The sequence below is a fragment of the Kitasatospora sp. NPDC101183 genome, assembly GCF_044767945.1.
In the GTDB taxonomy this organism is placed as follows: domain Bacteria; phylum Actinomycetota; class Actinomycetes; order Streptomycetales; family Streptomycetaceae; genus Kitasatospora.
On record NZ_JBIWOW010000003.1, the window covers coordinates 341,893 to 396,281 of the forward strand.

57 protein-coding genes, 1 pseudogene and 2 riboswitches (2 of these 60 only partly in view) are annotated in these 54,389 nt (G+C 72.2%); of the genes and pseudogenes, 27 read left to right on the top strand and 31 right to left on the bottom strand.

The window, feature by feature from the left end:
* Together tgmA and ACIRRS_RS05360 are read right to left on the bottom strand one after the other, a co-directional pair.
* Positions 1-245: the 5' portion of a putative ATP-grasp-modified RiPP gene (gene tgmA / locus ACIRRS_RS05355; RefSeq protein WP_402965321.1), read on the bottom strand. The gene continues 16 nt to the left of window position 1, outside the view; only the first 245 of its 261 coding nucleotides appear in the window; it begins with the start codon at positions 243-245; the stop codon falls past the left edge of the window.
* 42 nt (positions 246-287) lie between these two features.
* Entirely contained in the window at positions 288-710 is a 423-nt protein-coding gene (locus tag ACIRRS_RS05360; protein WP_402965323.1) for an ATP-binding protein, read from the bottom strand.
* 516 nt (positions 711-1,226) lie between these two features.
* On the opposite strand from ACIRRS_RS05360, the gene ACIRRS_RS05365 reads away from it, so the two are divergent.
* The 6 genes from ACIRRS_RS05365 to ACIRRS_RS05390 all read left to right on the top strand — a co-directional run bounded on the left by ACIRRS_RS05365 (position 1,227) and on the right by ACIRRS_RS05390 (position 5,244).
* On the top strand, positions 1,227-2,060 hold the full coding sequence (locus ACIRRS_RS05365) for a Scr1 family TA system antitoxin-like transcriptional regulator (protein WP_402965325.1): 834 nt from the start codon (positions 1,227-1,229) through the stop codon (positions 2,058-2,060).
* Positions 2,053-2,256, top strand: coding sequence for a DUF397 domain-containing protein (locus ACIRRS_RS05370; protein ID WP_402965327.1), 204 nt, complete (start codon positions 2,053-2,055; stop codon positions 2,254-2,256). The genes ACIRRS_RS05365 and ACIRRS_RS05370 overlap by 8 nt, the downstream gene beginning before the upstream one ends.
* Before the next feature lie 181 nt (positions 2,257-2,437).
* Complete coding sequence (locus ACIRRS_RS05375) at positions 2,438-3,166, top strand: GntR family transcriptional regulator (protein WP_402965329.1); 729 nt, start codon at positions 2,438-2,440, stop codon at positions 3,164-3,166.
* Between the two features lie 43 nt (positions 3,167-3,209).
* Positions 3,210-3,413: a DUF397 domain-containing protein gene (locus ACIRRS_RS05380; protein ID WP_402965331.1), complete on the top strand. Its 204-nt coding sequence runs from the start codon at positions 3,210-3,212 to the stop codon at positions 3,411-3,413.
* Between the two features lie 573 nt (positions 3,414-3,986).
* Entirely contained in the window at positions 3,987-4,622 is a 636-nt protein-coding gene (locus tag ACIRRS_RS05385) for a DUF6215 domain-containing protein (RefSeq protein ID WP_402965333.1), read from the top strand.
* A gap of 55 nt (positions 4,623-4,677) precedes the next feature.
* Complete coding sequence (locus ACIRRS_RS05390; RefSeq protein ID WP_402965335.1) at positions 4,678-5,244, top strand: exonuclease domain-containing protein; 567 nt, start codon at positions 4,678-4,680, stop codon at positions 5,242-5,244.
* Between the two features lie 82 nt (positions 5,245-5,326).
* Here ACIRRS_RS05390 and ACIRRS_RS05395 read toward each other — a convergent pair whose 3' ends face one another.
* Complete coding sequence (locus ACIRRS_RS05395; protein WP_402965337.1) at positions 5,327-5,713, bottom strand: barstar family protein; 387 nt, start codon at positions 5,711-5,713, stop codon at positions 5,327-5,329.
* A gap of 113 nt (positions 5,714-5,826) precedes the next feature.
* Between ACIRRS_RS05395 and ACIRRS_RS05400 the strand changes: the two genes are divergently transcribed.
* Positions 5,827-6,354: a GNAT family N-acetyltransferase gene (locus tag ACIRRS_RS05400; protein ID WP_402965339.1), complete on the top strand. Its 528-nt coding sequence runs from the start codon at positions 5,827-5,829 to the stop codon at positions 6,352-6,354.
* Positions 6,355-6,442: 88 nt separating this feature from the next.
* Here ACIRRS_RS05400 and ACIRRS_RS05405 read toward each other — a convergent pair whose 3' ends face one another.
* Both ACIRRS_RS05405 and ACIRRS_RS05410 read right to left on the bottom strand, forming a co-directional pair.
* Complete coding sequence (locus tag ACIRRS_RS05405) at positions 6,443-7,183, bottom strand: hypothetical protein (RefSeq protein WP_402965342.1); 741 nt, start codon at positions 7,181-7,183, stop codon at positions 6,443-6,445.
* Between the two features lie 179 nt (positions 7,184-7,362).
* On the bottom strand, positions 7,363-8,301 hold the full coding sequence (locus tag ACIRRS_RS05410) for a SecDF P1 head subdomain-containing protein (protein WP_402965345.1): 939 nt from the start codon (positions 8,299-8,301) through the stop codon (positions 7,363-7,365).
* Positions 8,302-8,397: 96 nt separating this feature from the next.
* Here ACIRRS_RS05410 and ACIRRS_RS05415 point away from each other — a divergent pair, with 96 nt between their 5' ends.
* The 3 genes from ACIRRS_RS05415 (at position 8,398) to ACIRRS_RS05425 (ending at position 10,694) form a co-directional block, all read left to right on the top strand.
* A complete protein-coding gene (locus ACIRRS_RS05415; protein ID WP_402965347.1) occupies positions 8,398-8,700 on the top strand; it encodes a hypothetical protein in 303 nt (100 codons plus the stop codon).
* Between the two features lie 186 nt (positions 8,701-8,886).
* On the top strand, positions 8,887-9,825 hold the full coding sequence (locus ACIRRS_RS05420) for a hypothetical protein (protein WP_402965350.1): 939 nt from the start codon (positions 8,887-8,889) through the stop codon (positions 9,823-9,825).
* Positions 9,822-10,694, top strand: a complete 873-nt coding sequence (locus ACIRRS_RS05425; RefSeq protein WP_402965353.1) for a hypothetical protein — start codon at positions 9,822-9,824, stop codon at positions 10,692-10,694. The genes ACIRRS_RS05420 and ACIRRS_RS05425 overlap by 4 nt, the downstream gene beginning before the upstream one ends.
* Before the next feature lie 65 nt (positions 10,695-10,759).
* On the opposite strand, the gene ACIRRS_RS05430 is transcribed toward ACIRRS_RS05425, so the two are convergent.
* Together ACIRRS_RS05430 and ACIRRS_RS05435 are read right to left on the bottom strand one after the other, a co-directional pair.
* Positions 10,760-12,100, bottom strand: a complete 1,341-nt coding sequence (locus tag ACIRRS_RS05430; protein ID WP_402965355.1) for a hypothetical protein — start codon at positions 12,098-12,100, stop codon at positions 10,760-10,762.
* Positions 12,100-13,026, bottom strand: coding sequence for a hypothetical protein (locus ACIRRS_RS05435; protein WP_402965358.1), 927 nt, complete (start codon positions 13,024-13,026; stop codon positions 12,100-12,102). The genes ACIRRS_RS05430 and ACIRRS_RS05435 overlap by 1 nt, the downstream gene beginning before the upstream one ends.
* A 332-nt stretch (positions 13,027-13,358) precedes the next feature.
* On the opposite strand from ACIRRS_RS05435, the gene ACIRRS_RS05440 reads away from it, so the two are divergent.
* Positions 13,359-14,606 carry an RCC1 domain-containing protein gene (locus tag ACIRRS_RS05440; RefSeq protein ID WP_402965360.1) on the top strand — a complete coding sequence of 416 codons (1,248 nt, stop codon included), beginning with the start codon at positions 13,359-13,361 and terminating at the stop codon, positions 14,604-14,606.
* A 32-nt stretch (positions 14,607-14,638) separates the two neighbouring features.
* Positions 14,639-15,862, top strand: coding sequence for an RCC1 domain-containing protein (locus ACIRRS_RS05445; protein ID WP_402965362.1), 1,224 nt, complete (start codon positions 14,639-14,641; stop codon positions 15,860-15,862).
* A 73-nt stretch (positions 15,863-15,935) separates the two neighbouring features.
* Here ACIRRS_RS05445 and ACIRRS_RS05450 read toward each other — a convergent pair whose 3' ends face one another.
* Entirely contained in the window at positions 15,936-17,027 is a 1,092-nt protein-coding gene (locus tag ACIRRS_RS05450; RefSeq protein WP_402965365.1) for a branched-chain amino acid aminotransferase, read from the bottom strand.
* 183 nt (positions 17,028-17,210) lie between these two features.
* A riboswitch (cobalamin riboswitch) is annotated at positions 17,211-17,409 on the top strand.
* A 177-nt stretch (positions 17,410-17,586) separates the two neighbouring features.
* Here ACIRRS_RS05450 and metE point away from each other — a divergent pair.
* Both metE and thiI read left to right on the top strand, forming a co-directional pair.
* Positions 17,587-19,902: a 5-methyltetrahydropteroyltriglutamate--homocysteine S-methyltransferase gene (metE, locus tag ACIRRS_RS05455; RefSeq protein WP_402965367.1), complete on the top strand. Its 2,316-nt coding sequence runs from the start codon at positions 17,587-17,589 to the stop codon at positions 19,900-19,902.
* A gap of 216 nt (positions 19,903-20,118) precedes the next feature.
* The gene (gene thiI, locus ACIRRS_RS05460) at positions 20,119-21,363 is read left to right on the top strand and encodes a tRNA uracil 4-sulfurtransferase ThiI (protein WP_402965370.1); all 1,245 of its coding nucleotides are present in this window, start codon (positions 20,119-20,121) and stop codon (positions 21,361-21,363) included.
* Here thiI and ACIRRS_RS05465 read toward each other — a convergent pair.
* Together ACIRRS_RS05465 and ACIRRS_RS05470 are read right to left on the bottom strand one after the other, a co-directional pair.
* Positions 21,360-21,647 (bottom strand): annotated as a pseudogene (locus ACIRRS_RS05465) (citrate/2-methylcitrate synthase); the annotation flags it as partial. The gene thiI and the pseudogene ACIRRS_RS05465 sit on opposite strands and share 4 nt — an antisense overlap.
* Positions 21,648-21,909: 262 nt before the next feature.
* The gene (locus ACIRRS_RS05470) at positions 21,910-23,034 is read right to left on the bottom strand and encodes a HoxN/HupN/NixA family nickel/cobalt transporter (RefSeq protein WP_402965373.1); all 1,125 of its coding nucleotides are present in this window, start codon (positions 23,032-23,034) and stop codon (positions 21,910-21,912) included.
* Positions 23,035-23,426: 392 nt separating this feature from the next.
* Between ACIRRS_RS05470 and ACIRRS_RS05475 the strand changes: the two genes are divergently transcribed.
* The 5 genes from ACIRRS_RS05475 to ACIRRS_RS05495 all read left to right on the top strand — a co-directional run bounded on the left by ACIRRS_RS05475 (position 23,427) and on the right by ACIRRS_RS05495 (position 27,430).
* Positions 23,427-24,167 carry a DUF4232 domain-containing protein gene (locus tag ACIRRS_RS05475; protein ID WP_402965375.1) on the top strand — a complete coding sequence of 247 codons (741 nt, stop codon included), beginning with the start codon at positions 23,427-23,429 and terminating at the stop codon, positions 24,165-24,167.
* The gene (locus ACIRRS_RS05480; RefSeq protein WP_402965378.1) at positions 24,164-25,555 is read left to right on the top strand and encodes a helix-turn-helix domain-containing protein; all 1,392 of its coding nucleotides are present in this window, start codon (positions 24,164-24,166) and stop codon (positions 25,553-25,555) included. Before ACIRRS_RS05475 ends, ACIRRS_RS05480 begins: the two co-directional genes overlap by 4 nt.
* Before the next feature lie 406 nt (positions 25,556-25,961).
* The gene (locus tag ACIRRS_RS05485; protein ID WP_402965381.1) at positions 25,962-26,366 is read left to right on the top strand and encodes an ArsR/SmtB family transcription factor; all 405 of its coding nucleotides are present in this window, start codon (positions 25,962-25,964) and stop codon (positions 26,364-26,366) included.
* A 69-nt stretch (positions 26,367-26,435) separates the two neighbouring features.
* Positions 26,436-26,816, top strand: coding sequence for a PadR family transcriptional regulator (locus ACIRRS_RS05490; protein ID WP_402965383.1), 381 nt, complete (start codon positions 26,436-26,438; stop codon positions 26,814-26,816).
* Positions 26,813-27,430 carry an HAAS signaling domain-containing protein gene (locus tag ACIRRS_RS05495; protein WP_402965386.1) on the top strand — a complete coding sequence of 206 codons (618 nt, stop codon included), beginning with the start codon at positions 26,813-26,815 and terminating at the stop codon, positions 27,428-27,430. The genes ACIRRS_RS05490 and ACIRRS_RS05495 overlap by 4 nt, the downstream gene beginning before the upstream one ends.
* Here ACIRRS_RS05495 and ACIRRS_RS05500 read toward each other — a convergent pair.
* From ACIRRS_RS05500 to ACIRRS_RS05510, 3 genes are all read right to left on the bottom strand, one after another.
* Entirely contained in the window at positions 27,376-27,879 is a 504-nt protein-coding gene (locus ACIRRS_RS05500; RefSeq protein ID WP_402965389.1) for a DUF5959 family protein, read from the bottom strand. The genes ACIRRS_RS05495 and ACIRRS_RS05500 overlap by 55 nt on opposite strands.
* A gap of 154 nt (positions 27,880-28,033) precedes the next feature.
* Positions 28,034-28,498: a hypothetical protein gene (locus ACIRRS_RS05505; protein WP_402965391.1), complete on the bottom strand. Its 465-nt coding sequence runs from the start codon at positions 28,496-28,498 to the stop codon at positions 28,034-28,036.
* Entirely contained in the window at positions 28,495-28,935 is a 441-nt protein-coding gene (locus ACIRRS_RS05510) for a hypothetical protein (RefSeq protein WP_402965394.1), read from the bottom strand. The genes ACIRRS_RS05505 and ACIRRS_RS05510 overlap by 4 nt, the downstream gene beginning before the upstream one ends.
* A 67-nt stretch (positions 28,936-29,002) precedes the next feature.
* Between ACIRRS_RS05510 and ACIRRS_RS05515 the strand changes: the two genes are divergently transcribed.
* A complete protein-coding gene (locus ACIRRS_RS05515) occupies positions 29,003-29,563 on the top strand; it encodes a GNAT family N-acetyltransferase (protein ID WP_402965397.1) in 561 nt (186 codons plus the stop codon).
* Positions 29,564-29,669: 106 nt separating this feature from the next.
* Entirely contained in the window at positions 29,670-30,836 is a 1,167-nt protein-coding gene (locus tag ACIRRS_RS05520) for an alpha/beta hydrolase family protein (RefSeq protein WP_402965398.1), read from the top strand.
* A 197-nt stretch (positions 30,837-31,033) separates the two neighbouring features.
* Here ACIRRS_RS05520 and ACIRRS_RS05525 read toward each other — a convergent pair whose 3' ends face one another.
* The 3 genes from ACIRRS_RS05525 to ACIRRS_RS05535 form a co-directional block, all read right to left on the bottom strand.
* The gene (locus ACIRRS_RS05525) at positions 31,034-31,207 is read right to left on the bottom strand and encodes a hypothetical protein (RefSeq protein WP_402965401.1); all 174 of its coding nucleotides are present in this window, start codon (positions 31,205-31,207) and stop codon (positions 31,034-31,036) included.
* A gap of 170 nt (positions 31,208-31,377) precedes the next feature.
* The gene (locus ACIRRS_RS05530; protein WP_402965404.1) at positions 31,378-31,872 is read right to left on the bottom strand and encodes a GNAT family N-acetyltransferase; all 495 of its coding nucleotides are present in this window, start codon (positions 31,870-31,872) and stop codon (positions 31,378-31,380) included.
* Positions 31,873-32,121: 249 nt separating this feature from the next.
* The gene (locus tag ACIRRS_RS05535) at positions 32,122-32,664 is read right to left on the bottom strand and encodes a nucleoside deaminase (protein ID WP_402965406.1); all 543 of its coding nucleotides are present in this window, start codon (positions 32,662-32,664) and stop codon (positions 32,122-32,124) included.
* A gap of 68 nt (positions 32,665-32,732) precedes the next feature.
* On the opposite strand from ACIRRS_RS05535, the gene ACIRRS_RS05540 reads away from it, so the two are divergent.
* A complete protein-coding gene (locus tag ACIRRS_RS05540) occupies positions 32,733-33,626 on the top strand; it encodes an oxidoreductase (RefSeq protein WP_402965409.1) in 894 nt (297 codons plus the stop codon).
* A 52-nt stretch (positions 33,627-33,678) separates the two neighbouring features.
* Here the strand turns inward: ACIRRS_RS05540 and ACIRRS_RS05545 are convergent, their stop codons facing one another.
* Positions 33,679-35,280, bottom strand: a complete 1,602-nt coding sequence (locus ACIRRS_RS05545) for a DHA2 family efflux MFS transporter permease subunit (RefSeq protein WP_402965411.1) — start codon at positions 35,278-35,280, stop codon at positions 33,679-33,681.
* A 114-nt stretch (positions 35,281-35,394) separates the two neighbouring features.
* On the opposite strand from ACIRRS_RS05545, the gene ACIRRS_RS05550 reads away from it, so the two are divergent.
* Positions 35,395-36,414, top strand: coding sequence for a helix-turn-helix transcriptional regulator (locus ACIRRS_RS05550; protein WP_402965414.1), 1,020 nt, complete (start codon positions 35,395-35,397; stop codon positions 36,412-36,414).
* Here the strand turns inward: ACIRRS_RS05550 and ACIRRS_RS05555 are convergent.
* Positions 36,411-36,992: a TetR family transcriptional regulator gene (locus tag ACIRRS_RS05555; protein ID WP_402965417.1), complete on the bottom strand. Its 582-nt coding sequence runs from the start codon at positions 36,990-36,992 to the stop codon at positions 36,411-36,413. The genes ACIRRS_RS05550 and ACIRRS_RS05555 overlap by 4 nt on opposite strands.
* Positions 36,993-37,056: 64 nt before the next feature.
* Here ACIRRS_RS05555 and ACIRRS_RS05560 point away from each other — a divergent pair, with 64 nt between their 5' ends.
* The 3 genes from ACIRRS_RS05560 (at position 37,057) to ACIRRS_RS05570 (ending at position 39,467) form a co-directional block, all read left to right on the top strand.
* Positions 37,057-37,545: an SRPBCC family protein gene (locus tag ACIRRS_RS05560; RefSeq protein ID WP_402965420.1), complete on the top strand. Its 489-nt coding sequence runs from the start codon at positions 37,057-37,059 to the stop codon at positions 37,543-37,545.
* A gap of 208 nt (positions 37,546-37,753) precedes the next feature.
* Complete coding sequence (locus ACIRRS_RS05565) at positions 37,754-38,800, top strand: AraC family transcriptional regulator (protein ID WP_402965422.1); 1,047 nt, start codon at positions 37,754-37,756, stop codon at positions 38,798-38,800.
* Between the two features lie 175 nt (positions 38,801-38,975).
* Positions 38,976-39,467, top strand: coding sequence for an RICIN domain-containing protein (locus ACIRRS_RS05570; RefSeq protein ID WP_402965425.1), 492 nt, complete (start codon positions 38,976-38,978; stop codon positions 39,465-39,467).
* Positions 39,468-39,858: 391 nt separating this feature from the next.
* Here ACIRRS_RS05570 and ACIRRS_RS05575 read toward each other — a convergent pair whose 3' ends face one another.
* The 13 genes from ACIRRS_RS05575 to ACIRRS_RS05635 form a co-directional block, all read right to left on the bottom strand.
* The gene (locus ACIRRS_RS05575) at positions 39,859-41,202 is read right to left on the bottom strand and encodes a nitrate/sulfonate/bicarbonate ABC transporter ATP-binding protein (protein WP_402965428.1); all 1,344 of its coding nucleotides are present in this window, start codon (positions 41,200-41,202) and stop codon (positions 39,859-39,861) included.
* Positions 41,203-41,246: 44 nt separating this feature from the next.
* On the bottom strand, positions 41,247-42,977 hold the full coding sequence (locus tag ACIRRS_RS05580; RefSeq protein ID WP_402965431.1) for an ABC transporter permease: 1,731 nt from the start codon (positions 42,975-42,977) through the stop codon (positions 41,247-41,249).
* Between the two features lie 84 nt (positions 42,978-43,061).
* The gene (locus ACIRRS_RS05585) at positions 43,062-43,487 is read right to left on the bottom strand and encodes a VOC family protein (RefSeq protein ID WP_402965434.1); all 426 of its coding nucleotides are present in this window, start codon (positions 43,485-43,487) and stop codon (positions 43,062-43,064) included.
* Positions 43,487-43,960: a hypothetical protein gene (locus ACIRRS_RS05590; RefSeq protein ID WP_402965437.1), complete on the bottom strand. Its 474-nt coding sequence runs from the start codon at positions 43,958-43,960 to the stop codon at positions 43,487-43,489. Before ACIRRS_RS05590 ends, ACIRRS_RS05585 begins: the two co-directional genes overlap by 1 nt.
* A 30-nt stretch (positions 43,961-43,990) precedes the next feature.
* A complete protein-coding gene (locus tag ACIRRS_RS05595; RefSeq protein ID WP_402965440.1) occupies positions 43,991-44,395 on the bottom strand; it encodes a winged helix-turn-helix domain-containing protein in 405 nt (134 codons plus the stop codon).
* A 56-nt stretch (positions 44,396-44,451) separates the two neighbouring features.
* The gene (locus ACIRRS_RS05600; protein ID WP_402965442.1) at positions 44,452-44,700 is read right to left on the bottom strand and encodes a hypothetical protein; all 249 of its coding nucleotides are present in this window, start codon (positions 44,698-44,700) and stop codon (positions 44,452-44,454) included.
* Positions 44,701-44,776: 76 nt separating this feature from the next.
* A complete protein-coding gene (locus tag ACIRRS_RS05605; protein ID WP_402965445.1) occupies positions 44,777-45,049 on the bottom strand; it encodes a hypothetical protein in 273 nt (90 codons plus the stop codon).
* Positions 45,050-45,141: 92 nt separating this feature from the next.
* Entirely contained in the window at positions 45,142-46,791 is a 1,650-nt protein-coding gene (locus ACIRRS_RS05610) for an NRAMP family divalent metal transporter (protein WP_402965447.1), read from the bottom strand.
* A 349-nt stretch (positions 46,792-47,140) separates the two neighbouring features.
* Positions 47,141-47,318: riboswitch (M-box (ykoK) riboswitch) on the bottom strand.
* Positions 47,319-47,435: 117 nt separating this feature from the next.
* The gene (locus ACIRRS_RS05615; RefSeq protein WP_402965450.1) at positions 47,436-49,727 is read right to left on the bottom strand and encodes an FdhF/YdeP family oxidoreductase; all 2,292 of its coding nucleotides are present in this window, start codon (positions 49,725-49,727) and stop codon (positions 47,436-47,438) included.
* Positions 49,728-49,817: 90 nt separating this feature from the next.
* Positions 49,818-50,774, bottom strand: a complete 957-nt coding sequence (locus tag ACIRRS_RS05620; protein WP_402965453.1) for a LysR family transcriptional regulator — start codon at positions 50,772-50,774, stop codon at positions 49,818-49,820.
* A gap of 5 nt (positions 50,775-50,779) precedes the next feature.
* Positions 50,780-51,637 (bottom strand): formate dehydrogenase accessory sulfurtransferase FdhD, encoded by an 858-nt coding sequence (fdhD, locus tag ACIRRS_RS05625; RefSeq protein WP_402965455.1) that lies wholly within the window; start codon positions 51,635-51,637, stop codon positions 50,780-50,782.
* 65 nt (positions 51,638-51,702) lie between these two features.
* On the bottom strand, positions 51,703-52,881 hold the full coding sequence (locus ACIRRS_RS05630; protein WP_402965458.1) for an MFS transporter: 1,179 nt from the start codon (positions 52,879-52,881) through the stop codon (positions 51,703-51,705).
* A 183-nt stretch (positions 52,882-53,064) separates the two neighbouring features.
* Positions 53,065-53,529, bottom strand: a complete 465-nt coding sequence (locus ACIRRS_RS05635) for a GreA/GreB family elongation factor (RefSeq protein ID WP_402965461.1) — start codon at positions 53,527-53,529, stop codon at positions 53,065-53,067.
* Between the two features lie 296 nt (positions 53,530-53,825).
* Here ACIRRS_RS05635 and ACIRRS_RS05640 point away from each other — a divergent pair, with 296 nt between their 5' ends.
* Positions 53,826-54,389, top strand: partial view of a ricin-type beta-trefoil lectin domain protein gene (locus ACIRRS_RS05640; RefSeq protein ID WP_402965463.1) — the beginning only. 1,416 nt of this gene lie beyond the right edge of the window; the window shows 564 of its 1,980 coding nt (coding positions 1-564); it begins with the start codon at positions 53,826-53,828; its stop codon lies off the right edge, out of view.

The window sequence follows — 54,389 nt, forward strand, 5'->3', positions numbered from 1 at the left end:
TCCTGGTCGTGGCCCTGGTCGTTCTTCGAGTCCTGGTTCGTGGTGGTGCTGGTCTCGGTGCCCTTGCTGGTGCCGTGCTTGCCCATCTCGACGACGAGGCCGGCGTGGTCCTTGAAGACGCCGAGCTGCGTCGCCGGGTCGATGCTGACCGTGGCGAACGGGAGGCGCACGGCGGTCGGGTACGGCGCGAGCCGGGTGGCTCCCCACGGGCGGGTGAGGGTGGGCGACGCTTCGATGTCGTTCACGATGACTCCTCTTGGTGTGTTGATGCCGTCCGGCTGGGTGGTTCAGGGGCCGGGCTGCGACGGGGTCGGCACTCCCAGCTCGGCATGGACGGTCTTGCCGTCCGGCAACAGGTCCGCGCCCCAACGGCCGTGGGTGAGCCGGTCGACCAAGGCGATGCCCCGGCCGCCTTCGGCCTGGGCGTCGGCCTGGACGAGGATCGGGAGGACGAGGCAGCCGTCGGTGACGCGGATCCGGACGGCCACCTCGTCGAGCCGCTCGACCTCCACCTTCATGCACAGCCGGCAACCGGTCTTGGCCGCGTTGGTCACCAGCTCCGAGACCACCAGTTGGGCGTCGTCGACGAGTTGATCCAGACCCCAGGCGGCCAGCTGTGCACGAACCAGTCGGCGGGCGGCCGACACGGACTCGGCTCGATAGGGCAGATCCAGGGAGACCAACCCGGCGGAGGACGTGGTGGGCGGCATGGTGGAACTCCTGGTGACGGTTGTGAGGGAACGTGCCGCCCCTGCCGGAAGGAGGGGTCGGGAGGGGCGGCGATTCCAGTGGCCGAGCCTGTCCGCTGCACAGGAAGTCGGCGGGGTCGACTTCCTGTGCAGCGCCAACTGCGCGGACAGGCACTGGAACCCGCTGCCATAGCGGAGATCCGCTGTGGCAGCGGGAGTTCGGTCAGTTCGGCGCGGACTCGGCGCCCGGGCGGGGAGTGCGCTGGGGCGCTCGGCGGAGATCCTCGGGCGCATCGAGGTGCTCGCCCGTGAGCAGTTGGGCCCACATGTGGGGTGTCCCCTGGTCCAGCATCCGGCGGGCGAGTCCGGCGGCGGCGAGCCGCGCTGTGAGCGACGTTCGCCGCTCTGCTCGGTGGGTGTGGGTCACAGCGCCGCTCCGATCCGTAGTGCTACGACTACCCGGGGTGGCCCACTGTGCTCTACCCTCAACTGGTGTTCAACCTGTCTTGAGTTGTTGGATTGGTAGGACGAACTGCCGTGAACAAGCGTGAACTTGACCCTCACATCGGCCCTGCTGCCAAGTTCGGAGTGCTACTTCGCACCTCACGTGAGCAGCGAGGGTGGACGCAGGGCCACCTTGCGGATCTGGTCGGTTGCACATCGTCGTACATCTCAGCCCTTGAAAACGGCAGAAGGAAACCAAGTAGACAGCTTGCAACCGAACTTGACAGGGCATTCGGTTTGGGCGAGCAGTTCCTGAGAGAGTGGGGTAGCGCGAGTCGGCGGAGCTCGTTTGAGGGGTTTGACGAATACCTGCGCAGCGAATCGAAGGCGGTGGTGCTGCGACTGTTCGAGATCAACATCATTCCGAGCCTGCTCCAGACTCCCGAGTACGCCCGCGCCTATCAGGACGCCCCGGTGCGTCGAGGGGCTGCAACCCAGCAGCAAGCGGATGAACGAGTTGAGCGACTCCTCCGTAGGCAACAAGCCCTGGCCCAGGCCCCGGAGCCACATGTTCAGGCCGTCATAGACGAGGGGGCGCTACGGCGACCGATTGGGGGTCGCGATGTCATGGTGGCGCAACTCAAGTACCTGGAGGCTCTTGCCGCGCACCCTCGCTTCCTGGTGCAGGTGTGTCCTGTTTCGGCAGGCGAGGACCGACCGTTCGGGCATCCAATTACCTTGCTGACCATGGCGAACAGGTCCATCGTGGGATATGGCGAGACGGAGCGGCGGGGCTTCCTTGAGCGCGATCCGAAGACGCTGGCGGTGTGGACCGGTGAGTACGATCATCTCCAGGCCGAAGCGTTGCCTCGGGCCGCGACCCAAGGGTTCATTCGAGACGTGCGGAAGGGCTTTGAGCATGGATGATCTACGCAATGCCACTTGGTACAAGAGTTCTCACAGCACCCAGGCGGGACAGTGTGTCGAAGTCTCAGGCAGCCTGCCTGGCGTCGTCCCCGTCCGGGACTCCAAGGACCCCGAGGGTCCCGCTCTGGTCTTTCCGGCCAGTTCTTGGCAGTCATTCGTCGGTGCTGTCCAGGACGGCGAGTTTGGCGAGGGCTGAGTCTTGGCCCGCTGCGTAGGAAGTCGGCGGGGCCGACTTCCTACGCACCAGGCGGTTCGAACGCGATTGCCGTGCATGCGGGCTGGGGCGGGTGGCAACGCTGCGCAGTTGTGCGGTGACGCATGACGCTGTGCCGGTGTCCCAGTGCGCCATCGAGGAACCCGTCCGGAGTGATGCCGGCATGTCCGACCGGAACACGTTCATGAGGATCGCCGACCACTACCGGCGCTTGATCCTCACGGGGGAACTCGACCCCGGTACCAAGCTGGCCACGCAGCGGGAACTGTCGAAGACATGGGGCGTCTCGATCGCCACGGTCACCGGGGCGGTCCAGCAACTGGTGGTCGAGGGCTACCTGCTCACCTCCCCGCGCGGGACCTTCGTGGCCGACGAGCCCGAGGTGACCTCCGCCCCCCGGGACCGGCTGTTGCACGTCCAACGGGTCCGCTCCAGCCTGATGGATCACGAGACGAGCATCGTGACCGTGGCCGAACTCAAGGTGCCGCCGCTGTACGTCCAGGAGTTGTTCGGCCTCGACCCCGGGGACCAGTTGGTGCGCCGTGAGTTCGTCACGGGGCGGGGGAAGAACCGGACGATGTACCAGGGCGTGTACTACCCGGCCGAGTTCGCCGCGCTGGTTCCGGATCTGCTGTCCACCGCCCCGGGAACGAACGCCGGGCTCCTGGCCAAGGTCCTCGCAGCCACCGACCGGACGATCAGGCACGCCCGGGACGACATGCACGGCAGGTCGTCCAACGCGCGTGAGGCGTCCGCGCTCGGCATTTCGGTCGGCTCCCCCATCCTCGCGGGGGTTCACCGGTGGTCGGACGAGCGCGGCGTGATCGAGTACGGGGAGTGGTGCATCCCCGCGCGGTACACCATCGGCTACGAGTACGGCGCGGGGCAGTAGCCGGGCCACCTGTTCATCGGAGACCTGTGGAAGGGTTTTGACCATGGATGACCTGCGCAGCACTACGTGGCGGAAGAGCTCGTACAGCCACCAGGCGGGACAATGCGTCGAGGTCGCGATCGCGACCGTCGGTGGGGTGCCGGTCCGGGATTCCAAGGACCCGGAGGGGCCCGCGTTCGTGTTCCCGGCGGATGAATGGCGGTCGTTCATCGGCGCTGTCCAGGAGGGCGAGTTCGGCGAGGTCTGAGTCCTCGGGTGGGTGCGCAGGAAGTCGGCCGAGCCGACTTCCTGCGCAGCGACCCTGGAATCAAGCCGGAGCGAAGGGTAGTTGGAGTAGGCGCTGTCACAACCCCGGATGAGCAGCGGGCGGCTGCGTGACCATCGAGCTTCGCCACGACATCGACCTCACCGGGAAGGCCCGCCAGGTCCTGTTGGACGTTGGAGCGGGTAGCGACGCTACGCAGTTGTTCGGTGACGCATGACGCTGCGTCGGTGTCCCAGCGCGCCATCGAGGAACCCGTTCGGAGTGATGCCGGCATGTCCGACCGGAACACGTTCATGAAGATCGCCACGGTGACCAGGGCGGTCCAGCAACTGGCGGTCGAGGGCTACCTCTTCACCTCCCCGCGCGGTACACCATCGGCTACGAGTACGGCGCGGGGCAGTAGCCGGGCCGCCCGCTCGGGCGAGCGGGCGGCCCGGAACCTTCGGGATGTGGGGGTAGCTGCCGCGAAGAAGGCCGCCCGACGGGGAAACCCGCAGGCCGTGGGGTCGGGAGGGCGCTACGATCAAGGCCGATTTTCGTAGCGGGGGGCCAGGGGTGGAAGCGGAGAACGTCGTCGAGCCGGTCAAGGGCCGGGTGGGCATCAAGGTCGCGGTTGCGGCGGCGGTGGTCTGTGCCGTCGTGGCCGGGCTGTGGGGGGCGGGGCTGTTCGGGGGCTCGGCCGACCGGAGTGAGCAGGCCAAGGCGGTCGTGTGCGACGCGCCCCGGCCGGCCGACTCGGAGGGGTACGCGGCCGTCTGCGCCGCGCTGAACCGGCCGGACCTGCCCGCGCTGCTGGGTGCGCCGGGCGATCATGTCGTGGTCGCGCACCCGATGCCGATGGCGATCGGGAAGGAGCCGATGGTGGAGGTGCGCCTCCAGCACGTGGTCCTCGCCCTGATGGTGAGCACCTTCTCGGTGGACGACAGGTTCGAGATGCGGCCCGGCCTCACGGATCAGGCGACGGTCCTCGGCCACCCCGCCGCGACCTACGCGAGCAGCATGATGACCTTCGGCGGCAAGGCCGGGCCCAGCACCCGGAACATCCTCGTCGCCCAGGACGCCAAGGCCTCCGGCGGCCGGACGTTCGAACTCGTCGTCTCCCGCGAGGACGGCACGAGCGTCGACGACCCGGCCCTGAACCGTCTCGCCGCGGCCCTGCTGCCGACCCTCCCGGGCTGGGTCGCCGCGTAGGGCGGAGCCGGAAAACCAGGTGCCGCGAGCGCCGTGCCTTCCTACGCTTCCCGCCATGGACAGCACCTGGACCGGGCACCTGGTCAACGTCGTCGACGTCGAAGCGACCTGCTGGGCCGGGTCGCAGCCGCCCGGCGCGGTCAGCGAGATCATCGAGATCGGGCTGACCGTCATCGACCTGGAGGCCGGCGAGCGCCTCGCCCGGCACCGGGTGCTGGTGAGGCCCGTACGGTCGACGGTCAGCGAGTTCTGCACGGAACTGACCGGGCTCACCCAGGACGAGGTGGACCGGGGGCTCGGCTTCGCCGAGGCCTGCCGACTGCTGGCGGCCGAGCACCACGCGGGCTCGCGGCCGTGGGCCAGTTGGGGCGACTACGACCGCCACCAGTTCACGCGGCAGTGCGAGGCCACGCGCACGGCCTACCCCTTCGGCCGCCACCACACCAACGCCAAGGCGGTGTTCACCGAGGCGTACGGGCTGCGCAAACGTCCCGGCATGGCACGGGCGTTGGAGATCGCCGGGCTGCCGCTCGAAGGCCGCCACCACCGGGGCGAGGACGACGCCTGGAACATCGCGGCCCTCGTGCTCCACCTCGCCGAGCGGGACGTCTGGCCGGCCTGACGAACGCGCGGGCAGGGTCAGATCCGTGGGTGGCCGGAAGGCGCCGGACGCCGCGACCGTTTTCGGAGCAGCGTGGCGGTGCCTACAGCAGCAGTGAGTTGAAGGACCTGCCCGGTTGGTCCAGGCGGTGGCCCCAGTGCCGGCCCGCCCGATCGAGGATTCCGAGAAGGGTCCCTCGCTCCCGCAGCACGAGGGCGGAGCGCTCGATGACGATCAGGTAGTGGTCGGCGGGTGCCCAGGCCATGTCGCGGAGGCAGTCCGAGAGGGCGTCCCAGTTCCAGCCGAAGTAGGCCGGGAACCGCAGGTGGGCGCTCATCTGCTCGTGGACGCCTTGCTCGTCGCCCATTCTGGCGCCGTCCAGCCGGGCCACGTAGCTGGTTCCCGAGGGCGGGAGGAGGAACGAAGGGCGCTGGGCGTCCTCGTCGAGGTGGTGCACCCACGGCGCCCCACCGGTCCAGTAGTGGTCCATTGCTTCCCGTCCGTTGCTTCCCGTCCGTGGACATCGGTCTGCGTGCGACACGATAGCCGGGTGACATGATCCGGTCGGTGTCGAGTGTCGGTGTCGAGTGGGAGGAATGCGGCATGGGTGTCGAGCTTCGGTATCACGGCGAACTGGCCGGGCAGGTGCGGGAGGACCTGGTCGGGGTGTACGCGGAGGTGAGGGCGCCGTTGTTGCATCTGGCGAACTACTCCGTGGAGGCGTTCGGGGAGCGGCTGGACCGGCACCTGGACGGGGCCGGGTTCGGGCTGGTCCTGGCGTACGAGGGCGGGGTGGCGGTGGGGTACGCCTACGGGAACTCGGTGGGGGCCGACGATCCGTACTGGGGGCGGATGGCGGAGCCGCTGCCCGAGGGGTTCACGGAGGCGCCCGTGCTGGCGCTGAGGGAGATCGGGGTGCGGGACAGCCGGCGCGGGACGGGGGTGGCGCGGCAGTTGCACGATGAGTTGCTGGCGAGGCGGGGGGAGGGGCGGGCGGTGTTGATGGTCAACCCGGCCGCCGGGGACGGCAAGGTGCAGGCCGTGTACGAGCGTTGGGGGTACCGGGTGTTCAACAGCCAGGCGGCGACGCCGGATTCGCCACGGCTCGCGGTCATGCTCCGGGAACGGTAGTCGCCGACGGGCCGTCCGTTCCGAACGGCCGGAGGGCCCACCACCGGGTTTCGGTGGGGGCCGTCGGGCTGCCCTGGCGGCGAGGGGCCTACCTCGGGGTGAGGATCGGGACCGGGCGCTGCTTGATGGTCTTCAGGCAGAGCGTGTACTTGGTGTCGCGCCTCTCGTAGGTGAAGTAGCCGTCCGCCTCGGGGAAGGCCCGGCACGCGCTCTCGCCGTCGACGGTGTCGTCCTTGCGGGCCACCACGCGGGCCTCGGCGTCCGGACCGGAGCAGGGGACGATCTTCACGTCGGCGTTCTGGTTGACGGCGCCAGGGAAGACGAGCGGACTGTTGTTGTGGATGCAGTCGCCCGCCTCGGCGAACCCGGGGTCGTCCTTCAGGGTGAGGAACAGTATCGAGCCCAGGACGACCGGGATGAGGACACCGAAGATCACGGGCCGCAGGTACACCGGCTTGCCGGGGTCCATCGACGGGCCGGGCGCGCCCGGAGCCGGCTCCGGCAGCTTGTTGACCTTCAGGCGCTGCGGGACGTTGAGCAGCATGATGATCGGGTTGACGATCATCGAGGGAATGCCCCACCAGCCCTGCCAGAGGCTGTCGGAGGTCATCTCACGGTGCGTGGCGATCCCGCAGGTGCGGCAGAACGGGCCCTGGCGCTTGAGGTACTTCAGGATCACGATGAAGCCCAGGTGCCCGCGGAAGGTCGCGTTCACGGCCGGGACGGCGCCGCAGTGCGCGCAGGCCAACTGCTCCTCGCCGTCGGCGGGGGCCGGGGTCGGGTGCGTGGCGGCGGGTACGGTGCCGTGCTGAGGCTCGGCGTGGTGCATGGAAATGGTGGGTCCCCCGTGAAGAACATGAACGTCTGTGCGGGAAACCTATCGTGGACGCAACAGTGCCTGAGACCAACAGGTTTTGTGGACGGGGAGTTTCACCGAACCGTGACCGCCGGCCGATCGGCCGACCAGCCGACCGGCACGCGCCGATCCTCGTCAGGTGGCAGACCTCGTCAGGTGGCGTCCGTGTTCTCCGAGAGGACGACGAGGCTGACCGGTAGCCGGTCGGTGAGCTTCATGGCGAGGGCGTTGGCGGTGGCCTGGGTGAAGCCGCCGCTGATCACCGCGTGGCCGCCGGTGATGGAGCTGAGCACGGCCGGGTGGGAAGCCACCACGCCGTCGACCACGATCGCGAACTGGTTGGTGGGCGAGGCCTGGGTCGAGAGCCGTCCGGTGACGTCGGCGAAGGCCTTCGCCCCGGTGTCGTCGAAGGTCAGCATGACCTGCCAACTGGTGCCGACCTGGGGGTCGATGGCGACCTCCGCCTTCTTGATGTTCTTCCCGTCGACGGTCACCGGCCCGAGGGCGAGCTTCTCGTAGAAGCCGGTCGTGGTGGCGCTCTCGGAGCAGGCGACGGCCCCGGCCGTGGGATCGCCCTGGTGGTTGGTGCGCTGGTCCAGCGCGGTGCAGTTGAGCTGGCGGAAGGGCTCCGCCAGGTCGGCCGGCACCGCGCCGTCGAGCGGCACGACCGGGGCGGTCGGCACGACCGGCGCGGTCGGCGCGGTCGGGGCGGTGGTGCCCACCGGGTCGGAGGGCAGGGACGGGGCGATCGCGAGCACGGGCCGGAAGTAGAGCTGTCCCTGCGTGGCCAGGGCTTTGAGGTACTCGCTGTTGGCGCGGATCGCGGACAGCGTGATGCGCCCGGAGTCCACCGCGACCTGCGGGTCGGTCAGCCCGAGCACCGCGGCCCGCTTCCTCATCTGGTCGGCGGTCTCCTGGAGTTCGGCCGGCGTCACCGTCCAGCGGGGCTGGTAGGTGACGGTGGTGCGCGGGCCGGTCGGAACCGCGGAGGCGCTCTTCGACGTCGAATCGGCCGTACCCCCGCTGGTGCAAGCGGTGAGCAGCACCGCCAGCGCCGTACCGGACAGGAGAACTCCGTACCTGGCTGTCATGCTCACCAGTCTTCCGTCCGCAACCTGAAATCTCGCTCGGCTTGACCGATATGTGACCTACGGACGACCCGGAACCCAGGGAAGGGGCGTGGCCCCGTGTTCATCGTGCTCGTCCTGCTCGCGGCGGGCGTCGGCCTGCTTCTGATGGGCTACGTCAAGTTGCACTCAGCCGTTCCCACCTGCTTCGGCACGCCCATGGAGCCGGGCCAGGTCTGCCACGCCCGCAGCAGCACCTCGTTCGGGGAGGGCATGCCGACGCCCCACGACTCCACGTACGCCGAGCAGTTGGACAACCTGACCAGCGGCGGCTGGACGGCCGTCACCATCGGCGTGGTGCTGGTGGTGCTCGCGCTGCTGGTGGGTGTCTCGGTGGTGGTCGGGGCGCTGCGGGAGGAGTAGGGCGCAAGTCGGGTGGCCCGAGCGGCTGACGGCGCATCGAATGGCGCACGGTCGAGGTGTGACCGTTCGCCCACGATGCGGCCCTCGCGGAGGATGGGGGAGGCCGGGGGTTCGAACAGTCCTGCGCGTCGGTGGGATCGACCCGGTGGCCCCGTCCGAAGAGTGGGAAGAGTGAGGAGTGCGCTCGTGGTGGGTTCCGCACGCCCCCGGCTCGCCGTCCTGGCGGCCGCCCTGGGCTCGTTGGCGCTGACGGCCCAGTCCCCGGCCGCTGCCGCCGCCGCTCCGGAGGCGGGCAAGCCGCCGCCGTACCCGGTGGCGCAGGTGCTGGACGGGGAGCAGAAGCTGCCCACGGTGAAGGAGGTCACCTCGCTCTGCGAGCGCGTGAAGGCCTGCGACTTCCGGATGTACGGCGCCCCGCGCGAGTACGTGAGCGCAGTGCTCTCCGTCGGCAACGCGGCGATCAACTGCACCGACTCGGACATGGTGGTCGACCGCACCGTCACCTTCGTGACCAGCAGCACGGACAACATCGCGGGCCAGATCTCCGGCAAGGCCGCCATCGAGGGCGGGGTGGACACCACGGTGACCGTCTCCGGCTCGGGGACGGCGACGGCGGGGGTGGTCAACGGCGTCACCAACTTCGGGCCGAACAAGGACAAGGGCCCCTCCACCGAGGACCAGGCCAAGAACACGGCCGAGGCCACGGGCACGGTCGCGGGCTCCAACGCCCTGCACCTGGGCGCCAAGGCGACCTTCGAGCTGGCCTTCCAGGCCTCCTTCTCCCGGCAGTGGCAGATGGTGACCACCGAGTCGACCAAGGTGCAGTTCACCGTCAGCCCCGGGGACGAGCTCCAGTTCGGGGTGGTGAACGCGATGTCGCGGACGGCGGGCGAGCTGAAGGTGAACGGCGGCGGCAAGCTGATCAAGAACGTGACGGTGGACAGCCCGTCGAGCGTCAACGTCAGCTCGGTGGTGGCGCAGACGTACTCCGTCCCGGACAAGTGCCTGTCCCTGCGGCCCCCGGGGCGGGCGGCCCTCGGCCTGCTCGCCGTCCCGCCCGAGCGGGCGGAGAGCGCCCGCCGGGCGCCGGACGCGGTCCATGTTCTTGCGGGGAGGAAGCGATGAGGCGGACGGCTCTTCCGGTGGCGCTGGCCGCCGTCGTCCTGAGCGCCGCTCCGGCGGTCGCCGAGACGGCCCCGGCCGTGGACGAGGCCGCCGCCATCGCCTCCAAGTGCGGTGAGGAGTACGGCTGTTCGTACCGCATCCTGCCGGAGGTGTCGCGCGAGTACGCCGCGGCCGTGCTCTCGGTCGGCAACACGGCGATCAACTGCACCAACAAGCCGATCGACATCGAGCGCAGCGTCGTCCTGGAGTCGAGCACCACGGACAACATCGCGGGCCAGATCTCCGGCAGGGTCGCGCTGGAGGGGACGATCGACAACACCACCGACGCCTCGGCGAGCGGCAGCGTCAGCAACAAGACCGAGGTCACCCACATCGACCACACCGCACCCTCCGACAAGGGTCCCAACGCGGACATCTCCAACGGCGGGACGTTCAACGCCGGGGGCACGGTGAGCGGCGCCGCGCAGCTCAAACTCAGCGCGAAGGCCTCCTTCGAACTCGCCTTCCAGGCCACGTACTCGCACGAGTGGAAGCGCAGCATCAGCGAGACCACCCAGGTGAAGTTCACCGTGCGCCCGGGCGACGAGCTGCAGTTCGGCGTCCTCAACGCGATGAACCGCACGGTCGGCGAGCTGCGGGTGGACGCGATCGGCAAGCTGATCAAGAACGTCGTCGTCGACAGCCCGTCCAGCGTGAACGTCAGCACCGTCGTGGCGCAGACGTACAGCGCCAAGGACTACTGCCTGTCGATCCGCCCGCCGGGGCGCGCCCTGCCCGGCGGCCTGGTCGAGGCGCCGCCGCGCGCCCCCGGGGCCGTCCCGACCGCCCGGTACCGGCTGGTCGGCGGCGCGTGGCAGGCGATGGCCTGACGGAGCGAAGCGGATCGGCCGCCCGCCCCTTCCCGAGGGGCGGGCGGCCGATTCCCGTACGGCGTCTACGGGTTGAGGATCTCCGTACGCGTCGGCATCCCCGCCGGGGGCGCCTCGACGGTGAGCAGCCGCTTGTCCGTCCCGGCTCCGTTGTCTGGCGTCCCGGCGGTCGGCCGGGCGGAGCCGCAGCGCTGCAGCTCGACCTCGGTGAGCGGCCCGCTGCGCTGGTAGTAGCGGTCCGGCATGGCGGTGGACGGGACGTCGAAGGCGGCGTCCAGCCGGTACTTGTTGCGGGAGTTGGTGAAGCTGCCCACCACCCGCTCGCGGGCCGGCTGCACCTCGACCCAGCTCATCTCCCCGGGCTGGATGGTCGGGTTGAGCTGCTTGACGGTCGTCCGGCTCCAGGTGAGCGGCTGGCTGGTGGAGACCGCCGCCGTGTTGCCGCCCGCCGTGCTGTACCCGGCCGCCGCCTGCGCCGCCAGGTTGGGCCGGCTCACCGAGATGTCGGAGCGGCTGGGCACCAGCGGGGCGCCCTTGAGCGCGTAGTACTGGGTGAGGTTGTCGTACGGCGGCTCGGTGACCTCCAGCCGCCGGTCGTCGACCACGGCGTTGCGGGTGCAGTTGATGTACACCTCGCCGACGATCCGGGTCTGGCCGTAGTACGGGTAGGAGTACTGCTTGTCGACGGTGAAGACGCAGTTGCCGGCGCTGCCCTCGCAGTCGTCCACCGCGACGCCCGGCTCCAGCGCCTCGTTGCCCTTGTACGCCTTGGGGCCGGGCATCTGCTCCTTGCGGACGCGCTGGTCGACGGGCGCCGGGGTCTGCTTCGCGCCGACGTTGGTGATCAGCGGGCCGCAGGACAGCGAGTCGCGCTTCTCGGCGGACTCGAAGGAGACCATCGGGTTGTCCTCGGGCGCGGTGAACTCGAAGGTCCGCCCGGTGGTCCAGTTGGCGGTGCCGACGGTGTCGCTGCCCTTGGTGGTGACCTGCGGGTCCGGCGGGTTGCCGGGGGCGATCAGCGCGACGTTGTACGTCTGGCCGTCCTTGAGCTGCTCGGCCGTGCAGCGGCGGTCCACGCCCGGGCTGTCGTCCCAGCTGAGCGTCACGTGCGAGCCGCTGCGCACGCCCCAGAGCCGGGTGCGCAGGACGAGCGGGGCGCCGTTCCAGTTGAGCGAGGCGGCCTGGTAGCCGCTCGGGTGCTGGGCGAGGGCCTTGCCGAAGACGACGCCGTTGTTCTCCGGGGACCAGTCGGTGTGCCCGGCGGCGGTGCCGTTGTCGGGGGCCGTGGGCTGGGCGAAGGTGCCGTTGAGCACCGGGACGTCGACGGTGTCGGCGGCCTGCGCGGGCGGGGCGGCGGAGAGGACCAGCAGGCCCGTGGTGAGCAGGGCGGGAGCGAGTCGGCGCATCAGCAGAACCACCACTGGCTCGGCGGGACGACGGCGTCGCCGGGCTGGACCGAGCCCGTCACGGCGTTGGGCAGGGCGCACAGGTCGTTGGCGGCCGCGTTGGGCTCCTGGTCGCGCGGGACCTTGTTGAAGTCCTCCACCGCCTTGGTCTCCTTGTCGATGGCGGCGTTCTCCTTCTCGCCCTTGCCGGCCACCGAGGCCAGGCAGTCCTTGTCGGAGGGCGGGCACTTGTCGATCTTGTCCTTGTTCTCGGCGGAGGTCTTGCACCCGGGGTCGTTCGGCTTGTCCTTGCAGGGGTCGCTGGAGCCGGTGCTCTGGGGCGCGCCGAGGGGCGGAGCGGTCTGCTTGGCGAGGACGTTGGTGATCAGGGCGCCGCAGGAGGGCTTGTCGGTGTCGGTGGAGGTGAAGGTGACCTTCGGGGCGTCCTCGGCGGCGGTGAAGGAGTAGGTGCGGCCGTAGAACCAGTCGGCCTTGGCGTTGGGGGCGTTGGTGGTGAAGGCGCCGTCCGTGTTGCCGTCGCCCGCCACCGACACGGTGTAGGCCCGCTTGGCGTTGGAGGAGCTCACGCAGGAGTCCGGGGTGTCGTCCCAGCTGACGGTCACGGTGGCGCCCTTGCGGACGCCGCGCAGGCGGGTGCTGATCGCGATCGCGTTGGTCCAGGCGAGAGTGGCCGCCTGGTAGCCCTGCCGGTGCCCGGCGCGTTTGGCGGAGGCGACGCCACCGGGACTGTCCCAGCCGTCGACGCCCTTCTCGAAGGTCTTGTCGGCGGGCACGGTGGGGGAGGAGAACGTGCCGTTCACCACCACGGCCGGCTCGGTGTCCTCGGCCCCCGCCGGTACGGGGGCCGCCAGGGCGATGGCGCCACCGAGGGTGACGGCCAGGAGTCTGGATCGATGCGTCCGCAGCACGGTTCTGCTCCCACTCAAGTCGGCTTGGATGTCCGTTCCTTGGGGGTGTCGGGCGGACTGACGGCCCATCGGCCCCCCGGGTCATGCTTCGGGGGCCCGCTACGGGCCGCAACCGAGGGCGGTCCGATAGGGCGAAGACGAACGATTGGGCTGGTCCGTAGGTGTGGAAAGTCCTCCGCATCCGCACGGACGTTCTGCTCACTGGGCAGGCATTCAGACGATCCGATCATCACTCCAGCCCTGGCCGGGCGGCGCCCGCACGCGCGCCGTCCGGCCGGGACTGTGAGGCCCCCTCATGTCACCCCTCTCGCCGCTGACCCTCCCCTGCCACGCCTATCCACGAGGACCAGATGCTCCCCCTGCACCGCACGCTCCGCCGCCTGCCCGCGACCGCCGTCCCCGCAGCCGTCGTCGGCCTCGCCCTGCTCGGCACCGCCGCGCTGCCCACCTCCGCCGCCTCCGCCTACGACCTGCGGCTGCGCTCCTGGGGCCTGAACACCAGCGGCCAGCTCGGCGACGGCACCAAGACCCAACGGCTCACCCCCACCTCGGTGGTCGGCCTCTCCGGCGCCGAGCTCAACGCCGTCGCCGCGGGCGGCACCGGGGGCTCCACCGGCTCCGGCTTCGGCCTGGCCCTGCTCGCCAACGGCACCGTCGAGGCCTGGGGCAAGAACGACAAGGGCCAACTGGGCAACGGCGCCACCAGCGCCACCGACGAATGGGCCGTCCCCGGCCTGGTCGCGGGCCTCGGCGGCGTCGAGGCGATCGCCGCCGGAGGCTCCCACGCCCTCGCCCTGCTCAAGGACGGCACCGTCAAGGCCTGGGGCCTCAACGACAAGGGCCAGCTCGGTGACGGCACCACCACCAACGCCAACCTGCCGGTGGTCGTCGCCGGGCTCGACGACGTCAAGGCCATCGCCGCCGGAGACACCTTCAACATGGCCCTGCTCAAGGACGGCACCGTCAAGACCTGGGGCAACAACGACAAGGGCCAGCTCGGCATCACCGCCAAGCCCGTCAAGTCCACCGACCCGGTGCCCGCCCCCACCCCGGCCACCCGCACCACCGCCGTCGCCGTCCCCGAACTCACCACCGTCAAGGGCCTCACCGCCGGGGCCTCGCACGCCCTCGCGCTGCTCGCGGACGGCACGGTGATGGCCTGGGGCCTCAACGACAAGGGGCAGCTGGGCGACGACACCACCGCCAACAAGCCCTACCCCGTCCCCGTCCTGGAACTCAAGAACGTCACCGGCCTCTCCGCCGGTGCCGCCCACAGCCTCGCGCTGCTCACCGACAAGACCCTGCGCGCCTGGGGCAACAACGCCAACGGCCAGATCGGCGACGGCACCACGACCCAGCGCAACACCAGCGTGCCCGTCACCGGCGTCACCAACGTGACCGGCATCGCCACCGGTGCCGCCCACACCCTGGCCGTGCTCGCCGACGGCACCGTCCAGGCCTGGGGCCTCAACGACAAGGGCCAGCTGGGCGACGGCACCACCACCCAGCGCCTCACCGCCGTGCAGGTGCTGGCCAAGTCCGGCAGCGTCGCCATGGTCGCGGCCCCCTCCAACGGCAGCTTCAGCCTGGCGCGTTGACCGTCCCCACCTCCTTCGCAGGAAGGCACCACATGACGAACCCCCGTACGCGGCTCCGCTCCCTGCTCGCCGCCTCCGTCGCCGCGCTCACCGCCCTCGGCCTCGCCGCGATCCCGGCCGGCACCGCCGAGGCCCAGGAGAAGCGCCTCAAGTCCTGGGGCAACAACCGCTCCGGCCAGCTCGGCGACGGCACCTGGACGGACTTCCGCACCACGGCCACCACCGTCCTCGGCCTCACCAGCGCCGAGGTCGTCAAGATCGCCGCCGGAGGCGCCGGCCCCACCAACGGGCACGGACTGGCGCTGCTCACCGACCGCACCGTCCAGTCCTGGGGCGCCAACACCAACGGGCAGCTGGGCGACGGCTCCGTCTTCAGCCACAACGCGCCCGGCCAGGTCGTCAACCTCTCCAACGCCACCGACATCGCCGGCGGCGGCGCCCACAGCCTCGCCCTCCTCGCCGACCAGACCGTCGTCGCCTGGGGCAGGAACAACTACGGCCAGCTCGGCAACGGCACCAACATGGACAGCAGCGTCCCCGTGCGCGTCGAGGGCCTCAACAAGGTCATCGCCATCGCCGGCGGCCTCAACCACAGTCTCGCCCTGCGCGAGGACGGCACCGTCTGGTCCTGGGGCTACAACATCAACGGCCAACTGGGCGACGGCACTTCGGCCAGCCGCAACGTCCCCTCCCCGGTCGCCAACCTGACCGGCGTCACCCGCATCGCGGCCGGCTGCAACCACAACCTCGCCCTCGTCGGCCCGCCCAGCGGCCCCGCCAAGCCCACCAGCGGCAACTCCATCAAGGCCTGGGGCTACAACGCCACCGGCCAGCTCGGCGACAACAGCATCATCAACCGCTACACGCCCGTCGACACCCAGGGCATCTGGCTCGGCGGCGTCTCCCAGATCGCCGCCGGCTGCAACCACAGCCTCGCCGTCACGGACAGCGACAACAAGCTCAAGGCCTGGGGCCAGAACACCTCCGGCCAGATCGGCGACGGCACCACCGACTACCGCATCACCCCCGTCCCCGTCCCCGGCGTCACCGGCGTCCAGATCGTCACCGGCGGCCGCGAACACACCGCCGCCCTCCTCGGCGACAACACCGTTCGCTCCTGGGGCGCCAACGGCTCCGGCCAACTCGGCAACGGCACCACCACCGACAGCTCCACCCCCGTCACCACCCTCACCGCCCTCACCGGTGTCGACAAACTCGCCGCCCCGGTCGGCGGCGACTTCAGCCTCGCCAACTAGCCCGCGCCCGAAGCGAAGGAGCCCGGAAGGCGCGTGCGTGCCTTCCGGGCTCCTCGGGGTCTGCCCGCTGGTGCTAGAGGACGCGGTGGAGCCAGCCGTGGGTGTCCGGGGTGCGGCCGTGTTGGACGGCGAGGATGTGGGAGCGGAGGGCGAGGGTGTGCTTGCCCGGGGTGGCGTCGGCGACGGGGAAGGTGGTGGTGGCGGACTTGAAGGCGGTGATGGGGGTGATGACGGCGGCGGTGCCGGCCGCGAAGACCTCGGTGACGGTGCCGTCGGCGGCGCCCGCGCGCAGGTCGTTGAAGGAGAAGGGGCGCTCGACCGGGGTGAGGCCGAACTCGTCGGCGAGGGCGAGGACGGTGTCGCGGGTGACGCCGTCGAGGATGGTGCCCAGGCCCGGGGTGAGGAGTTCGCCGGTGGAGGTGACGACGAACAGGTTCATCGTGCCGGACTCCTCCAGGTTGCCGTCGCCGCCGGTGTCGTCCAGGTAGAGCACCTGGTCGCAGCCGTTGCGGCGGGCCTCCAGCTGGGCGGCGAGGCTGCCGGCGTAGTTGCCGCCGCACTTGGCGGCGCCGGTACCGCCGCGACCGGCGCGGGTGTACTCGGTGGTGACCCAGAGGGTGATGCCGGTGACGCCGCCGGGGAAGTACGGGCCGGCCGGGCCCGCGATGACCGAGTAGACGATCCGCTCGGCGGGCCGGACGCCGAGGAAGGCCTCGGAGGCGAACATGAACGGGCGTATGTAGAGGCTGGCCTCGCCGTCGGCGGCGGGCACCCACTCCCGGTCGGCGCGGACGAGTTCCTCGACGCTGGTGAGGAACTCCTCCTCCGGCAGCTGCGGCAGGGCGAGGCGCTCGGCGGAGCGGGCGAAGCGGCGGGCGTTGAACTCGGGGCGGAACAGCCAGACACTGCCGTCCGCGTGCCGGTAGGCCTTGAGCCCCTCGAAGATCTCCTGGCCGTAGTGCAGCACCGCCGCGCTGGGGTGCAGCGAGAACGGCGCGAGCGGCTCGACGCGCCGGTCGTGCCAGCCCTCCTCGGGGGTCCAGACGGCGGTGGCCATGTGGTCGGTGAAGTGCTTGCCGAATCCGGGGTCGACGAGGATGGCGCGGCGCTCCGCCTCGGGGACGGGGCCGGTCGTCCTGGTCAGGGGGTACGCGGCTGTGGTCATCGTCAACTCCTGTGCGGGGAGGGGGCCGTGGTGTCGGCGGCCCGGTCATGCTAGCGCCGCTCCGGTGCTGGTGGGACGGGGTATCCGCGATGAGAGACCGTCTCGGAGTGCGGACGCGGGAATGGACCCGGACGATCACGGGGTTCTGCCCGGGCCGAGTTCCCTCTAAGCTGGCCGGGCAGCTGGTTCGCCCTGTCCGCCAGGCAGGCGCGTCGTAAGAGGGAACCCGGTGAAGCCTTTCGACAGGCCATTCCGGGACTGCCCCGCAGCGGTGAGCGGGAACGACCGCCGTCATGTGCACTGGGCCCGACCGGGCCTGGGAAGCGACGGCCAGTAGGAGAGCCCCTTCGGGGGACGTGCCCGCGAGTCCGAAGACCTGCCACTGCCCGTGCGCGGCCGATCGCGCGCGGAGTCCCGGTGACCTCGTGGGCGGGTCGGCGTGCGATCAGGTGGTGGACCCGTTCCCGGGTGCCGTCCGCCCGGTCGGTCGTTCCTTCGCGCCTCCGTGTCCCCGTGCCGTCCCCGGGACCTCAGAGTCAGACTCGCGAAGGAGAGTCCGTTGACCGAGAAGTCCGTAGCCGCGGCAAGCGTGGCCACCGCGCACGGCTACCCCCGCCAGGGCCGTAACCGCGAGCTCAAGAAGGCGATCGAGGGCTACTGGAAGGGCGCCGTCACCGCCGACGCGCTGCTCGCCACCGCCGCCGGGCTGCGCCGGGAGAACTGGAGCCGGCTCGCCGAGGCCGGCGTCGGGGAGGTCCCCACCGGGGACTTCTCCCTCTACGACCACGTGCTGGACACCAGCGTCGCCGTCGGCGCGATCCCGCCCCGCCACCGGGAGGCCGTCGAGGCCGACCCGCTGGACGGGTACTTCGCCATGGCCCGCGGCACCCAGGAGGTGGCGCCGCTGGAGATGACCAAGTGGTTCGACACCAACTACCACTACCTCGTACCCGAGTTGGGCCCGGACACCGCCTTCGCCGCGAACCCCGCCAAGCAGGCCGGTGAACTGCGCGAGGCCCTCGCGCTCGGCCACGAGGCCCGTCCGGTGCTGGTCGGCCCGATCACCTACCTGTTGCTCGCGAAGCCCGCCCCGGGCGTGGCCGCCGACTTCCAGCCGATCACCCTGCTCGACCGCCTGCTGCCCGTCTACGCCCGCCTGCTCGCCGAACTGCGCGCCGCCGGCGCCGCGTGGGTGCAGCTGGACGAGCCCGCGCTCGTCCAGGACCGCACCCCGGCCGAACTGAACGCCGCCGCCCGCGCCTACCGCGAGCTGGGCGCGCTCACCGGCCGGCCGAAGCTGCTGGTCGCCAGCTACTTCGACCGGCTCGGCGAGGCCCTGCCCGTCCTCGCCAAAGCGCCCGTCGAGGGCCTGGCCCTGGACTTCACCGGACCGGCGGCCGCCAACCTCGCCGACCTCGCCGCCGCCGGAGGGCTGCCCGGCAAGCGCCTGGTCGCCGGGGTGATCGACGGCCGCAACATCTGGATCAACAACCTGGAGACCTCCCTCTCCACCCTCGCCACCCTCCTCGGCCTCGCCGACCGGGTCGACGTCGCGCCCTCCTGCTCCCTGCTGCACGTGCCCCTGGACGCCACCGCCGAACGGGAGTTGGACCCGCAGATCGCCCGCTGGCTCGCCTTCGCCCGGCAGAAGGCCGCCGAGGCCGCCCTGCTCGCGAAGGGCCTGCGCGAGGGCACCGGCGCGATCACCGCCGAACTCGCCGCCAACCGCGCCGACCTGGCCTCCCGCGCCAACTCGCCCGTCACCCACGACCCGGCCGTACGGGCCCGGGCCGCCGCCGTCACCGAGGCCGACGCCCGCCGCGCCCAGCCGTACCCGGAGCGGGCCGAGGCCCAGCGCGCCCGGCTCGGCCTGCCGCTGCTGCCGACCACCACCATCGGCTCCTTCCCGCAGACCACCGAACTGCGCACCGCCCGCGCCGACCTCACCGCCGGCCGGATCGACTTCCGGGCCTACCGGGAGCGCATCGAGGCCGAGGTCCGCGAGGTCATCACCTTCCAGGAGAAGGCCGGACTGGACGTCCTCGTCCACGGAGAGCCCGAACGCAACGACATGGTGCAGTACTTCGCCGAGCAGCTCACCGGCTACCTCGCCACCCGGCACGGCTGGGTGCAGTCCTACGGCACCCGGTACGTGCGCCCGCCGGTCCTCGCCGGGGACATCTCGCGGCCGCACCCGATGACCGTCGACTGGTTCCGCTACGCGCAGGGCCTCACCGTCCGCCCGGTCAAGGGCATGCTCACCGGCCCGGTCACCATGCTCGCCTGGTCCTTCGTCCGCGACGACCAGCCGCTCGCCGACACCGCCCGTCAGGTCGCCCTGGCCCTGCGCGACGAGGTGACGGACCTGGAGGCCGCCGGCGCCGCCGTCGTCCAGGTCGACGAGCCCGCCCTGCGCGAGACCCTGCCGCTGCGCGCCGCCGACCGGCCCGCCTACCTGGACTGGGCCACCGAGGCGTTCCGCGTCGCCACCTCCGGGGTCCGCGCGGACACCCAGGTCCACACCCACATGTGCTACGCCGAGTTCGGCGACATCCTGCGCGCCATCGACGAGTTGGATGCCGACGTCATCTCGCTGGAGGCCGCCCGCTCGCACATGCAGGTCGCCGGGGAGCTGGCCGGCGCCGGGTACCCGCGCGAGGTCGGGCCGGGCGTGTGGGACATCCACTCGCCGCGAGTCCCGGACACCGAGGAGGCCGTGCGCCTGCTGCGCGCCGGTCTCGCGGCGATCCCGGCCGAGCGGCTCTGGGTCAACCCGGACTGCGGGCTCAAGACCCGCGGCTGGCCCGAGACCAGGGCCTCCCTGGAGAGCCTCGTCGGCGCCGCCCGCACGCTGAGGGCCGAGCTGGCGGGCTGACGGCCCCGCCCGCACCGGGCGCGGCGGCCGTTCGGGCCGCCGCGCCCGGTGCGGGAAAGGACGCGCGTACGGCGCGGCCGGCGCCCGGCCCCCGGCGGGCGGGCGGCTGCTGGTGAACCCGGACCGCCGCAGCCGGGTACCCTGTCCCGTCGTCCTGGACGAAGACCCCGACCGCGCCGCAGACCCCGGGCGCACCGCACCGACCGGAAGCCCCGTATGAGCCAGCAGACCGACAACAGCAGCACCGAGCCCCTCGGCGAGAGCGTGATCCTCAAGCACGGCGAGGTCGCCCTCAAGGGCCGCAACCGCCGCATGTTCGTCGAGCGCCTGGAGAACAACCTGCGCGCCGCCCTGCACGGCATCGGCGGCTCGACCTGGATCAGGACCCAGGGCCACCTCACCGTGCTCGGCGGCCAGGTGCCGATGGAGGAGCTGGTGGAGCGGGCGCGGCGGGTGATCGGATTCAGCTCCGTCGAGCGGACGCTGCGGGTGCCCAGCACCCTGGAGGCGATCGAGGTGAACTCCGTCGCGCTGCTGCGCAAGGCCTGCGAGGGCCGGGAGGCCACCGGCTTCGCGGTGCGCGGCAAGCGCCGCGACAAGTCCTTCCCGCTCACCTCCACCCAGCTGGAGCGCGAACTCGGCGCCCACGTCCAGCCGCTGGTGCCGGGCCTGCGGGTCGACCTGACGAGGCCCGACCTCACGCTCTCGGTGGAGGTCGACCACCGTGAGACCTTCCTCTCCTGCGAGCGTCACCCCGGCCTGACCGGCCTGCCGGTGGGCTCCAGCGGCCGGGCCCTGGTGCTGCTCTCCGGCGGCTACGACTCGCCGGTGGCCGCGCACCGGGCGATGCGGCGCGGGCTGGCCTGCGACTTCGTGCACTTCAGCGGCGCGCCGTACACGAATCCGGCCTCGGTCTACAAGGCGTACGCCCTCGCCCGCGAGCTCAACCGCTTCCAGCCGCCCGGCGAGCTGCACGTGGTCGCGCTCGGCAAGGCCCAGAAGCAGCTGGCGGTGGCCGGCGCGGGCCGGCTCCAGGTCGTCGCCCAGCGGCGGCTGATGGTGCGCACCGCCTCGGAGCTGGCCGCGCGCCTCGGCGCCCAGGCCCTGGTGACCGGCGACAGCCTGGGCCAGGTCGCCAGCCAGACCCTCGCCAACATGGCGGCGGTGGACCAGGCGGCGACGCTGCCGGTGCTGCGGCCGCTGATCGGCTGGGAGAAGCAGGAGATCATCGACCAGGCCCGCGCGCTCGGCACGGCCGACATCTCGGTGCTGCCGGACGAGGACTGCTGCCAGCTCCTCGCCCCGCCGCAGGTCGCCACCGGCGCCCGGGTCGGCCAGCTGAAGGCGGTGGAGCAGCGCCTCGACCTGGACGAGCTGGTCGAGGCGCTGCTCGGCGCGATCCAGGTGATGCACCCGGGCCGCGAGGACGGCGAGGCGCCCGCCCCCACCTGCGAGGTCTAGGGCAGCGCCCGCCCGACCTGCGACGGCCGGGGCAGCGCCCGCTGGCCCGGCCCGTCGTACGAGGCGAGCGGCCGGATCAGGGCGTTGTGGGCGAGCTGCTCGCCGATGGGGGCCGTCCGGCCGGTGATCCGGCTGGGGACGAAGATCGGCGTGAACACCGGGGTGTCGAAGCCCATCAGGTGGTAGGCGAGCCCCGCCGGGTGGTCCAGGTCGGGGTGGATGCCCTTGCGCTCGAGCACCGCCTCGCGCAGCGCGGTGTGCAGGGCCGCGAGGCGGGCGGCCTGATGACGGCCTGGGCCCGGTACTCGGCGGAGTGCTCCTTGGTGTACGTGTCCAGGATCGCGGACGCGGCTCGCCGGGCCCGGGCAGGTGGACGGCGTGGTCGGCCCGCGGCCGGGCATGCCGAAGCCCCGGCCTCCCCTTCGCGCGGGGAGGCCGGGGCTTCGGTGCGGGCGGCCGGGGACGGAGGGACGCCGCGCCCGCTCGTCCGGCCGAGCGGCGGCTCCTCGTCCTGGGTCTCGTCCTCCTCCGGAGGGCTCTCCGGGGTTACTCCTTGTCGGCGTTCACGTCGGTCTTCTTGTCGACCCGGGACGCCCAGCGCTGCTCGACGTTGCTGAAGCGCCAGTAGGCGAGCGCGCAGGCCCAGACCACCACGAACATGCCGACCAGGATGTAGCCGACGTTGTCGAGGCTGATGTCGGCGATCCAGCCGGTGACGGGGTCGGTGAGTTCGAGCTTGTCGCGCAGGACGCTGACGAGCTCGATGGTGCCGATGACGAAGGCCACGGCGATGGAGAGCCCGGTGATCGTCAGGTTGTAGTACACCTTGCGGACCGGGTTGGAGAACGCCCAGTGGTAGGCGAAGTTCATGAAGGTGCCGTCGAGCGTGTCGAACAGGCACATCCCGGAGGCGAACAGCAGCGGCAGGCAGATGATCGCGTACCAGGGCAGGCCGGCGGCGGCGCCGGAGCCGGCCATCACCATCAGGGCCACCTCGGTGGCGGTGTCGAAGCCCAGGCCGAACAGCAGGCCGACCGGGTACATCTGGCCGGGGCGGCGGATCGACTTGGTCAGCTTCCCGAGGATGCGGTTCATGAAGCCGCGCTCGTCGAGGTGCTTCTCCAGCTGCTTCTCGTCGAAGTGCCCGGCCCGCATGGACTTGTACACCCGGTAGATCCCGGCCAGCGCGACCAGGTTGATCGCGGCGATCAGGTAGAGGAAGGTGCCGGAGACGCTGGTGCCGATGACGCCCAGCCACTTGTGGGTGGTGGACTCCTCGTCGACCAGGGTGCCCGCGATCTTCGCGCCGCCGGCCACCAGCGCGGCCATCGCCATGACGATGCTGGAGTGGCCCAGGGCGAACCAGAAGCCGACCGAGACCGGGCGCTGCCCGTCCGCCATCAGCTTGCGGGTGCTGTTGTCGATCGCCGCGATGTGGTCGGCGTCGAAGGCGTGGCGCATGCCGAGGGTGTAGGCGGTGATGCCGAGGCCGACGCCGAAGGCCTGGTTGCCGACGGTGTAGTGGTTCGGCGCGATCAGCAGGAACAGCATGCCGAAGGCGACCACGTGCATGCCGAGGATCACGGCCAGCAGGCTCGCGGTCCGGACGGTGTCCTTGCGCTGCCAGCGAGGGGGCAGCGTCGGTGACGGGATCTCGTCTATGACGGTCATGACGGGCGGGCTTCTCCCACTTCTGCGGACGGGGTGGTTCTGCCCCCGGTGAGAGAGGCGGGGAACACCGTAGGGTCTCGCCTCACTTCCCGACAACCCTGCGCATCTGCAAACTCCTCGCAAAAAGGGCGGCCGCGCAGGGCCCCGAGCGGGTGAACCCGGGTGCTTCCGGAGGCCGTGGGAGGGGTGGGAGCGTTCCGGCCGGGCGTTCCAGGCTGACGGGAAAGGGCAGGTCAGAGGGGGTGGAAGCGTTCCAGTGTCCCGTATCGGCCGGTGAGGCTGGCGCCCGGGGCGGGCAGCGGGCCAGAGTTCTGGTCGTCGGGGTCCGGCGGCGTCGCTCCACCGCCCGACGGCTTCCTCCTTTCCCTCCTCCTACGCACACGGGGTGCACCATGTCTTCTCGCCGTACCTTCGTCCTGCCCGCGGCCCTCGCGCTCGGCGCCGTCCTCGGCCTCACCGCCTGCGGCCCGGACGACAGCACCGGCGCCGCGCCGCAGCCGGCGGTCACCGCCTCCGCCGGGGCCCCGGCCTCCGCGGCGCCGGCGGCCCCGACGGGCCCGGCGGAGTCCGCCGCTCCGACCGGGACGGCGAAGCCCGCCCCGGCCTCGGCGACGTCCAAGCCCGGCGGGGGCACCGCGGGCGGCGGGGGCTCGGACGGCGGGGAGGCCTGGGCCTACGGCCACCCGTGCGAGAGCGGCAAGGTGACGGTCAAGGTGGTCGCCCGGCCCGGGTCGGCGTCGCAGCGCGTGATCGAGGTCCACAACCAGGGGCCCAAGTCCTGCGGGCTCAGCTACTACCCGACCGTCGACCTCGGCGCCTCCAACGCGGCCGACCGCAGCAAGAACCTCCGGCCCATGGTCCCCAGCGGCCTCGGCGGCCCGCCGGCCTACGCCCTCGGCGCCGGCCAGGTCGCGTACGCGGTCATCGACCTCAACCCGGGTGGCGCGGGCACCGGTGCGGGCGGGATCGACGAGATCAACGTCCTCGCCGACGGCGACCACATGCCCAACGCCGACACCGTCAACACCCCGCTGGCACCCGGCACCAAGGTGTTCAAGCCCAAGCTGGGCCTCTACCGCTCCACCGTCGCGGACGCGGCGGCCTCGGCGGCCCAGGCCGACCACCAGCTGTGACCGGTGCTCAGGACCTCCTCGCACCCGGCCCGGACGACAGCGTGTGGGCCCCGGCCGGTACGGTGAGCTGCGAGTTCGGCCGGGGCGCCGAACCGGGCGACGGTGCGGGGAGGCAGGGCGTGGGGGTGGAGGCCGACGGGTTCGCGGCGATGCTGCGCGAGCTGAAGGAACGGTCGGGCCGCAGCTACGGCGTGCTCGCGTCCCGGCTGCACGTCAGCACGTCGACGCTGCACCGGTACTGCAACGGCGCGGCCGTCCCCAACGAGTACGCGCCGGTGGAGCGGTTCGCCCGGGTGTGCGGGGCGCAGGACGCGGAGCTGGTGGAGCTGCACCGGCGGTGGATCCTGGCGGACGCGGCGCGGCGGCGGGAGCCGGGTGGGGGTGCGGCTGCGGTTCCGGCTGTGGCTGCGGTTCCTGCCCCGGCCGTCGAGGCGGCCCCGGCTGCCGACGCTCCTGCGGCTCCCCCCGTCGTGCAGCCCGTCGAGGTCGTCGAGTCCGGGGCCCGCTCCCGCTGGTCGCGCTCGCGCGTGCTGGTGGGCGTGGCGGTGCTGGTGGTGCTGGCCGCCGCCGTCCCGGCGTACCTGCTGCGCGAGCAGGGGCACACGGCGGCGGACGCGGCGGGCACGCCGACGGCCCCGGCCGTCGCGCCCGCCGTGCCGACCTCACCGACCTCACCGACCTCGCCGATCTCCACGGGGGCCTCGGCCGGGGCCGCCCCGGCGTCCGCCTCCGCCTCGGCCTCCGCCGCGGCGACCTCGCAGGACCCGCCCGCCCCGTTCCACGTCAGCGTGCTCAACGACACCTCGCAGAGCCCCTGCGACCAGTGGTTCCTCTCCCCGCGCCCGCCCGGCAAGGTCACCCCGCCGCCGACCCCGACCTCCGCGAGCGACGCCTGGGCGTCCGGCCAGGAGGCCGTCCCGGCCGGGAACCTGCACCTCCAGCTCACCGCGCTGGGGGACAGCAGCGAGGTCGTGGTGCTGAACGCCATGTACATCCAGGTCGTCGACACCCAGCCGGCCTTCAAGGGGTACGCGTACTCCCCGGGTTCGGGCTGCGGCGGCGGGCTGGAGCCGGCCGCCTTCAAGGTGGACCTGGACGCCTCCCCGCCCAAGGTCGTGCTCGACCAGGGCAACGAGGGCAAGAGCACCAGGAACTTCCCGTACAGCGTCTCGAACACCGACCCGCAGGTGATCGAGATCGACGCGAGCACCAAGTCCCAGGACGTCTCCTGGTACGTGGACGTGGTGTGGACGGGCGCCAACGGCCGCCAGAGCCGGACGCGGGTGGGCGACCACGGCAAGCCGTTCCGCACGGTCGGGATGAAGGGCGCGCCCGCGTACTTCCTCAACGGCCACGGCTGGGAGAAGGGCGACGTCGGCACGCCCTGACCGACCCGCGGGGAATCAGATACACCTCGGGGGTGGGTCTGGACCCACCTCGAAGTGGGGGTCCAGGCCGCTGTTCCCCGAGGTCAAAGCGTCCCTAAGGTGATCACCGAACCGCCCGGAACGGCCGGGCGGTCGCGGTATCGCACGAGGGGACCGGGGGCGCGGGCATGCGGGTGACGACGGACGAGCGGGCTCCGGCGCTGCGGCCGGAGGGGCTGCGCAGGCGCTTCGGCGCACATGGCGGTCGACGGGGTCGACCTGGTCTCCGCCGCCACCGTCCGCGCCATCCTGCGGCGCTTCGTCGCCTCCGACGACGACTACCGCCGGGTGCTGGCGGTGCCGGCCTACCTGGACGGGACGCGCGAGGGCCGAGGGCAGGGCCGTACGAGTCGGTACGATCCCTTGTATGGCTGGTGCGAACGACGAGGCGTGGGACACGGACGCGGCCGAGCGGGCTGTCGCGGTGCTGAAGGCGGCGGCCGACCCGTCGCGCTACCGGCTGCTGTGGGCCCTGAGCCGCCGCGAGCTCCCGGTGAGCGAGCTGGCCGAACTCCTCGGCGCCCACGTGGCCGCGACCTCCCAGCACCTGGCCAAGCTCCGCGCCGCCGGCCTGGTTGTCGCCCGGCGTGAGGGCACCCGCATCTTCTACCGCGCCACCGAGGTCAAGGGGCTGCTCACCGAGGCGGCCGTGATCGCCAACGACCTCCCGCAGCGCGGCGGCGACGACGCAGGCCCCGGCGCACCCGCCGGCGCGCCCCAGCCGGCCCCGCGCGGACTCCGCGCCGCGCGCCGGCGCCCGGTCACGGGCTGACTCCTCCTCTCAGGCGCGTGCTCCCTTCCCCCCTCCCAGAACCTTGTTTCGCATGCTATCTTGCGATGCATGGTACCTGGCACTGCACAGCACGAAGGCGGCGGAGACGCCGCGGACGGGCCGGTCGCGACCCAACTGCGCAAGGGCGTGCTGGAGTACTGCGTCCTGGCCCTGCTGCGGGACGGGCCGCGCTACGGCGTCGAGCTGCTGCAGGAGCTCGAACGGTTCCCGATGCTGGCGACCAGCCAGGGGACCATCTACCCCCTGCTGTCCCGCCTGCGCCGCAGCGGGCTCGCCGACACCTACCTGCGCGACTCGCCCAGCGGGCCGTCGCGCCGCTACTACACCCTCACCGAAGCCGGGCTCAGCGCACTCGGAGAGTTCGCCGCGCTCTGGCCCGCCTTCCGCGAAACCGTCGACCACGTCCTCTCCCCGGGAGACACCCCGTGAACCACCCCACCGAGCACCCCCTCGTCCGCGCCCACCTCGACGCCGTCGAGCGCTGCACCGCCCCGCTGCCCGCCGACCGCCGCCGCGAACTCCTGGCGGACCTGCGCGAGCACGTCGAGATCGCCCTCGCCGAGACCGACCCCACCGACGAGGCCGCCGTCCGCCACGTCCTCGACCAGCTCGGCAGCCCCCGCCGCATCGCCGACGCCGCCCTGGCGGAGGAGGGTGCCACCGCCACCGCGCTCGCGCCCGAACCCGAGACCGCCCGCCGCACCAACGCCACCGTCCTGCTCGCCGTCCTGCCCCTGCCGCTCCTCCTCGTCCCGGCGATCGGGCCGGTGCTCGCGCTGGTCACGGCCGTCGTCGCCGCCGTCCGCGTCGGCAAGTCCGCGCAGTGGACCCGCCGCGAGAAGACCCAGGCCGCCCTGCTCCTCCTGAGCCCGCTCCTGCTCACGCCCTTCGCCGCCGGCGTCGTCTCCGTGGCCTCCTCCTCGGGCCTGACCCCCGCCGGCCTCCTCGTGGCCTGCGCCCTCGGCTTCTGCCCCACCCTCCTCGCCGCCTACCGCCTCTCCCGCTCCGCCGCCCGCCTCCGCGCGGCCGCCGTGGCGGTGTGACACCCCGGGGCACCCGCCCCCCAGGGAGCGAGCAGCAGCACCCAGTGGTCCATCACCGCACGCAGGCGTCGCCGGTGGTCGGCGATCCAGCCGTCCGGCGGGACGAGCGGGACGCGCACGGTGACCATGGACCCGGACTCGTCCTCGACGACCACCTCGGGGCAGTCGCGCTCGCCGCTGAGCTGGACGAAGACGGACGGCCCGCTGCTCATCTCCATCCAGGCGATGTCCTCGCCCCCGTCGAGCCCGTCCAAGGCGTCCGCCCAGTGCTCGAGGTCCGAGGCGGACAAGAGCAGGCCGATGCGGCCCGACACGAACGGCGTCCTGACGACGATCTCGGCATCGAGACCGGCCGGCCACCAGGCGACGAGGCCGAGAACGTTGACGGTGACGCTGTTCCCCTCGTCGTCCGCGAGGGAGATGAGCGCCTTCGGAACACTGCCGCCCACAACTGTCCTTTCCTCGGTGTGTCCTGAGAGATCCTCGCCCGGATCCAGGGCGTTCCGCCCCGCAACCGCAACCGCAACCGCAACCGCCCCGCAACCGCCCCGCAACCGCAACCGCAACCGCCCCGCAACCGCGCCGCAGCCGTAGCGGTGTGACTCAACCCCCGGACGGTTCCACCGTCAGTTCGGAGCGCGCCACCAGGACCTCCCCGGAGGTGCCGAGCCACAAGGTCCAGTGGTCGAACTCCCCGTCCTCGGGGTCCGGTCGGTAGATCGGGAAGGTCTCCAGCCGCAGCCCGTCGAAGTCGAACCGGGTGTCCAGCGCGGGCGGCCTGATCACGACGCCGGTCAGCGGTCGGCCCTCGAGCCGGGCCAGTGCCTCTTCGAGCCCCTCGTCCTCGGAGCCGACGAGGACCTCGTCGGCCGTCTCCAGGCGCCACGCGGCCATCTCGATCCAGAGGTGCCACCGGCCGTGGACGCGGCCCGACCGGTCGTCGGGCGGCAGGGGTGCGCCGAACTCCACCGTCACGAAGCTGCCGTGGCCCCGCCGTACGTCCCATGCGGGCAGTCCGAGCAGCGGGGCGATGCGGCGGTGGGCATCGGCGAGATCGACCACCGTCATGCCGTCGCCGCCCAACGCGGCCCCGGCCCGACCGCGAGGTGCCGGCCCGAGGGGCTGCGGAGGATCCAGTCCGGGACGGCCGAGGAGGTGCGGTGGTAGAGGGGGAAGATCCTCAACTCCAGCTCTCCGAAATGGACAACGGTCTCCCAGCCGGGCAGCCGCACGTCCAGCGCGGTGACCTCCCGGCCGGTCAGTGTGGAGAGGTCCTCGGCTAACCGGTCCGTGCGGTCGCCGGACGCGGCCACCACGGCGTCCGGCGAGGCCAGGCGCCAGGCGGCGGCGTGGACCATCAGCCACCGGGGCCGCGACTCCGTCGTTCTGAGTCGGAGGCCGAACCGGCCCTCCCCGTCGAGGGGAACGCCTGTCCGTTCCACCACGGCGCCGATCAGGTGGGCAACCAGGGAGCGGAGTTCCTCGACGTCCGTTGATCTCGTCATCGTGCAGAGTATGGAGGTGGTGGCGGTCCTGGCGCCGAACTTATCTTCTGCGAGGGGGATGACGGGGATGGATCTGCGGTTCGCCGCGTACGTGCCGGAGCCGGGCGAGCGGCGGGAGCCCGTCGCCGCGGTGGTCGCGGAGGCCGTCGAGGAGGACGTCGCGGTGCTGGCGCGGTTACAGGCGCGGGCGCGTGGTGGCGAGGCGGGGGAGTGGGCGGTGCGGATCCGCCGGGCGATCGGCGGGGAGCGGGGCGTGGTGATCACCGCGAAGGTGGCGGGCGAGGCCGTCGGGTACGCCAGCGTGGCGTACCTGCCCGAACATCCGCAGGACTGCGCCCCGGCCGGGTACTACCTGACCGGGGTCACGGTCGATCCGGCCTGGCGCCGCCGGGGGTTGGGGGCGTCGCTGACCCGGTGGCGGATGGAGTGGGTGTGGGGGAGGGGCGAGGCGGTGTGGTGCTTCGTGTCCGCCGGGAATCGCGCATCCCTCGATCTGCACCGGGAGTTGGGCTTCGAGCGGGTGCGGTCCGGCCCCGCCTTCCAGGGCGTCGGGTTCGCCGCCGGCACGGGCTGGCTGCTGAGGGCGGACCGAGGCGCCGACGAGGGAGCCCCGCGACCCACGACATAGCCCTGGCGCACGACTCCGGTACCTCGCGGGGGCTACGAACGGCACCGGGGCGTCTGCCTCCGAGGGGTGATGCGAGGCGGAGCCGCCGAACCCTAGCGTTGCCCCCATGAAACGCAATCACCGTCTGGCCGCCGTCGCCGCGTTGACCCTCTCCGCGCTCGTCGCCGGAACCGGCGCCGGGTTCGCCGCAACCCCCGCACCGGCGGCCGCGCCGGCCTTCCACGGCGAACTCCCCGCGCCGACCGGCCCCTACGCCGTCGGCGAGGAGGTCATCCACCTCACCGACGAGAACCGCATGGACCCGTGGGTGCCGTCGTCCGGCCCCCGCCAACTGGCCGTCACCATGGTCTACCCGGCCGCCGCCGGGACCGGGACCCCGGCGCCGTACATGACCCTCGGCGAGGCGGCCGGAATCATCGAGCGCCAGCCCGTGCTGACGCGAGCGGGTGTCACCCCGGAGAACCTCGCCGCCGTCACCACGCACGCCTTCGACGGCGCGCGGCCGCAGCACGGCAAGCACCCGCTGGTGGTCCTCTCCGCCGCGGCCGAGAACCCGCGCATGATGCTCACCTCGCTCGCGACCGACCTGGCCAGTCACGGCTACGTCGTCGCCCTCGTCGGCCATACCTACGAGGACAGCGGCGAGACGCTGGCGGACGGTCAGACGGCGCCGTGCGTGGTCTGCGACCACCCGGACACGACCGACTTCGACGCCGAAACCGCCGGCCGTGCGAAGGACGTGTCCTTCGTGATCGACCAGTTGACGCACGGAAACGCCGCGTGGCGCCTGGCCCACCTCATCAACAAGCACGAGATCGGCATGGCCGGACACTCCCTCGGCGGAGCTGCGGCGGCCGCCACGATGATCGCCGACCCGCGCGTAGGGGCCGGGGTCGACATGGACGGCACCTTCTTCCCGGTCCCGACGCCCGGCCAGATCAACCGGCCGTTCCTCATGCTGGGCAGGGCCGACGGCCACGCGCCCGGCTCGGGCGGCGACGACGCCGTGTGGAAGCAGGCATGGGACGCCTTCGGCGGCTACAAGAAGTGGCTGACGGTCACCGGCGCCAACCACTTCAGCTTCGCCGACCAGAACCTGCTCCAGAAGCAGGCCGGGTTCCCCTCGGCGTCGCCCCTCTCCCCGGAACGCGGGATGGAGATCACCCGCGAGTACGTGACGGCGTTCTTCGACCGGACGCTGAAGGGGATCGACAGCCCGCTGATGGACGGCCCCTCGCCGGACAACCCGGAAGTGACCTTCCAGCAGCCGTAGTGCGGGCGGCGCTGTGCCTCGTGGTCGGCGGTGGCCAGTTCGTCGGGGAGACGAACTGGCCACCGCCGTTGACGTCGGATCAGGGTGGAGAAGAACAGCCCGCACAGGTCCACCGGGTCGGCGCCGACGGCCCCCGGCCAGGTGAACCGCCCCTGTCCTGCCCGCAGGCGGTCAGGCGACAGCCGGAGCAGCCGATGTCACTGAGGCCGAGGAGTCTCGTCGGCCGAGTCCCCGCGCCGGTAGGCGATGGCGGCCGCGATGGCGAGATAGGCCTCGACCTTTGCGGCATTGATGAGAGCGTCGGGCCCGAGCCTCTTCGGCAGCCTTGCCAGATATGCCGGGCGGCGCGCGTGGTCGAGATGGTCACTCATGTAGGCCCCCCATGGTGAACGATCGTGCGATCCGGGCAAGCGTACGGCGGCGGAGCGGTTCCGGCCGGTGCCTGTCCGGTTCTTGTACCGGAGGGCGTACTCCGAGAACCGCAGCTACGCCCGGGCGGCACAAACCGGTGAACCTGCGCGGTCACAGCGTCTGCGGACGGCTAGCGCGCCTCGAAGGCCAGCCAGGTGTCCGCCGGCTCCTCGGGCTTCCCGGGGATCGGGCGCAGTTCTTCCGTCCACGCCTCGCCCGCGACCTCGGAGGCGACGCGGCGCCAGAAGCGCGCCGCGTCGGCGTTCCGCTCCTGGAAGGCGATCTCCCAGCGGCCGGGGTGCGAGGCCAGGACGGTCAGCACGGCGCGCAGCCCGAAGCCCGAGCGGCGTGCCCCGCGCACCACGAAGAAGCTGTTCAGCACCCGCGCGTCGCCGTCCAGTGCGCGGACGAACGCGAAGCCGACCGGCCGGTCGTCGGACCGGAGGAGGTAGGCGCACCAGGTCGGATCGGTGAGTGCGGACTCCAGCCACTCGCGGCGGTAGGTGCCGTCGGGGTTCGGCAGGAGGTTCCAGTAGTCCGACATGTCGTGCAGGAAGAGCGGCCAGAGCCGCTCCAGGACGTCGCGGTCGTCGGCACACGCTCGGCGGACGGTGAGGTCTGTCATCTGAATCCCCTCAAGAACGCGAAAAGCCTTCCGGCGGACCGGAAGGCTTTCGAACTACGGGGGACTCTATCGTGGCCCCGCCCGGACGAGGCAAGCCAACGAACCAGCCGCAGCGCAGGGTTAGAGCTCGCCCGCGCGGACGGCTGCGACGAAGGATTCCCAGGCGGAGGCGGAGAAGACGAGGGCCGGGCTCCGTAAAGCGACTCATCGCATGCGCACCGTGACCGCGCACGCTCCCGTTGTGCGCCCCTACTCCTCGCCGTCGCGAATGGCCTGGGCGCAGCGGAACAGCTCGTCCGTCTCCTCGACCAGCACCCCGCCCAGCAGAAGCTTCGGGCTGTAGAACTCCGACGCCGCCTCGGCGACAGCCATGGCCGACATGTCGATCTGGTACAGCCCCGTGCGCCGAAGCCCCTCGATGGACGTCCCCCACACCACCTTGTCGATGAAGCTCCACGCGCACGCGCTCATGCACATCGGGCACGGTTCAGCAGTGGTGTAGAGGCTGAGGCCTTCCCAGCCCTGGCTGCCGAGCCGCTGCGCGTAGTCGTCGATGGCGGCCATCTCGCCGTGGTACGCGGGGTTGACGGAGTGGGCGTTGACGCCGCGCGCGACCACGACATCCCCTCGGACGATCACGGCACCGAAGGGGTAGCGCTCGTTCTTGCGGCCCTCCTCGATGGCGGCCGCCATGAAGTGTTCGTGTGAGGAGGAGGCCCTGGCAGAAGCCGGGGTGGCGGCGACGAGGCCGGCCGCGCCGACCGCTCCGATGAAGTGGCGCCTGTTCAGCATGGGTGCGATCCCTCTCCGTCCGGTGAATCCGGTGGCTCGTCACGCTACCTTTCGCCGATGATTCCGCCATGACAGTAGAGATGATCACAGCAGCAGCATCGGGCACATGGCGGCTCGGCGATCGTACGGTCAACCGGATCGGCTTCGGCACGATGCGCCTGCCGCAGTACGGCGCGGCGTTCGCGCCCGGCGCCGCGCCGCGCGACCGGGGGGAGGCGATCGGGGTGCTGCGGCGGGCGGTGGAGCTCGGGGTGAACCACATCGACACGGCGGCCTTCTACTTCTCCTCGCTCCGCTCCGCCAACGAGCTGATCGGCAGCGCCCTGGCGCCGTACGCGGACGACCTCGTCATAGCCACCAAGGTCGGCCCGGCCCGCGACACGTGGGGCAACTGGACGGCGCACGCCACGGCGGCGCAGCTGCGCGGGCAGGTCGAGGAGAACCTGCGCCAGCTCGGGCGGGACCACCTCGACGTGGTGAACCTGCGCATCGTCGGTACGGACTCCATCGCCGAACGCTTCGGCGCCCTCGCCGAGTTGCGGGAGGCGGGGCTGATCCGCCACCTCGGGCTGTCCAACGTCCGGGCGCACCACATCCCCGAGGCGCAGGCGATTGCGCCGGTGGTCTGCGTGCAGAACATGTACGGCCTCGGTGCCTCGCCCGAGCAGGAGGAGGTGCTGCGCCTCTGCGGTGAGCAGGGCATCGCCTTCGTGCCGTTCTACGCGATCGCGGGCCAGGGGCGCGAGGCCGGAGCAGCGGGGGTCGGGGACGAGAGCGGGGTGGAGGCGGTCGCGCGGAGGCTCGGCGCGAGCCCCGCCCAGGTGCGGCTGGCGTGGACGTTGCACCGGGGCCCGCACGTGCTGGCGATCCCCGGCACGGGGGATCTCGGCCACCTCGCCGAGAACGTGGCGGCGGGCGCGCTGCGGCTCTCCGAGGAGGACCTGGCCGCCCTGGAGCGGTAGCGAGACCCCGGGGCGACGGCCTGCACCAGGCCGTCGCCCTACGAGTCGTCAGCTAGGAAGCGGCGGGCCGGGGGATCAGGAAGGTGGCCAGCATCCCGAGCGCGAGCAGCGCGGCGCACACGCAGCCGTCGACCCGGACGGCGTGGGACATGGCCTCGCGGGCGGCCTGGGCGACGGAGGCCGTCCGGGGGTCGGAGGCGAGGCCGGAGATCATCGCACCGGCGCTGTCGGTGACCGTCGAGGACAGGTGGTCGGCCCCGGGTGTTCCCTGCCGGGTGAGGCGGTCCGACAGGTCGGTGGCCAGGGCGGTGAAGAACGTCGAGGTCAGGACGGCGATGCCGAGCGCGGAGCCGAGCTGCCGTGCGGCGCTCTGGATGCCGGAGCCCTGGCCGGCGCGCTGCGGCGGCACGTCCGCCAGGACGACGTTGGTGACCTGGGCGGTGGCGAAGCCGACCCCCGTCCCGTACAGGAACAGGGCGGCGGCGATGACCCACCACGGGGAGTCGCTGTCGGCGAGCAGGCCGAACATCAGCAGCCCGGCGGCCTCCAGGGCGAGGCCGGTGCGGACCAGGCCGATCGGCCCGGCCTTCTCCGCGAGGCCGAAGCTCGCGCCGCTCGCGGCGAAGCTGCCGATGGCGACGACGAGGATCAGCAGGCCGGTCCGGACGGGGGAGTAGCCCAGGGCGTACTGGAGCCACAGCGGGAGCACGGCGAGCAGGCCGAACTCGGCGAGGGCGATGAGGAGCGTCGCGGCGGTGCCGGTGCTGAAGGACTTGATGCGGAACAGCGAGGTGTCCACGAGCGGCGCCGTGCCGTCGCGCCGGGCGGGCCGCGCCTGGCGGCGGAGGAAGAGGGCGAGGCAGCCCGCCGCGGCGGCCAGGGCCACCGGGACGACCGAGAGGCCGAGCCCCGCGCCGTCCCCGAAGGGGCCGAGGGCCTTGCGCGGTGCCCACCACCCGTACTCCCGGCCCTCGATGAGCGCGAACGCGAGGAGCCCGAGGCCCGGGACGGACAGCATCGCGCCCGTGGCGTCGAGGCGCCCCGGCCGGCGGGGGGAGGGCGGCAGGTACCTCGCCGCCCCCGCGAGGATCAGGGCGACGACGGCGATGTTGATGCCGAAGGCCCACCGCCAGGAGTAGCCGGCGAGCCAGCCGCCCAGCAGCGGCCCGACGGCGGCGGCCGCCCCGATGGTCGAGCCCCAGACGGCGAACGCCTTGCCCCGGTCCGGGCCCCGGAAGGTGAGGTTGAGCAGGGCGAGCGAGGTCGGCATGACGATCGCGCCGCCGACGCCCTGCGCGACCCGGGCGGCGATCAGCAGGCCGCCGGTGGGTGCGGCCGCCGCGCCGATACTGGCCAGCCCGAAGAGCACCGTCCCGGCCGCGAACAGCCTGCGGGCTCCGAGGAGGTCCGTGAGGCGGCCGGTCACCAGCAGCAGGGCGGCCAGCGCGATCGCGTAGGACTCCTGGATCCACTGGGCGCCGACGGCGGAGACGTCGAGGTCGTCGATGATCGGCGGCATCACGACGTTGACGATCGTGAAGTCGACGACCACCAGCGAGACGCCGAGGGAGACGGTGACCAGGCCCAGCCAGGCGCGGCGGTCGGACGAGGAAGCGGGCGAGGCGGGTGAGGGCCGGGCGAGGGTACGGGACACGGCGTGGCTCCGTTCTGTTGGGCGGAGGCGGTCCGTGGCCTCCGCGACAGAGGCACCCTGCCAGCGGTACAGGACGTACGCTGACCTCTACTCCCCCGAACCGGAGGGCAGTTGGTGATCGCCAACCGAACGCTGGAGCTGCTCGGCCTGCTCCAGGCGCAGAAGGAGTGGACGGGCGACGGCCTGGCGGAGCGGCTCGGGGTGTCCCCGAGGACGGTCCGGCGCGACATCGCCCGGCTGCGCGAACTGGGTTACCCCGTCGCGGCGCGCAAGGGCCCCGCGGGCTTCTACCGGCTCGCCCGGGGAGCGCGGCTGCCGCCGCTGGTCGTCGACGACGAGCAGGCCGTCGCCATCGCGCTGGCCCTGCAGACGGCTCCGGCCTCGGTGGCCGGGATGGGGGACGCCACGCGGCGGGCGCTGAACTCGGTCAAGGACCTCCTGCCTCCGCATCTGGCCCGCAGGCTGGAGGCGTTCTCGGTCGAACAGATCGAGAACGCCTGGGAGTTGGCCCCGCCGCAGGTCGACCCGGCGCTGCTGGCGCGGCTGAGCGCCGCCGCGCAGCAGCGTGAGCTGGCGCGGTTCGCCTACCGGTCCGTCGAGGGCGGGCCGGCGGAGGGCGGGTCGACGGCGGGCGGGTCGACGGAGGGCGGGTCGACGGCGGGCGGCGAGGTCCTGGCCGAGCCGCACCGGCTGGTCGTCTGGTCCGGGCGCTGGTACCTGGTGGCGTACGACCAGCGCGGGAACTCCTGGCACGCCTACCGGCTCGACCGCATCGCGCAACTCGGCACCACCGCCTGGCGGTTCGCTCCTCGGGAGGTGCCGGAGGCGGACATCGCGGGCTTCGTCCGGAGCCGGCCGGACCGGGGGGACGGTGCGGACGCCTGGCCGTGCTGGGGCACCGTGCTGATGGAGTGCCCGGCGGGGCTGGTGGCGCGGTGGGCGCCGGGTGCGGCGAGCTTCGAGGCGGTCGACGAGAAGATCACCCGCATCCGGATGGGGGCGTGGTCCTGGTCGGCGCTGATCGGCTTCCTCGTCACCTTCGACCGTCCGTTCACCGTCGAGGGCCCGCCCGAACTCGCCGAGGCGGCACGGCGGGTGAGCGCCCGCCTGGGTGCCGGGGCGCCCCGGGCCTAGCGCAGCAGGTCGATCGCGCCGCGCTCGGCCAACTCCTCCGCGTGGACGGGCAGGGCGCTGCCCGCGTGGAGGTGGGGGCGGATGACGGCGAGGGGGAGGCCGGCGAGGGCGAGGGTGATCCGGTCGAGGTCCAGGGGGGTCTCGGCGCCGAGCCGGGCGGCCAGTGCCGTCACCGCCTCCCGGACCCGCCGCCTGTCCCGCCGTTCGCGGCGCAGGTGCTCCTCGGACCACTCGGCCCTGCCGAACGCCTCGGCGCCGTGGAGCAGGACGACCGCCCGCTCGCGGTGGGCGCGGGCCCAGGCGACGACGTGTCGGGCGGCAGCCCCGGCGGCGAGGCGCGGTTCGGCGTGCTGTTCGAGGACGGGCAGGTAGGAGGCCTGGAACTCGCCGACCGTCCGCAGCCACAACTCGGCCAGCAGGGCGGATCGTTGGGGGAACCGGTGGTAGACGGACCCGTTGGGCGCGCCGCTCTCCCTCGCCACGGCGGACATGGTGACGGCGGGTGGCCCGCCGGCCGCGGCGAGGCGGACGGCGGCGTCGAGGAGCGTGGCTTCGTCGTGACGGGGTGGCCTGGGCATGAAGTGGAGAGTACTCTCCACTTCAATTGGAGAGAAGCATCCAAAACGAGGGGGTCCACCCGCCGTGCCCGTGCTCAACATCCACGAACGCGTCCTGCCCGCACCGGAGTCGGAGGTCGGCGCCCTCGTCGACGGGCTCTCCGGCCCGGACGACCGGCTCTGGCCCGCCCGCGCCTGGCCCCGCATGCGGCTGGACGGCCCGCTCGCCGTCGGCGCCCGAGGCGGCCATGGGCCCGTCCGCTACCGCGTCGTCGGGTACCAGCCGGGGCGGTGGGTGCGGTTCGAGTTCACCGGGCCGCGCGGGTTCGACGGGTTCCACGAGTTCACCGTCCAACCGGCCCCCGGGGGAACGCTGTTGAGGCACACGCTGGCGATGCGTACGCACGGCGCGGCGCGGCTCAGCTGGCCGCTCGTCTTCCGGTGGCTGCACGACGCGCTGCTGGAGGACGGGCTCGACCGGGGCGTCCGGGCCTGCGGGGGCGAGGTGCCCGTACCGGCGCGGTGGGGCTTCGCGGTACGCCTCCTGCGCACCCTCGCTCGCCGTCCGCGCTGACGGGTCGACTCCGACGGGTCGACTCTGACGGCTCGACAGATCGTCTCCTGTTCCATGCTTTCCGTCTCCTCTGCAAACTGCCGGTGCAACGCCGGGTCCCGCGTCGCGCATTAGTGGACTGCGGGCGCGTGCGAGTGCGTCGCGTCCGGTGGACGGTGTCGGAGGGGGCTCCGCCGTGTCGGCGGGGGAAGTTGGTCTGGGGGCCAGGATGGACGTGCGGAAGCAGGGTGTGGCCGAGGACTGCGGCCTGTCGGGGGAAGAGCGGTTCGAGCAGTGGCGGGAACTGCTGCTGCGGACGAGGATGTGCGAGACGTCGACTCCCCATGTGGAGAGCTTCACGGCGGAGATCCGACGGTCCGAGCTGGGGCCGGTGACCGTGTTCGGGACGTCGTTCCCGTCCGCCCGCTTCCGGCGGACGGAGCGGATGGTCCGGCAGGCGGACGAGTACCACTACCACGTGACGCTGCTGACGGCCGGCGCCCTGCGGGGCTCCTTCGGCCGGGGGCAGGTCGAGGCGCACGATGCGGGGGACATCGTCCTGACGTCGAGTCAGACGGCCTACGACAGCCGGTACCTGGGTCTCGGCGCCCCCTGCGAGGAGGGGGGAGGGGTCGCCGGGGTCGGCATCGACCTGCCCGTCTCGCTGGTGCCGATCCCCCCGGAGCGCCTGCGCGTCCTCCTCGGCCGGGGCATCAACGGACGCCGGGGGACGGGCGCGCTCCTGGCGGACTTCCTCGTCGGACTGGACCGCCGGGCCGCCGAGTTGTGCCCCGCCGAGCGGGCCAGGCTCGGGGCGGTCGCCGTCGACCTGGTGTCGGCCTGGATCGCCCGGGAGCTCGACGCCGAGAGCGCCCTGTCGCCGGACGCCCGGGACCGCACCACGGTGGAGGGCGTCAGGTCGTTCATCCGGCGCAACCTCCACGACCCCGACCTGGCGCCCCCGGTGGTCGCCGACGCGCACCACATCTCCGTCAGCCACCTGCACCGCCTGTTCACCCAGTACTCCCACGGCCAGACCGTGGCCTCGTACATCCGCAGCCAGCGGATGGCCAAGGCCCACCGCGACCTGGTCGACCCGGCGTTGGGGGCCCTTCCCATCCACGCCGTCGCCGCCCGCTGCGGGCTGCTGCGGGCCTCGGACTTCTGCCGGGCCTTCAAGGCCGCGTACGGGCTGACGCCGCGCGAGCACCGGCGCGGGACGGTAAGCGGGCCTATCGGACGTGCGATGGAGAGCGCAGAGTCGACGACGGATTGAGGAGTTCCTGCCAGGACCGCGACCTACCGTGGAGAGCGAACGGGGAAGCCCGGCGCGGGGGTTCGGAAAGCGCCGGGTGGCCGAGTTCCACAAGGGGGGAATTCGGAGTCGTTCGAGATCGACGCGAATGTGTTCCAGCACTCCGAGAACGAGGGGAACAGCAATGCTTCGAACCGTGAAGAACGCCAAGCGGACCGGTGCGGTCCTCGCGGCGGCGGCCCTGGCCGCCGCCGCGATGCTGGGCGCGGCGAGCCCGGCCTCGGCCGTCAGCGGTGCGCACTACCAGAACGCGAACAGCCAGAAGTGCCTGCTGGTTCAGGGGTTCGACAACGACCACCCCGCGGTCCAGTACGACTGCCTGGACTACCCGGACCAGGCCTGGCACCCGATCCAGACCTCGACGCTGGGGATCTACAAGATCCAGAACACGAACAGCAACAAGTGTCTGGTGGTGCGGGGCACCGAGAACGGGAACCCCGCGGTCCAGTACGACTGCCTGGACTACCGCGACCAGCTCTGGCAGATCGAGGTCAGCCTGGGCGCGCAGATCCGGTTCCACAACGTGAACAGCGGCAAGTGCCTGGTGGTGCAGGGGCCCGAGAACGGGAACCGCGTGTTCCAGTACGACTGCCTGGACTACGCCGACCAGTGGTGGCGCTCCTACTGATCCTGATTCCTGGGATCTGCCCGGAGGGGAGACGGAATGCACACAGATGAGCACTCCGTGTCGACTCCCGTCCCACTCCACGGCCTACCATGATCAGAACGGGGAGCCCGGCGCGGTCGTAGCCGCGCCAGGGCGAGGTGGGGCACCCTCCTTCGGGGGATAGGAGGGTGCTCCTCAGGGTCGCGCCGCCGAGCGGGCCGCTCTGTTTCATCCCCCCTTGACGAAGAGGGAAGACCACATGCTTCGCCGTCGCCCCGACCAGAACTGGACGGTCCGGACGAACTCCTGACCCGCCCGATCCTTCGCGACCGCCCGTCGGCCCATGCCGGCGGGCGGTTCGCGTTCGCCGGCCGGTGCTGCTGAACCCGGCCTCGGCGGGCTCGCCCCGGCGCTACGCCGGGGGTTCCAGGCGGTACTCCTGGCGGGCCGCGTCGTAGGCGAAGAGGCCCGCGTAGCGGCCCCAGTCGGTGGCGGTCTCCAGCTGCCGGTCGGCCTGTTCGCTCGTGTAGTGGTGCGCCAGCAGGTCGCGGAAGAAGCCGGCGCGGACGGTGGCGTCGGGGTGGCCGTGGAGGCTGTTGGCGATCAGCTTGACGAGGGGGACCTCCACCACCGCGTCGGCGAAGATGGCGCGGGAGTCCTGGACGTCGGCGCCCGCGAAGGCGGTGCCGGCGTCGGTGAGGAGCAGGTCGTCGCCGTGGATCTCGGCGAAGCCGAGGAGGTCGAGGGCGTCGACCTGGGGGAGCAGGTCGTCGATGTCGAGGGCGAGTTCGTCGGCGAGGTCGGCGAGGTCACAGCGCCCGTCGCGGTGGGCGAGGGTCTCGGCGAGGCCGGAGAGGCCGTCGACGCTGGCGTGCGGGAGCGGGGTGCCGGCGACGGTGCGGCGGTCGGGGCGGGTGGCCGGGCGGGGGGCGAGGGGGCGGCCGGTCATGATCCGGTAGACCTCGTCGACGAGGGCGTCGAACTCCTCGGAGTCGCGGTCGCGCGGCCGTTCCAGCCCGACCTCGACGGTCTCGCGGATGGTGCCGTACGGGCGGGAGCCGAGGACGACGACGCGGTCGGCCATCAGCACCGCCTCCTCGATGTTGTGGGTGACGAGCACGACGGCCCGGGTGGGGAACTGCCCGGACTCCCACAGCTCCAGCAGCTCGCCGCGCAGGTTCTCGGCGGTGAGCACGTCGAGGGCGGAGAACGGCTCGTCCATCATCAGCACGTCCGGCTCGACGACCAGCGCCCGTGCGAAGCCGACGCGTTGGCGCATCCCGCCGGACAGCTCCTTGGGGTAGGCGGACTCGAAGCCGGCCAGGCCGATCAGGTCGATGGCCTGGTCGGCGGCCCGGGCCCGCTCGCGCGGGGGCACGCCCTGGGCCTCCAGTCCGACCTCGACGTTCTGCCGGACGGTGAGCCAGGGCAGCAGCGCGAAGTTCTGGAAGACCAGCGCCGTCCCCGGGTTGGCACCGGTGAGCGGGGCGCCCCGGTAGGAGACGCTGCCGGAGCTGGGCGGGATGAGGCCGGCCAGGCAGCGCAGCAGGGTCGACTTGCCGGAGCCCGAGCGGCCGAGCAGGGCGACGATCTCCCCGGACCGCACGGTCAGGTCGATGCCGGAGAGCACGGGGAGTTCGCCGTCCGCCCCGGCGTAGGACTTGGTCAGTCCGACGGCCTCCAGCAGGCTCTCGCCCTCCGACACCGGGGCGGGGGCGGGCGCGGCGGCGGGGCGGCGGGTGAAGGGCAGGCGCATCGGCGGGGACCTCGGCGATCGGAGCGAGTGTTCAGAGCCAGTGTTCAGAGCGAGTAGCGGCGTTCGGCCAGCCGGTACAGGCGGCGCCAGAACAGTCGGTTGAGGGCGACGACGTACACGCTCATCACCGCGACCCCGGCGAGCAGCCGGGGGTGGTCCCCGTCCGCCGTCGCCCGGGCGATGTACGCGCCGAGGCCGGTGGCGGTGAGCGTGGTGCCGCCGAAGGTGACGACCTCGGAGACGATCGAGGCGTTCCAGGCGCCGCCCGAGGCGGTGATGCCGCCGGTGACGTACGCGGGGAAGATCCCGGGCAGGATCAGCCGGCGCCAGCGCTGGAGGCCGCGCACGCCGAGGTCGTCCATGGCCTCGCGCAGGTCGGTGGGGATGGCCATGGCCCCGGCGATGGTGTTGAAGAGGATGTACCACTGGGCGCCGAGCGCCATCAGCAGCACGCCCCCGACGTCGATGGACAGCCCGGTGCGCAGCAGCAGCCAGACGACCAGCGGGAACAGGAAGTTGGCGGGGAAGCTGGCGAGGACCTGGACGACGGGCTGGGCGATCCTCGTCAGCCGGGGCGAGAAGCCGATGACCACCCCGATCGGCACCCACACCACGGTGGCCGCCGCGACCAGCACGACGACCCGGGCGAGGGTGGCAAGGCCCAGCAGCAGCGGCTCGCCGAAGACGCCGAGGCCCGTGTGCTCGGAGAGGTAGCGGCCGAGGTCGACGGCGCCCCAGAGCACCACGCCGCCCGCCGCCACGGCGAAGGCGGCGTCCCCGGTGCGGCGGCGCGCGGGGGAGACGGCCAGCGGACGGTCGTCCGTGCCGAAGACCCGCCCGAACCGGGCGAGCCCGTGGCCCACCGGGCGCAGCAGCCTGCGCAGCAGGGCGGGCCAGTGGGAGCGGCGCAGCAGGTCGAGGACGACGGAGCGCTGGACTTCGCCGGCCTCGGACTGCTCGTTCTTGAAGCGCTCCGCCCAGGCGGTGAGCGGCCGCCAGAAGAGGAAGTTGACGCCGACGACGAGCACCGCCATGGTCGCGATCGCCCAGCCGACCCGCCCGAGGTCCCCCGCCGCGATGGCGGCGCCCGCGTAGGCGCCGACCCCGGGCAGGGTGTAGCGCTCGTTGTCGACGGTGATCGCCTCGGAGGCGACGAGGAAGAACCAGCCGCCGCCGAAGCTGAGCATGCCGTTCCATACCAGGCCGATCATGCCGGAGGGCAGTTCGACCTTCCAGAAGCGCATCCACCGGCTGAACCGGAACGAGCGGGAGAGCTCGTCGAGTTCGGGCGGCAGGGAGACCAGCGACTGGTAGAAGCCGAAGGTCATGTTCCAGGCCTGGGAGGTGAAGATCGCGACGACGGCCGCGCACTCCAGGCCGAGCACCGAGCCGGGGAACAGCGCCAGGAAGCCGGAGACGGCCACGGTGAGGAAGGCGAGGACGGGCACGGACTGGAGGATGTCCAGGGCCGGGATGAGCACCCGCTCCAGGCGTCGGCTGCGGGCGGCGGCGTAGGCGTACCCGAAGGTGAAGACGACGGAGAGGGCGAGCGCGACGAACATCCGCAGCAGGGAGCGGGCGGCGTCGTACGGCAGCCGGGCCGGGTCGGTGTCGACGGCGCCCCGGGCGGTGGAGAAGCGGACGGTGGTGCCCTGGCCGACCCTCAGCGCGAGGTAGAGCAGGACGAGGACGGCGGCGGCGACGAGCAGGTCCACCCGGCTCACCCCGGCCGCGCGACCCGCCGCCCGGGCGGGGCCCGGTTTCAGAAGGGACATGACGGCTACCTCCGGCGCGCAAACCCGGGCAGTCTGCTCCCTCGGGACGTCCGTACGCAAATGAACCCGTGTTCGAAGGCCGGATCAGGCCGTCGTGAAGGCCGTCGTGAAGGCCGTGGCGGAGGCCGTGGTGGAGGAGGCCGTAGAGGCCGCCTCGACGAACTCCAGCAGGTTGCCCACCGGGTCCGTGGTGTAGAAGCGGCGCCCGGGCGGCAGGCTGTCGTCCCAGACGACCTGGGCGCCGAGTTCGGACAGCCGCAGCGCGAACTCGTCGATCTCGCAGACGGAGAGCCCGGGGTGCGCCCTGGTGCTGGGGCGGAAGCGCTCGTCGATGCCGAGGTAGAGCCGGACCCGGCCGCCGTCGGCGGCGAACCAGCAGCCGCCGCGCCCGGTGAGCGGCCCGGGCTTGGGGATCTCGGCCATCTGCAGGACGTCGCCGTAGAAGGCCCGCAGCAGGGCCTCGCTGCCGGGCGGGGCGGAGAGCTGGACGTGGTCGAGAGCCGTGATCATCACGGCCTCCCTTCGAGCGGGGCGGCGGTGGCGTGGCGCCGCGCGGCGGCGACCAGGAGGCGGGCGGTGGGGGTGGACAGGTCCAGGTGGTGGGCGATCCACTGGGGGTCGTGGCCGTGGGTGGCGAAGATCCAGGCGGTGTAGAGGCGGTTGAGGCCGGGCGCGTCGGGGGCGAGCAGCAGGGGGCGGACCTGCTCCATCGGGAAGCCCTCCAGCGAGCGGGCGCTGAACCACTGGGTGTCGTCCTCGCCGGCCGGGGCCCCGGCCGGTCGGCCCGCCCGCCGCCGGCTCCGGGCCAGCAGCAGGGCGAGCAGGAGGCCGGCGACCGAGGCGCCGACGAGCACCCCGGAGAGGAAGAGCCGCAGGCGGTCGGGGGCGAGGCCGACGGCGACGCCCTCGACGACGACCAGGAGGAGGACGCCGCCCAGGGCGGTCCCTCTGGTGATCGGGGGGAACGGGGTGACGGTGGTCATGGCGGTGTCCTCCTCCGAGTGGGAGCGGTCTCAGGCGACCTGGGCGAGACGGGGGTCGTACTTGTAGCCGATCTGGCGGACGGTGGCGATCGTGTCCCGGTGCCCGGGGCCGAGCTTGCGGCGGATGCGGGCGATGTGGGTCGCGATGGTGCGGGTGTCGCCGGTGTCCGGGCGGCCCCAGACCGTCTCCATCAGCTGGCGGCGCGAGTGGACCCGCAGCGGGTTGCCGACGAGGTGGGCGAGGAGTTCGAACTCCAGGTACGGGAAGGCGAGTTGCTGCCCGTCGACGGTGACGGTGCGCTGGGCCTCGTCGACCACCAGGCTGGAGTTCTCGGGGGACTCGCGCACGGGTCGGGCGGCGGGCTGGGTGCGGCGGGCGGGGGCGGACGCGTGGTCCGAGAAGATGGCGTCGAGCCTGGGGTAGCGCACGGCCATGGCGGATGCTCCTTCGGCTGGTAGGAGGAGGGGAGTTCGGGGCGGTTCGGGGCCGTTCAGTGGGCCGCGTGCCAGCTGGCTTCCAGTCGGGTGCGGCCGTCGGCGCCGGTCACGGGCCGCCACCGGGCGCGCAGCGGGGCCGGGCGGCCCACGGGCGGCGCGGCGGGGGCGGGGACGGTCTTCAGGACGGGGCTGTCCAGCGGGCTCTCCGCCAGCCGTCGGCCGAGGGCGGCGAGCGCGGCGCGCAGGGGGCGGCGATCGGTGGACGGGAGGGCGGTGGAGTGGAACGCGGCGACGATGGACATGGCGGGGTCACCTCCGTGACGGGGCCGTGGACGAAAGGAAAGGTATGACGGTGCGTCAGAAGTCATTGACGGAGCGTCAGGAGTGGTGCGAGCCGCGCGAGGCGGCGCCCGCGAGGCGGCGCGCGGCGGCCGGAGGGAGGTCCGCGAACCGGGCGAGCCAGTCCGGGCGGTGGCCCTGACGGGCCAGCAGGTAGGCCAGGTGGACACGCGGCTCGTACGCCGAGGCCGGGGTGTCGGGCGTGCCGGAGCGGGGGCAGGCGCCGGGGTCGTCGAGGCGGTACTCGCGCTCGACGCCGTCGTGCAGGGCGAGGCGGACGCTCGGGCAGCGGTGGAACAGGGTGGTGCGCACAGCCGTACTTCCTTCCTTCCCCGGGAGGGGCGGTCGAGGGTTCCGGTGCCGGGCCGGGGTGGGAGGTGTTCGCCACCCCGGCCCGAGCGGGTCTAGTGGTTGAGCGCCGTCTGGACGATCTTGATGATCACCATGACCATCGCGAGGAGCAGGTAGGCGCGCAGGGCGCCCATGCCGACCTTGCGGGCGGTGGACATGACCGGCTTGGGCAGGGTCTCCAGCGGAGGCATCCGCCAGTTCTCGCGGCCGGTGCGGTCGATCGGGTCCTCCTTGGTGCCCTTGCGGCCGGCCAGGAAGAAGTACCCGGCGACGATCACCCCGGCGATCCCGCACCCGGCCATGATCATCAGGATCGAGTCGGAGGAGATGTCCGGCCAGACCACGGCGGCGGTGAGGATCAGCGAGAGCATCACCAGCACGCCGACCACCAGTGAGGTGAAGGCGTTGGTCTTGGGCCCGTTGACCCAGGGGCCGAGGACGGCCTTGTCGTTGCAGAGCAGCAGCAGGAACACGGTGGCGGAGGGCAGCAGCACCCCGGCGAGCACCTGGACGAACTGCGTCATCAGGCCCTGGGTGTAGTCCGTGGACAGCAGGGTGATGGCGGCCGCCGCGACGACGAGACCGGCGTAGACGGCGTAGAAGCCCTTGGCGCCCTTCACGCCGCGGTGCAGCGAGTGCTTGATGTTGAAGACGTCGCCGATGGCGTAGGCGGTGGAGAGCGAGACCGCGAAGGCGCCGATGATCGAGGCGTCCAGCAGGGCGATCGCGAACAGCACGCCGACCAGGTGACCGGCCTTGTCCTCCAGGCCCTTGGCGATGGCGCCGGCGTCGGAGAACTGGCCGACCGCGTCGGTCCCGGCGAAGGCGGCGGCGGTGAAGCCCATCATCGCGGCGGCGCCGACGATCACGATCACGATGCCGATCCACAGGTCGGCCTTCTCGTACTTCATGAAGCGCGGGGTGATCCGCTTGTCGATGACGTACGACTGCTGGAAGAACAGCTGCCACGGGGCGACGGTGGTGCCCACGATCGAGACGATGACCAGCATCACGGCCGCCAACTCGCCCGCGCCGCCCGGCATCTGCGGCACCACGAAGTCGTGGGCCATCTGCGAGGTCTTCGGGTGGATCACGAAGTAGATCGGCACCAGCAGCAGCGAGCCTATGCACAGCGCCACCGCGACGCGCTCGAAGCGCCGGAAGGAGCCGGTGAAGGCCGAGGCGATGATGATCGCCGCCGCGAGCACGACCGAGGCGACCTTGGGCAGGCCCAGGTACCCGGCCGCCAGTGTCACGCCGATGAACTCGGTGACGAGGGTGAGGGCGTTGAGGAGGAAGAGGTCGATGACGCTGAACGCGCCCCAGAACTTGCCGAAGCGCTCCAGGATCAGGCGGGCGTGGCCGACGCCGGTGACAGCGCCCAGGCGCAGCACCATCTCCTGGTTGACGTACAGGACGGGGACCAGCATGAGCAGGGTCCACAGCAGCTGGGTGCCGTAGTTCTGGCCGGCCTGGCCGTAGGTGGAGAAGGCGCCGGCGTCGTTGTCGCCGACCATCACGATCAGGCCGGGGCCGACGATCGCGAGGAGGGTCTTGAGTCTCGCCGACAACCCCTGGCGCGGTGCGTCGTCGTCGAGTCGGATGGTGCCGAGGGCACCCTTGATGTCGCCGACGTGGGCGTCGTCCAGCACCGCGGAACGCGGCCCGGGAACCTTCGAGTCGAGAGTGGAGTTGGTGGTCATGGCGTTCCTCCCGTGCCCCTGGACAGGTGGGGGCGGTCGGGGGCACGCAGCAGCGATCTTCCCTGCGAGTGGGCGCGGCGCATCGCCGCGCGGCGATGCGGCCCGTAGCGGTGTACGGGCATGGCGGAGCCGCGCGCTGTGGTGAGGTGACGATGCGTCAGATGGACGCGCAGGGAAGGTGGTTACCGCGTGCCGGAGGTGTACGAGGACAAGCGGGGGTAGGGGCAACTGTGGCCCGGACTACTGCAATCCATGTCTCTCGCCTCCTCCCGGTCGACGCACCCCGTGGTGCGTGTCATCGACGCGGCAAGGAGTTCGCCGACGCGGCGCGTGGACGCGCGAAGATGCCGGCTCACCCCAACTCGTCAGAGCTTTGGCACTCCACGGCGTGTCCAGCTCGTGCGAGCCGGAAGCCACTTCGGATCAACCCTTAGGTCGGGAAGATCTGTCCTAACCCTGGGCGTCTCTCGACGTCGTCGGATCAGTGGCCTGTGTCCGTGAAGAAGCCTCACCGAACGAGGTGCCTTCTTCAAACCTCCAGAAGCATATCCCCGCCGGAGGGCCATACTTGCGTACTTGGTAGAACCTTTACCTTTCGTGGGGTGGATCCGGGGCTCTTGCGGAGGCCGGGCCTCCGCCCGCGTTCACGCCCTGGTGACCGTCACGTTGAGGTGCTTCATGATCGGCTGGTCGCTCTGCGTGCTGTAGTCGCCGATCGCGCACAGCACGTTGAGCTCCGGCATGTACCCGGCCGCGCAGCCGCGCGGGATGTCGTACGTGACGGCCAGGTAGCCCTGCACCGAGCGGGTGCTGCCGTCCCGGGCGGTGCTGGTGATGTCGACGGGGTCGAACTCGCCGATGCCCCGCTCGCGCATGTCGTCGCGGTTGAGGAACACCAGGGTGCGCAGGTTCTTCACGCCCCGGTAGCGGTCGTTGTCCGAGTAGATCGTGGTGTTCCACTGGTCGTGCGAGCGCATGGTGCCCAGCGCCAGGGTGCCGGGCGCGGGGACGACGTCCGGCAGCGGGGCGGCGGAGAACTCGGCCCGGCCCGAGGGCGTGAGGAAGACCAGCTCGCGGGCCGGCTGCTTGATCCGGAAGCCCAGCGGCAGCCGCACCCGGCGGTTGAAGTCCTCGAAGCCGTCCAGGACCCGGGCCATGGTGTCGCGGACGCGGTCGTAGTCCTCGACGTACCACTCCCAGGGCGTCGGGCTGTCCGGCAGCGCCGCGCGGGCCATCCCGGCGACGATCGCCGGCTCGGAGAGCAGGTGCGGGGAGGCCGGGCGCTTCATGCCCACCGACAGGTGCACCATGCTCATCGAGTCCTCGACGGAGGTGGACTGCACGCCCGCGCGCTGGTGGTCCTTCTCGGTGCGGCCGAGGCACGGCAGGATCAGCGCCGCGCGGCCGTGCACCAGATGGCTGCGGTTGAGCTTGGTGCTGACCTGCACCGTCAACTCGCAGGCGCGCAGGGCCTCGTAGGTGTAGGGCGTGTCCGGGGCGGCCAGCGCGAAGTTGCCGCCCATGCCGACGAAGACCGTGACCTCCCCGCGCCGCATCGCCTCGATCGTGCCGACCGTGTCCAGGCCGTGGGCGCGCGGCGGGGTGAACCCGCAGACCTCGCCGAGGCGGTCCAGGAAGGCCGTGGACGGGCGGTGGTCGATGCCGCAGGTGCGGTTGCCCTGCACGTTGCTGTGCCCGCGCACGGGGGAGGGGCCGGCGCCCTCGCGGCCCAGATTGCCGCGCAGGAGGAGGAGGTTGACGATCTCGCGCACCGTGTCCACGCCGTGCTCGTGCTGGGTCACGCCCAGGCACCAGGAGAAGATCGAGCGGTCCGCCTCCCGGTAGATCCGCGCGGCCCCGAGGATCTCGGCGCGGCCGAGGCCGCTCTGGCGCTCGATCTCCTCCCAGGGGGTGTCCAGGCAGACCTTGCGGTAGGCCTCGAAGCCCTCGGTGTGCCGGTCGATGAACAGCTGGTCCAGCGCCTTCTCGTCCGTGGCGGACTGCTCCAGGACGGCCTTCGCCATGCCGCGCAGCAGTGCCATGTCCCCGCCGATGCGCGGCTGGAGGTTGAGGGTGCTGGTGCGGGTCGCCCGGTTGAGCGCCATGTCGGTGAAGTCGTGCGGGATGATCGTGCGGGTCGCCGCCGCCTCCACCAGCGGGTTGACGTGCACGATCTGCGCGCCGCGCTTGAAGGCCTCGGCGAGGGAGGTCAGCATCCGGGGCGCGTTGGAGGCCGCGTTGACGCCCAGGATGAACAGCGCGTCCGTGACCTCCCAGTCCTTGAGGTCGACGGTGCCCTTGCCGGTGCCGAGGGAGGCCTGGAGCGCGCGGCCGCTGGCCTCGTGGCACATGTTGGAGCAGTCGGGCAGGTTGTTGGTGCCCAGCTCGCGGGCCATCAGCTGGTACAGGAACGTCGCCTCGTTGCCGAGCCGGCCGGAGGTGTAGAAGGCGGCCCGGTTCGGGTCGTCCAGGCCGCGCAGGGCGTCTCCGACCAGGGCGAAGGCGTCCTTCCAACTGATCGGCACGTAGTGGTCGGTGGCCGCGTCGTACACCATCGGCTCGGTGAGGCGGCCCTGGTCCTCCAGGGCGAAGTCGCTCCAGCCGTCCAGCTCCGTCACCGAGTGCGCGGCGAAGAACTCGCGGCCGACGCGCTTGCGGGTCATCTCCCAGGTGACGTGCTTGATGCCGTTCTCGCAGATGTCCAGGTGCAGGCCCTTGGTGTCGTCCGGCCAGGCGCACCCGGGGCAGTCGAAGCCGCCGTTCTCGTGGTTCATCTTCATGACGGCGCGCGGCCCGTCCACGTACGTGCCCTCGCGGGCCAGGAAGCGGGTGACGCTCTTGGCGGCGCCCCAGCCGGCGGCGGGGTGGTGGTACGGCGCGAAGTGCGGCTCCCCGGCGGGGGAGGGGCCGACCTGCTCGTCATCGGCGTTGGTCACGGTGTCCGCCTTCGTGTCCGCGTAACGGAAGGGCCCCCGGGGGTCGAGGCTAGTCCGGCGGGTGGGGCTCGGCGAGTCAGGGGAACCGGTTCAGGGGAGCCGGTTCAGGACACCCGCGAGGTCGGTGCGGCGGGCCACCTCCAGCAGGGCGCGGGCCATCGGCGGGGCGGGGCGGCGGTCGGGGAGCACCAGGGCGATCGGGGCTCCGTGCTCCGGGGTGGTGAGGGGCAGGGCGCGCATGCCGGACGGGACGCCGAAGACGTGCAGCCAGGCGTACGGGACGACGCTGGCCCAGCGGCCGGTGCGGACGTGGGCGAAGAGGGAGGCGACGGAGTCCGTCTCCACGCGGGGGCGCGGGGCGAGGCCGAGGCCCGTGAAGACGTCGTCGAGCACGCGGCGGCCCTGCATGCCCGGCTCCAGGAGGCAGAGCGGCAGGGTCGCGGCCTGCTCCCAGGTGGCGTCGGGGCCGCCCTGCTCGTCCGTCTCCGTGGTCAGCTCCGTGGTCAGCTCGGTGGTCAGCTCCGAAGTCAGCTCGGTGGTCAGGAGGACGTACCGCTCCTCGTACAGGGGGTGCGTCCGTACGCCCTCGGCGGCCCCGTCGGGGGCGTAGGTGATGCCCGCGTCGATCTCGAAGTCCCGTACGCGGCGCAGGACCTCCTCCGCGCGCAGGTCGGTGCGCAGCTCCACGGAGGCCAGCGGGTGCGCCGCGCAGAACGGGTCGGTGAGCAGGGCGACGGCGCCCGAGGCGGTGGGCACCGAGCCGATCCGCAGGGTGCCGCCCAGGCCCGTGCGCAGGGCGGTGGCCTCCTCGCGCAGCGCGTCCCGGTCGGCGAGGAGGCGCTGGGCGCGGCGCAGGATCCGCTCGCCCTCGGGGGTGAGGCCCTCGTAGGCGCGGCCCCGGCGGACGAGGAGCACCTTGAGCTCCTCCTCCAGCTTGCGCAGACCCTCGGAGAGGGCGGGCTGGGAGACGTGGCAGGCCTCGGCGGCGCGGGCGAAGTGGCGCTCGCGGGCGAGGGCGACGAGGTACTCCAGTTGGCGCAGGAGCATGGAGGTCAGCCGGTTCGGATGTGGTCGGTGTCGATGCGGTCGGTGTCGATGCGGTCCGTGCGGGTGTAGACGTTCATGGACTCGCCGCGCAGGAAGCCGACCAGGGTCAGGCCACTCTCCTCCGCGAGGTCCACGGCCAGGGAGGAGGGCGCGGAGACGGCGGCGAGAAGCGGGATGCCCGCCATCACGGCCTTCTGCACCAGCTCGAAGGAGGCCCGGCCGCTGACCATCAGCACCGTGCCCCGGGCGGGCAACAGGCCCTCGCGCAGGGCGTGGCCGATGACCTTGTCCACGGCGTTGTGCCGGCCGACGTCCTCGCGCAGGCAGAGCAGGTTCCCGTCCGCGTCGAACAGGCCGGCCGCGTGGAGGCCGCCGGTGCTGTCGAACACCTTCTGGGCGGCGCGCAGGCGGTCGGGGAGGGCGGAGAGCTGCTTCGGGGTGACGCGCAGGCCGTCCTCGGCGACGCTCCAGGTGGCGGTGGTGCGGACGGCGTCCAGGCTGGCCTTTCCGCACAGGCCGCAGGAGGAGGTGGTGTAGAAGTTGCGCTCCAGCGAGGCGTCCGGGGCGGGGACGCCGGGAGCGAGGGCGACGTCGACCACGTTGTAGGTGTTGGAGCCGTCGGCGGTGGCACCCGCGCAGTAGCGGATGGCAGCGAGGTGGTCGGCGGCGTGCAGGACGCCCTCGCTGACGAGGAAGCCGGCCGCCAGGTCGAAGTCGCCGCCGGGGGTGCGCATGGTGACGGTCAGGGGGCGGCCGTTGACCCGGATCTCCATCGGCTCCTCGGCGGCCAGGGTGTCGGGGCGGTGCGACGGCACGCCCTCGCGCAGCCGCAGCACCCTGCGGGGGACGGTCACTCGGCCCATGGTGGTCGGCTCCTTGGTGGCGACGTTCGTACGAGTGCATCATCCTCCCGCTTCGGGCTCCCGCTTCATCCTCCGGCTTCGGCCTCCCGCTTCGGCAGGTGGCGGCGGCTGTGGGTGGCGGTGACGGCGAGGGTCATGGTGCCCACGGCGGCCATACCGGTGAGGAGGGCCGGGTAGGAGGCGTGGCCGGCGGTGCCGGTGAGGAGGAGCGGGGTGACGAAACCGCTCGATGTGGTGGTTTGGTACAGCGAGGCGGAGGAGGGCCCGCAGCGCAGGCGCTCCACCTCGTGCAGGCCCGCGCCGAGCGTCAGCCCGTAGCCGGTGCCGAGGACCACGGCCGCCAGCAGCACCAGGGGGACGGAGGCGCGGGCGGCGGCCAGGGCGCCGAGGAGCAGGCCCAGGATGACGACCGCCATCGCGCCGAGGGTGGCGCGGGCGCTGCGGGCGTCGTCCAGGCGGGCGGCGAAGGGCTGGGCGAGGACGCCGGTCGCCAGGGTCAGCGCCGCGACGAGGCCGCCGAACAGCGGCGCGTAGCCCGGCACCTTGTCGGCGACCAGCGGCGGCAGGACCACGTACGCGACGGTGGCGGCGCCGAGGACGGCCGGGGCGGCGGGGAGCACGACGAAGCGGAAGCGGGGGTGGCTGATCGCCTCCCGGTGCGCGTCGAGGTGGCGCGGCGGGCGGTGGGCGGCGGCCGTGTCCGGCAGGCGGCGGGTGGCGCGCAGGACGAGCAGGCAGGCGGCCGCGTGGGCCAGGGCGGGGACGGTCATCGGGCCGGGCAGCCACTCGGCCAGCACCCCGGAGGCGAGGGCGCCGGCCGCGAAGCCCGTCCCGGTGGCGTACATCGCGCGGCGGGCCGGGACCTGCGGCGGCGCGGTGGGGCTCGACAGCTCGCGCAGCCAGGCCGCGCCCGCGAGGAACACCAGGCCCGCCGCGAAGCCCGTCGCCAGGCGGCTCGCGTACCCGGCGCCCTCCTCGCCGGTGGCGAGCAGCAGGCTGGCGGCGGCGGAGAGGGCGAGCGCCGCCCGTACGGTGCGGCGCCGGCCGAAGCGGTCGGCGGCGGGGGCGGCGAGGAGCAGGCCCGGTGCGAGGCCGAGGAGGTAGACGGAGAACATCCCGGCCAGGGCGAGCGCGGACCAGTCGGTGCGGGCCCGGTAGACGGTGGCGAGCGCGGTGAACTGGTTGGCGCCCCAGGCGGCGACGGCGACGGCCGCTGCTGCGGGGAGCCAGCGGGGGGCTTGCATCGGGGCTCGTCTCGGTGGGCTCGGTGGGCTCGGTGGCGGATTCCGGCGGATTCCGGCGGATTTCGGCGCGGAATTCATTGTCGGCGAATGCGGAAACGGGGGTCAAAGAGGGAATTCCTGTGACCTGATAGGCGCGGCCTATCGGGCGCCACGAGGGCTTCGAGCCCGCGCTCCGGGCCGTTCCTATTCGCCGATCGCCAGAACCGTGGCGCTCGCCGCGCCGGCCGGGGTGTCGTAGGCGACGGTCTCGCCCGCGTGGCAGCCGATGATGGCCTTGCCGAGCGGGCTGTCCCAGGTCACGAGGGTCCGCTCGCCGAGCTCGGCCAGCTCGGTGACCTCGACGACCTCCTCCTCGCCGTCCCCGAAACGGACGGTCACCGTGGAGCCCACGCCCACCACCGTCGTGGAGGGCGCCCCGGCCACCGCGGCCTCCGCCAACCGCCCCTGGACCTCGGCGATCCGGTCGTCCAGCCGGGCCACCTCGTCCGCCCGCTGCAACTCGTCGGCCTCGTCCGCCCGGTCGCCCACCGCGTCGTCCTCCCCGCGCAGCGTCCCGGCGGCTCTGTCACGCTCGGCGCGCAACCGCGCCAGCTCCTCCTGCGCCACGCGCAGGCCCTCGGCACTGATGGGTTCGGGACCACCGCTCATACCGACTCCCAAGTCGCTTGCGGACGGGCCGTTTCCATTACCCCACCCCGCCGTGGAGGCGGCAACTCCGGGGCAACTCCGCAGCAACTCCGGGGCGCCGCTGGGCAGTCGTGCCGCGGAGGGCGGGGGCAACGGATAAACCGCCGCGCGGGTTCATCGGAAAACGTCAGGAATCGGTTCGGCGTGAACTGCCGCCAGGATTCCCGGCCCTGTCATATGGATTCCGTATGGAGCCGCGGAATCCAGGATTTCGGGGCCTACGATCCATCTTCGCCGAGTAGAAAGATGGTTCCCACATGAAATCCCTGTCCCGACTGAAACGCGCCCTGGCATGCGGGGTCGCCGCGGTCGCCGTGGTCTCCGGTCTGACCGCACAGGCCCAGGCCGCGCCCGCGGCGGCCCCCGTGGACAAGACCTGCGGCACCCCGGCTTCGGTGGGCGGCGGCAACTGCATGACCGCGTTGATCGGCTCCGCCTTCGACATGATCCGGGGCATGCGCAACGCCGCCAACCTCAACAAGCTGGACAACGCGGAGTTCACCCAGAACACCGCGTCGAAATTGAGCGCGAAGTTCCCCGGGTTCAACGTCATGGTCTACAAGACCGTGGGCACCGACCTGTACGACACCGAATGGTTCAAGGGCGAGTACAAGTCCGACATGAAGGGGGTGCTGATCGACACCACCTACAAGCTCAACCATTTCCTGGACAAGGAGAAGAAGGACCCGTCCGGCTACGACGTGTTCCGGATCTGGGTCTTCCAGGGGGACTCGACGTTCCGCAACCGGACCGACGGCGGCTACATGAACTGGGCGTTCGTCGGCAACGACGGCGACAGCGTCAAGAAGGAGTCGTGGACG

Coding starts and splice junctions, on each gene's coding strand:
- ACIRRS_RS05360 (WP_402965323.1), bottom strand. CDS start 710: ATGCCGCCCACCACGTCCTCCGCCGGGTTGGTCTCCCTGGATCTGCCC.
- ACIRRS_RS05370 (WP_402965327.1), top strand. CDS start 2,053: ATGGATGATCTACGCAATGCCACTTGGTACAAGAGTTCTCACAGCACC.
- ACIRRS_RS05375 (WP_402965329.1), top strand. CDS start 2,438: ATGTCCGACCGGAACACGTTCATGAGGATCGCCGACCACTACCGGCGC.
- ACIRRS_RS05380 (WP_402965331.1), top strand. CDS start 3,210: ATGGATGACCTGCGCAGCACTACGTGGCGGAAGAGCTCGTACAGCCAC.
- ACIRRS_RS05390 (WP_402965335.1), top strand. CDS start 4,678: ATGGACAGCACCTGGACCGGGCACCTGGTCAACGTCGTCGACGTCGAA.
- ACIRRS_RS05395 (WP_402965337.1), bottom strand. CDS start 5,713: ATGGACCACTACTGGACCGGTGGGGCGCCGTGGGTGCACCACCTCGAC.
- ACIRRS_RS05400 (WP_402965339.1), top strand. CDS start 5,827: ATGGGTGTCGAGCTTCGGTATCACGGCGAACTGGCCGGGCAGGTGCGG.
- ACIRRS_RS05405 (WP_402965342.1), bottom strand. CDS start 7,183: ATGCACCACGCCGAGCCTCAGCACGGCACCGTACCCGCCGCCACGCAC.
- ACIRRS_RS05410 (WP_402965345.1), bottom strand. CDS start 8,301: ATGACAGCCAGGTACGGAGTTCTCCTGTCCGGTACGGCGCTGGCGGTG.
- ACIRRS_RS05425 (WP_402965353.1), top strand. CDS start 9,822: ATGAGGCGGACGGCTCTTCCGGTGGCGCTGGCCGCCGTCGTCCTGAGC.
- ACIRRS_RS05430 (WP_402965355.1), bottom strand. CDS start 12,100: ATGCGCCGACTCGCTCCCGCCCTGCTCACCACGGGCCTGCTGGTCCTC.
- ACIRRS_RS05440 (WP_402965360.1), top strand. CDS start 13,359: ATGCTCCCCCTGCACCGCACGCTCCGCCGCCTGCCCGCGACCGCCGTC.
- ACIRRS_RS05445 (WP_402965362.1), top strand. CDS start 14,639: ATGACGAACCCCCGTACGCGGCTCCGCTCCCTGCTCGCCGCCTCCGTC.
- ACIRRS_RS05450 (WP_402965365.1), bottom strand. CDS start 17,027: ATGACCACAGCCGCGTACCCCCTGACCAGGACGACCGGCCCCGTCCCC.
- thiI (WP_402965370.1), top strand. CDS start 20,119: ATGAGCCAGCAGACCGACAACAGCAGCACCGAGCCCCTCGGCGAGAGC.
- ACIRRS_RS05470 (WP_402965373.1), bottom strand. CDS start 23,034: ATGACCGTCATAGACGAGATCCCGTCACCGACGCTGCCCCCTCGCTGG.
- ACIRRS_RS05475 (WP_402965375.1), top strand. CDS start 23,427: ATGTCTTCTCGCCGTACCTTCGTCCTGCCCGCGGCCCTCGCGCTCGGC.
- ACIRRS_RS05485 (WP_402965381.1), top strand. CDS start 25,962: ATGGCTGGTGCGAACGACGAGGCGTGGGACACGGACGCGGCCGAGCGG.
- ACIRRS_RS05490 (WP_402965383.1), top strand. CDS start 26,436: ATGGTACCTGGCACTGCACAGCACGAAGGCGGCGGAGACGCCGCGGAC.
- ACIRRS_RS05505 (WP_402965391.1), bottom strand. CDS start 28,498: ATGACGGTGGTCGATCTCGCCGATGCCCACCGCCGCATCGCCCCGCTG.
- ACIRRS_RS05510 (WP_402965394.1), bottom strand. CDS start 28,935: ATGACGAGATCAACGGACGTCGAGGAACTCCGCTCCCTGGTTGCCCAC.
- ACIRRS_RS05515 (WP_402965397.1), top strand. CDS start 29,003: ATGGATCTGCGGTTCGCCGCGTACGTGCCGGAGCCGGGCGAGCGGCGG.
- ACIRRS_RS05520 (WP_402965398.1), top strand. CDS start 29,670: ATGAAACGCAATCACCGTCTGGCCGCCGTCGCCGCGTTGACCCTCTCC.
- ACIRRS_RS05525 (WP_402965401.1), bottom strand. CDS start 31,207: ATGAGTGACCATCTCGACCACGCGCGCCGCCCGGCATATCTGGCAAGG.
- ACIRRS_RS05530 (WP_402965404.1), bottom strand. CDS start 31,872: ATGACAGACCTCACCGTCCGCCGAGCGTGTGCCGACGACCGCGACGTC.
- ACIRRS_RS05535 (WP_402965406.1), bottom strand. CDS start 32,664: ATGCTGAACAGGCGCCACTTCATCGGAGCGGTCGGCGCGGCCGGCCTC.
- ACIRRS_RS05540 (WP_402965409.1), top strand. CDS start 32,733: ATGACAGTAGAGATGATCACAGCAGCAGCATCGGGCACATGGCGGCTC.
- ACIRRS_RS05555 (WP_402965417.1), bottom strand. CDS start 36,992: ATGCCCAGGCCACCCCGTCACGACGAAGCCACGCTCCTCGACGCCGCC.
- ACIRRS_RS05565 (WP_402965422.1), top strand. CDS start 37,754: ATGGACGTGCGGAAGCAGGGTGTGGCCGAGGACTGCGGCCTGTCGGGG.
- ACIRRS_RS05575 (WP_402965428.1), bottom strand. CDS start 41,202: ATGCGCCTGCCCTTCACCCGCCGCCCCGCCGCCGCGCCCGCCCCCGCC.
- ACIRRS_RS05580 (WP_402965431.1), bottom strand. CDS start 42,977: ATGTCCCTTCTGAAACCGGGCCCCGCCCGGGCGGCGGGTCGCGCGGCC.
- ACIRRS_RS05585 (WP_402965434.1), bottom strand. CDS start 43,487: ATGATCACGGCTCTCGACCACGTCCAGCTCTCCGCCCCGCCCGGCAGC.
- ACIRRS_RS05590 (WP_402965437.1), bottom strand. CDS start 43,960: ATGACCACCGTCACCCCGTTCCCCCCGATCACCAGAGGGACCGCCCTG.
- ACIRRS_RS05595 (WP_402965440.1), bottom strand. CDS start 44,395: ATGGCCGTGCGCTACCCCAGGCTCGACGCCATCTTCTCGGACCACGCG.
- ACIRRS_RS05600 (WP_402965442.1), bottom strand. CDS start 44,700: ATGTCCATCGTCGCCGCGTTCCACTCCACCGCCCTCCCGTCCACCGAT.
- ACIRRS_RS05610 (WP_402965447.1), bottom strand. CDS start 46,791: ATGACCACCAACTCCACTCTCGACTCGAAGGTTCCCGGGCCGCGTTCC.
- ACIRRS_RS05620 (WP_402965453.1), bottom strand. CDS start 50,774: ATGCTCCTGCGCCAACTGGAGTACCTCGTCGCCCTCGCCCGCGAGCGC.
- fdhD (WP_402965455.1), bottom strand. CDS start 51,637: ATGGGCCGAGTGACCGTCCCCCGCAGGGTGCTGCGGCTGCGCGAGGGC.
- ACIRRS_RS05630 (WP_402965458.1), bottom strand. CDS start 52,881: ATGCAAGCCCCCCGCTGGCTCCCCGCAGCAGCGGCCGTCGCCGTCGCC.
- ACIRRS_RS05635 (WP_402965461.1), bottom strand. CDS start 53,529: ATGAGCGGTGGTCCCGAACCCATCAGTGCCGAGGGCCTGCGCGTGGCG.